This window comes from Legionella jamestowniensis, assembly GCF_001467745.1.
GTDB lineage: Bacteria > Pseudomonadota > Gammaproteobacteria > Legionellales > Legionellaceae > Tatlockia > Tatlockia jamestowniensis.
On the sequence record NZ_LNYG01000013.1, the window covers coordinates 1,481,178 to 1,537,239 of the forward strand.

The following is a 56,062-nucleotide window of genomic DNA, read 5'->3' on the forward strand; positions in this document are numbered from 1 at the left end:
ATAAGTAGTGATTCGTAGAAGATGCGAATAATGTGCTGCTTAAAGGCTATAAGATAGCTGTAGCTAAGGCACGTAGTGAGAAAATAGTATTGCTGGCGTAGCTCAGTAGGTAGAGCAACTGACTTGTAATCAGTAGGTCCCGGGTTCGATTCCTGGTGCCAGCACCATCTGGATCTAGTCCTCATTACTGGACTAAGGCTATTGACTTTAGTCATGCCATGACAGAAAATGGCGTTCTTTTGGGAGGGGTTCCCGAGCGGTCAAAGGGATCAGACTGTAAATCTGACGGCTCTGCCTTCGAAGGTTCGAATCCTTCCCCCTCCACCAGTATTGTGATAAAAAAGTGAGCAGGCGGGTGTAGTTCAATGGTAGAACTTCAGCCTTCCAAGCTGATAGCGTGGGTTCGATTCCCATCACCCGCTCCAAGTTTTATGACAGTCTGTTATATACAGGCTGTGGTTAAAAGCCCACATAGCTCAGGTGGTAGAGCACTTCCTTGGTAAGGAAGAGGTCGTTGGTTCGAGTCCAGTTGTGGGCACCATACAGGTACAACTTTTAATGGGGAGATCTTTCGATGGCGAAGGAAAAGTTTGAGCGTAAGAAGCCGCACGTAAACGTGGGAACGATTGGTCACGTAGACCATGGGAAGACCACATTGACTGCAGCGATTACCACGATTATGGCAAAGAAATTTGGTGGTACAGCGAAGGCGTATGACCAGATTGATGCGGCACCAGAAGAACGCGAGCGCGGTATTACGATATCAACGGCGCATGTTGAGTATGAATCAGCAAATCGCCACTATGCCCATGTGGATTGCCCTGGCCATGCTGACTATGTAAAGAACATGATTACCGGTGCGGCTCAAATGGACGGCGCTATTTTGGTAGTATCAGCAGCGGATGGTCCGATGCCCCAAACCCGTGAACATATATTGTTATCACGTCAGGTTGGTGTTCCCTATATTGTAGTGTTTATGAACAAAGCGGATATGGTTGATGATCCGGAGTTGTTAGAATTGGTTGAGATGGAAGTACGCGACCTATTAAGCAGCTATGAGTTTCCTGGAGATGACATACCTATAATAGTAGGTTCAGCATTAAAAGCATTGGAAGGGGATACTAGCGAGATTGGCGTACCAGCGATTGAGAAATTAGTAGAGACGATGGACTCCTATATTCCTGAACCAGTAAGAAACATTGACAAGAGTTTTCTATTACCGATTGAAGATGTGTTCTCGATATCTGGTCGAGGAACGGTAGTGACGGGTCGTGTTGAGAGTGGCATTGTTAAAGTTGGTGAAGAAGTTGAAATTGTAGGTATTCGCGATACTCAAAAGACGACATGTACAGGTGTAGAAATGTTCCGGAAGCTGCTTGACGAGGGTCGTGCAGGTGATAACGTTGGTGTCTTGTTGCGAGGAACGAAGAGAGACGAAGTTGAGCGTGGTCAAGTATTGGCGAAACCAGGAACCATCAAGCCTCATACTAAGTTTGAAGCAGAAGTTTATGTTCTGTCTAAAGATGAAGGAGGTCGTCATACCCCATTTTTCAATGGCTATCGTCCGCAGTTTTATTTCAGAACGACAGATGTTACAGGTTCATGCGAATTACCAAGTGGTATAGAGATGGTAATGCCAGGTGATAACGTTCAAATGACAGTTAGCCTGCATTCACCAATTGCTATGGACGAAGGGTTGCGTTTTGCAATTCGTGAAGGTGGTCGCACAGTTGGGGCCGGTGTAGTCGCAAAAATTATTGAGTGATAATGATGAGCAACAATCAAAATATTAAAATACGTCTTAAATCGTTTGACCATCGACTAATTGACTCGTCAATTCGTGAGATTGTTGAGACAGCAAAACGTACGGGGGCGCAATTGCGTGGCCCCATACCTTTGCCAATTAAGAAAGAAAAATTTACAGTGCTGATTTCGCCGCACGTTAATAAGGATGCGCGGGATCAGTATGAGTTGCGTACTCACAAACGCCTGGTTGTTATTGTGCATCCTACAGAAAAAACAGTAGATGCGTTGATGAAGCTTGATCTGGCTGCTGGAGTTGACGTGCAGATTAGCCTTGACGATGAATAATGTTGAGGCCAAAAGTTATTAACGAGGTGTTAGAATGACGATTGGGTTATTAGGCCGTAAAATCGGTATGACACGGGTATTTACAGAGGATGGTATATCAATACCGGTTTCTGTGGTTGAGGTGGTTCCAAACCGTGTATCACAAATAAAAACTATTGATAATGATGGGTACACTGCAGTTCAATTAACTGGTGGTGCTAAAAAATCTAGCAATGTTAACAAACCACTAGCTGGACATTTTGCCAAAGTTGAGATTGATGCCGGTGATATGATATGTGAATTCCGCGTAGATACCATCGATGATTTTACTGCAGGTCAAGTGATTTCTGTTCATGATGTGTTCAATGACGGACAGTTTGTTGATGTCGCAGCAACAACGAAGGGTAAAGGTTTTGCTGGTGGCGTGAAAAGACATAATTTCCGCACTCAAGATGCTACCCATGGTAATTCGCGATCTCATCGTGTGCTTGGTTCTATTGGACAAAATCAGACGCCTGGCCGTGTATTTAAAGGTAAAAAAATGGCTGGCCACTTGGGAAATGTACGTTGCACAACTCAAAGTTTAGAAATTGTTCGTGTGGATAAAGAGCGTAATCTTCTTTTGATAAAAGGTGCTATCCCTGGTTGTCCTGGTGCACGTGTTGAAGTGCGGCCCGCAGTTAAGAAGAAAGGGGGCAAATAATGGAAATTAAAACAATAGATACCAATACACAGCTTAAAGTAAATGAAGAAGTATTTGGTTATGCTTATAATGAAGGATTAGTGCACCAAGCTGTAGTTACCTTTATGAACAATGCTCGCAGCGGTAATAGTGCTCAAAAAACGCGTGCTGAGGTTCGTGGTGGTGGTAAAAAGCCATGGCGTCAAAAAGGTACAGGTAGAGCGCGTGCTGGTACAATCCGAAGCCCGTTATGGCGTTCAGGTGGTATTATTTTTGCGAAAAAGAAACGTGATTATAGCCAAAAAATTAATAAAAAAATGTACAAACGTGCATTGCGTAGTATAATCTCTGAACTTCATCGCGCAGGTAACCTTGTGGTAGTTAGTGATTTTCAATGTGAATCACATAAGACTAAAGATTTTATCAAGAAGATGAATGAATTAGACTTGCAAAATGCTTTAATCGTTATGCATGAAGTTGGTGAACACGAATATTTGGCTTCTCGTAATTTGATTGACTATGACATTTGCGACGTTATGTCGTTAGACCCTGTAAGTTTGCTAAGTTTTGAAAAAGTACTGATGACAGAAGGTGCCGTTAAGATTTTAGAGGAGCAGTTACAATGAATGCTGAACGTATATTAATGGTTCTACGTGAACCACATACCTCTGAAAAGGCAACTGTAATGGCTGATAAATATAAGCAGTTTACTTTTAAAGTGCTCAAAACAGCAACTAAACAAGAAATTAAACAAGCAGTTGAACATATGTTTAATGTCAAAGTGAAATCTGTATCCGTAATTAATGTAAAGGGTAAAAGAAAACGATTTAAGCAATTAAATGGCAAACGTAGTGATTGGAAAAAGGCTTTTGTTGCTTTACAAGAAAATTACGACATCGATTTTACCGTGACTGAATAAGGCAGATTAAGATGGCATTATTAAAATCTAAACCAACTTCACCTGGAAAACGTGGTGAAATTCGAGTTGTCCATCACAATATTCATAAAGGACAGCCCTATGCTGGTCTGGTTGAGAAATTAAATAAAACTGGTGGACGTAATAACCAAGGTCGAATTACTGTTCGACATATTGGTGGCGGTATTCGTGCTAAATATCGTATAATTGACTTTAAAAGAAACAAAGATGGTATTGAAGCAAAGGTTGAAAGATTGGAATATGATCCAAATAGATCTGCTTTAATTGCCTTAGTGGTTTACAAAGACGGGGAACGGCGTTACATTATCGCACCAGCCGGAATGAAGTCTGGTGACATTATTGTAAGTGGTGAAGACTCACCTATTAATAACGGTAATTGTTTGCCTTTAAGAAACATCCCTGTAGGTACTACAATTCATTGCGTAGAGCTTAAACCTGGTAAAGGCGCTCAGATGCTAAGAAGTGCTGGTTGCAGTGGACAAATCGTTGCAAAAGAAGGTGTATATGCAACTCTGAAGCTACGTTCAGGTGAAATGCGCAAGGTCTTAAGTTCTTGTAGAGCTGTTATCGGTGAAGTTAGTAATAGCGAACACAGTTTACGTGCTCTTGGTAAAGCGGGTGCAAAACGTTGGCGTGGCATTAGGCCTACCGTTCGAGGTGTCGCGATGAACCCAGTCGATCACCCTCATGGTGGAGGAGAAGGTCGTACTTCTGGTGGTCGTCATCCAGTAACTCCATGGGGTATTCCTACTAAAGGATATAAAACACGTAGTAATAAGCGTACTGACCGTTTTATCGTCAGAAGACGTAAGAAGAAATAATTAGCTAAGAGGATATCAAGGTGGCACGTTCTATAAGAAAGGGTCCGTTTGTCGATCACCACTTAATCAAAAAGGTTGAAGCGGCGATCGAATCTAAATCTAAGAAACCAATAAAAACTTGGTCCAGGCGCTCAACCATAGTACCTGAGATGATTGATTTAACTATCGCAGTGCATAATGGTAAGGATCATGTTCCTGTTTATATTACAGATAACATGGTTGGCCATAAACTTGGTGAGTTTGCCATGACTCGTACATTCAAAGGTCATTCTGGTGACAGAAAGGCAAAAGGCAAGTAAGAGGCAATGATGGAAGTAACAGCAAAATTAAAAAATGCACCACTTTCTGCCCAAAAGGGCAGATTGATCGCTGATATGATTCGTAAAATGGACGTTTCTAACGCTATTGACGTTTTGAAATTTACTCCCAAGAAGGGTGCGCACCTTATGCTAAAATTATTGGAATCTGCAATTGCTAGTGCAGAAAACAATAATGGTGCAGATATTGACGAATTAAAAGTAGGTGTGGTTTGTGTGGATGAGGCGCCGACTCTTAAAAGAATCAGTCCACGCGCGAAAGGTCGTGCTAATCGTATTTGTAAACGTACCTGCCATATCACCATTAAAGTATCTGACGAGGAATAGCAATGGGACAGAAAGTAAACCCTATAGGTATCAGATTAGGTATCGTTCAAGATTGGAATTCAAAGTGGTATGCAAGTAAAAACTATGCCCAACTCCTCAATGAAGATATTAATCTGCGTAAACACCTAAAAAAGAAGCTCATGACGGCAGCAGTTAGTAAAATTCGCATTGATCGTCCAGCTAGTAATGCAGTGGTTACAATTCATACTGCAAGACCAGGTGTTATTATTGGAAAAAAAGGTGGCGGTATTGAAGCTCTAAGAAGTGAAATTGCTTCTAAGCTTGGTGTTCCTGTTCATTTGAACATTGAAGAAGTAAGAAAGCCGGAATTAGATTCGACTTTAGTCGCAGAAAGCATCGCACAGCAGTTAGAGCAACGCGTCATGTTCAGACGAGCAATGAAGCGGGCAGTGACTTCAGCTATGAAAGCTGGCGCTAAAGGAATTAAAATATGTGTTAGTGGTCGACTAGGTGGTGCAGAAATAGCTCGTAGTGAATGGTACCGTGAAGGACGAGTTCCTCTACATACTTTCCGTGCTGATGTTGATTATGGTACTGCTGAAGCTAAAACTACCTATGGGATCATAGGCGTTAAAGTATGGATCTTCAAAGGCGAAGTGCTTCCTCAGAAGAAACGTAATGCTGAAAGTGGTAAGTGAGTGAGGAATTACAGTCATGTTACAGCCGAAACGTACAAAATATCGTAAACAAATGAAGGGCCGCAACCGTGGTTTGGCTCAGAGAGGTTCAAAAGTAAGCTTTGGTGAATTTGGATTAAAAGCCTTGGAAAGAGGACGTTTGACTGCTCGACAAATCGAGGCTGCTCGACGAGCTATGACTCGTCATATCAAGCGTGGTGGAAAAATTTGGATTCGAGTATTTCCTGATAAGCCAATTACCCAAAAACCACTTGAAGTCCGTCAAGGTAAAGGTAAAGGTAGTGTGGAATATTGGGTGGCACAAATTCAACCGGGTAAGGTTTTATTTGAAATGGAAGGTGTTAGTAGAGAGTTGGCTATGGAAGCATTTGATTTAGCCAAAGCTAAGCTACCATTCAAAGTAGTATTTGAAGAGCGCAAGGTGATGTGATGAAAGACATTAAAGAGTTAAGAGAGTTGACACCTGATGAATTACAAGCCGAGCTTATCTCCCTTCGTAAAGATCAATTTAACTTGCGTATGAAAAAAGCGAATGGTTCTTTGGAAAAGACTCATCTTATTCCTAAAGTTCGAAAAACTATTGCACAAGTTAAAACAATTATGACTCAGAAGGTAGGAAAGCGTCATGACTAATAGTGAAAGTAACGCCAGAACCATCGTAGGCAAAGTCGTTAGTGATAAAATGCAAAAGACTATTGTTGTTATGGTTGAGCGCACTGTAAAACATCCCAAGTATGGAAAAATCATGAAGCGTCGAACTAAACTACATGCTCATGATGAAAATCAAATTGGTAAAGTTGGAAATATTGTAAGAATTCGCGAATCTCGACCACTCTCTAAAATGAAAAGTTGGGTACTAGTTGAAGTAATTTCCTAATATTCATTTTGATTACTTTTAAAATAGTAAGAGGCCTGATATAATCAGCAGCCTTTTTCTGGTCGAATTTAGAGCTGGAGAATAAAATGATACAAATGCAGACAGTGCTCGATGTTGCCGACAACAGCGGGGCACGTAAAGTGATGTGTATCAAAGTGCTTGGTGGATCACATAGACGGTATGCCCGTGTTGGTGATGTAATTAAAGTAAGCATTAAAGATGCAATACCACGTAGCAAAGTAAAAAAAGGCGCCGTGATGAAAGCGGTAGTTGTCAGAACAAGTCAAGGTGTTCGCCGTGACGACGGTTCTCTTATTCGTTTCGATGGTAATGCGGCTGTACTTTTAAACAACCAAAACGAGCCTATAGGTACACGTATATTTGGACCTGTAACTCGTGAGCTAAGAGAGCGGTTTATGAAAATCATTTCTCTTGCTGCTGAAGTATTGTGAGAAGGATTAGTTATGAAGCGTATAAGATCAGGTGATACTGTAATTATTATCGCCGGAAAGAGTAAAGGTCACGTAGGCAAGGTAACCAAGGTTTTTGACAGTGGTGTAGTTGTTGAGGGTGGTAACATGATTAAAAAACATGTGAAACCTAATCCCCAGTTAAATCAACAAGGTGGGATTGTCACGCGTGAAGCCCCTGTCCATGTGTCCAATGTTGCCATGTATAATCCAGTCTCTAAAAAGGCAGACAAAGTAGGGTTTAAATACCTCGAAAAGGATGGCAATAAACATAAAGTTCGTTATTTCAAATCAAATAACGAAATTATTGATCTTGTCTGATAGGTGACAGAAATGGCTAGACTTAAAGATTTTTATAAAAAAGATGTAGTGCCAATGATGGTAAAACGATTTGGCTACAAAAGTATAATGGAAGTACCCAAAATTCTCAAAATTACATTGAATATGGGTGTTGGTGAAGCCGTTGGTGATAAAAAAGTTATGAACCATGCGCTTGAGGATATGACTTTAATTGCTGGTCAAAAGCCGGTTGTTACCAAAGCAAAAAAATCTTTGGCTGGATTTAAAATTCGCGAAGGTTGGCCTATTGGTTGCAAAGTAACCTTAAGACGTGAGCGCATGTATGAGTTTCTTGATCGTTTGATTACTATCGCTCTGCCTCGTGTTCGCGATTTTCGTGGCTTAAATCCAAAATCATTTGATGGAACAGGAAACTATAGTATGGGGATTCATGAGCAATTGGTTTTCCCAGAAATTGACTTTGACAAAACCGATGGCATTCGTGGTTTAGATATCTGCATCACAACCAGTGCTAAGACGAATGAAGAAGCGAAGGCTTTGTTAGAAGCGTTCAACCTGCCTTTGAAAGACAGAGATAAACACTAAGAAAGGGTAATACTGTGGCTAAAAAATCGATGCTCGCCCGCGAACTTAAAAGAGCTAAACTTGTCGCGAAATACAAAGAGCGTAGGAACGAATTAAAAGTTTTGATTAAGTCGTCTACTGATTTTGATGAAATTATGGAAGCACAGGCTAAGCTAGCTAAGCTTCCCGTTAATTCTAACCCAGTGCGATATAGTACACGTTGCCAGCAATGTGGGCGTCAGCATGCCGTTTACCGCAAATTTGGTCTTTGCAGGATTTGCCTAAGACAGCAGTTAATGACCGGTAATGTAACTGGTGGTCGCAAATCCAGCTGGTAAATTTTATTCTATGGAGAACAACTGTGAGTATGCATGATCCTGTTGCTGATATGTTGACTAGAATTCGCAATGGTCAGCAAGCTAAACATCAGAGCGTAACCCTGAATTCATCTAAATTGAAAGAGGAAATAGCCAGGGTATTAAAAGAAGAAGGTTATATATTAGATTACAATGTACAGCTTCTTGAAAATAATGTTAAAACGATTACGTTACAATTAAAATACTATCATGGTAAGCCTGTAATTGAGCGTATTTTGCGTATTAGCCGCCCTGGTTTGCGAATTTATAAATCATTCAAGGAGTTACCTTCAATTCCTGGTTTTGGTGTTGCCATTCTTTCTACCTCTAAAGGGGTAATGACTCATATAGCAGCTAAAAGACAGGGCGTTGGTGGCGAAATTCTTTGTGAAGTGGCCTAATACTAGAGAGGAATGATATGTCTAGAGTAGCAAAAGCCCCAATTAATTTACCTGCTAATGTTGAGCTGACTATTGGAAAAGATACTTTAACAGTAAAAGGTCCTAAAGGATCTTTGGAACAGCACTATAACAAGCTTGTAAACATTAGCAAAAGTGAAGAAAGCGATAATGTAATATTATTTAAACCCGCCTCTAATGATCCTAGTGCATGGGCGCATGCTGGTACAGTACGTGCCTTAGTGAACAATATGGTTAAAGGCGTAACCAATGGCTTTGATATCACGTTAGAGCTGATTGGCGTGGGATATCGTGCTCAAGCGAGTGGTAAGGCGATAACTTTATCTTTAGGCTTTTCCCACCCAATTGAATATACCTTACCTCAGGGAGTTACTGCTGAGACACCGAATAATACAACCGTTGTAATTCGTGGAGTCGACAAGCAATTGCTGGGTCAGGTCGCTTCTGAAATTAGAGGTTTTAGACCACCTGAGCCTTATAAAGGTAAAGGGATTCGATATGCTGGCGAAATTATTATTCGTAAAGAAGCCAAAAAGAAATAAGGTGTAAGAGATGAAGAATAAAGAAGCAGCCCGTATAAGACGTGGTTTAAAGGCGAAAGCCATTCATCGTCGTAACCCCGATAAGGCAAGACTTGTCGTCTATAGAAGTGGTACACACATCTATTCTCAGATTGTTGCTCGTGGTGAAAATGGTGACGTTGTACTTGTCTGTTCTTCTACAATGGATAAGGAGCTTAAAACTAAGCTTTCAGGCACCAAAGTAGAACAAGCCCAGCAAGTTGGCAAATTGTTAGGTGAACGAGCCAAGGCTAAAAATATAGATAAAGTTTCTTTTGACCGTGCTGGGTATAAATACCACGGTAGAGTTAAGGCTTTAGCCGACGGCGCTCGAGAAGCTGGGTTGAATTTTTAAGGAACGGTTATGGCAGCATTTGATGAAATTCAAAAGAGTGACGGCTACCAAGAGAAATTGGTATCTGTAACGCGTACAGCCAAAGTAGTAAAAGGTGGACGTGTTTTTGGCTTTGCCGTACTAGTAGTAGTAGGTGATGGTAAAGGTAAAGTAGGTTTTGGTCGTGGAAAGGCTAGAGAAGTACCAGTTGCTATTATGAAAGCAATGGAACAAGCCAAAAAGAATATGACATATATTCCGCTTGCAGGTACAACAATACATCACGAAATTACTTGGAACTACGGTGCTTCTAAAGTATTCATGAAGCCTGCAAGTGAAGGTACCGGTATTATTGCTGGTGGTGCAATGCGCGCTGTACTGGAAGTTTTAGGTGTACAAAATATTTTGGCAAAAAGTATTGGCTCTACTAATCCAAGCAATATTGTACGTGCCACTATTAATGCACTGACTAATATCGGGACTCCTGATTATGTAGCTGCCAAACGTGGTAAAACAGTTGCAGAAGTAATGGCGGAAGAATAATGAGCAAACAAATCAAAATCACTTTGGTTAAGAGCGTTATTGGCCGTAAACCAAAGCACATACAAATAGTAAAGCAACTTGGCTTAGGCAAGTTAAACAGCAGCGTAATTCAACAAGACAATCCTGCTATTAGAGGATTGATAAATGTTGTTAATTACCTGGTACAAGTTGAGGAGTGTGCGTAATGAATTTAAATACACTATCTCCAGATCCTGGTTCACGTCCTGGACGAAAGCGCCTTGGTCGAGGAATTGGCTCTGGTTCAGGTAAAACTTGTGGCAAAGGACATAAAGGTCAAAAGGCTCGTGCGGGCGGATTTCATAAAATTAATTTTGAAGGTGGACAAATGCCTATTCAGCGTCGTCTACCCAAAATGGGCTTCAAATCCAGAGTTGCACGGACCATCGATCAGGTTACTCTAGCTGAGTTAGTCGCATTAAGCTCAGAAAGTATTAACCTTCAAACACTGAAAGACGCAGGCTTGATCAATAAATCCATTAAAGATGTGAAGGTTATTCTTTCAGGTGAGTTGAATGTTCCACTTAAAATAAAGGGATTGCGCGTAACTAAAGGTGCACGTGCTGCAATTGAAAAAGCTGGTGGCAGTATTGAAGAGTAACTATGAATAACCAAAAGCAAGCATCAAGCCAATCCCGAGGTGGATTGGCGGAATTAAAATCGCGGTTGTTATTCGTAATTTTAGGAATATTAGTCTATAGACTAGGTGCACATATTCCAGTACCCGGTTTGGACCCTCAGAAATTAGCTAATTTTTTTGGTGAGCAACAAAATACAATTTTTGGCTTGTTCAACATGTTTTCTGGTGGTGCTTTATCGCGAGTAACCGTGTTTGCCATAGGAATTATGCCCTATATTTCTGCATCAATTATAATACAACTATTTTCCGTTGTTTCGCCAAAACTGGAGCAACTGAAAAAAGAAGGTGAATCAGGACGCAGAAAAATTAATCAGTATACACGTTACTTGACACTGGTTTTGGCTATATTTCAATCTCTGGGAATGGCTAGATGGCTTGCAGGTCAACAGATAGCGTTACATGCTGATGTATTTTTCTATTTTACTGCTGTAGTTACCTTAGTTACAGGCACAATGTTTTTAATGTGGCTTGGTGAGCAAATAACTGAGAAAGGTGTAGGCAACGGGATATCTTTGATTATATTTTCTGGGATTGTATCTAGTATGCCGCATGCGATTGCATCAGTTTTTCAACAAGTAAAAGAAGGACAAATGCAAGCGCTTACACTATTGCTGGTTGGTGTAATTGTAGTATTGGTTACTGGGTTTGTTGTCTTTATGGAAAGAGCTCAGCGACGCATACGTGTCAATTATGCACAACGTACTCATGGTCGTAAAGTATACGCTGCACAAACTAGCCACTTGCCCTTAAAAATTAATATGTCAGGGGTCATACCGCCAATTTTTGCATCAAGTATTATTTTATTACCAGCAACTCTGGCGCAGTTTTTTGCAAAAGGTAAAGGTATGGATTGGTTGGCAGATATAGGGATGGCGCTATCTCCTGGACAACCTCTTTACTTGATTATTTACGCGATTGCAATTTTGTTCTTTGCATTCTTTTATGCTGCTTTGGTATTTAATCCCAAAGATACAGCTGATAATTTAAAGAAGTCCGGGGCTTATATTCCTGGTATACGCCCTGGTGAGCAAACAACTCGATATATTGATTCAGTAATGACACGCTTAACACTTGTTGGTGCTATATATTTAGTGTTAGTGTGCTTATTACCACAGATTTTAATGTTTACCTGGCATGTGCCTTTTTATTTTGGTGGAACCTCGCTGTTAATCATTGTGGTCGTAATTATGGACTTTGTAGCTCAAGTTCAAGCTCATCTTATGACACAGCAATATGATTCTTTGATGAAGAAAGCCAATTTTAGAGGGACCAAGTTGCCCGGTCTTTTATGATTATTATCGGAGTTTTTAATGAAAGTTAGAGCATCAGTAAAACGACTCTGTCGTAACTGCAAAATTATTAAACGTAATGGAACTATTCGCGTTATATGCAAAGATGCAAGGCATAAACAAAGACAGGGATAAATTCTTGCTTGATTTTAGTTCATTATAATAGTATTCTTCTGTCCCTTTCTGACAGAGCAAAATAACGTTCGGAGAGACTAATGGCTCGTATTGCAGGTGTTAATATACCGGATCACAAACATATTGTGATAGCCCTTACATCGATTTATGGGATTGGCAAAACAACAGCGGCAAATTTATGTAAAACAGTAGGTGTTGATGCGTCTACAAAAGTATCGCAATTATCTGAGGAAAAACTCGAAGCTTTGCGTACAGAAATCGCCAAGATGACTGTTGAAGGTGATTTGCGTCGTGCGGTTAATATGAATATTAAGCGACTTATGGACCTCGGCTGCTACCGTGGACTTCGTCATCGACGTGGTTTGCCATTAAGAGGACAGCGCACAAAAACAAATGCACGTACTCGAAAAGGTCGACGTAAAGCTAGCAATATCTAATTATATGTAGGAAAACAAGATGGCTATAAATAAGGCAAAGCAGCAAAAAACTAGAAAGAAGGTAAAAAGAATAGTGTCTGATGGCATTGTTCACATTCATGCTTCTTTTAATAATACCATTGTTACTTTTACTGACCGTCAAGGTAACGCCTTATGCTGGGCTACTGCTGGTGGCTCAGGTTTTCGTGGCTCAAGAAAAAGCACACCTTATGCTGCTCAGGTTGCAACTGAAAAAGCATCTGCAGTAGCAAAGGAATATGGTATGAAATCTGTAGCTGTATTCATTGATGGTCCTGGGCCAGGTCGCGAATCAACTATTCGTGAACTGATTTCACAGGATTTTAAAATTGTAGAAATAACTGATGTGACTGGCATACCTCATAATGGATGTAAGCCACCTAAAAAACGTCGTGTATAAGTTCAGGAGTTTTTAATGGCTAGATACCTTGGTCCAAAATGTAAATTATCACGTAGAGAAGGCACCGATTTATTCTTAAAAAGTGGTGTTCGCGACCATAAATCAAAGTGTAAATCTGAAAAGTTACCAGGACAACATGGCGCTAACAAGCCTCGTCTAAGTGACTATGGTGTTCAATTGCGTGAAAAGCAAAAAATTAGACGTCTTTATGGCATTCTGGAAAAGCAATTTCATAACTATTATAAAAAGGCTGCTAGACAATCTGGTTCTACTGGTGAAAACTTAATGGTTCTTCTGGAAAGACGTCTTGACAATGTTGTGTATAGAATGGGTTTTGCCAGCACTCGCGCCGAGGCTAGGCAATTAGTTGCACACAAGGCGATATTGGTTAATGAGCAGGTAGTTAATATTCCATCTTACTTGGTGAACCCTGGTGATGTTGTTTCTATACGTCAAAAGGCTAAAGGGCAAGGTCGAATTCAGGCTGCGGTTGCGCTTTCTGAACAACGCGCTCCTTGTGACTGGTTAACTGTTGATTCAAGTGCTTTTAAAGGTACTTTTTCAACTGCACCAACATTGAATGATTTATCTGCCTATTATAACGTTAATTTAGTTGTAGAACTTTACTCTAAGTAAGCTCGGAGACAAACCGAATGGACATACAAGAAATGATGACGCCATCTGTACTTAAAGTAGATGCTAAGTCGCCTTACCACTCACGAGTCGTTCTTGAGCCTTTAGAGCGTGGCTATGGTCATACCCTCGGTAATGCGCTAAGACGAATTCTCTTATCATCTATGCCAGGTTATGCAATTACCGAAGTATCCATTGATGGCGTGCTGCATGAATACAGTACTATTGAGGGTGTTCAGGAAGATGTTGTAGACATCCTCTTAAACTTGAAACAAGTTGCTATTAAGCTTACAACTGGTAAGGAAGCTACTTTAACTTTAAGCAAACAAGGTCCATGTCAGGTAACGGCAGGTGATATCCAATTAACTCATGGTCAGGAAATTATTAACCCTGAATTAGTTATTGCTACATTAAATGAAAATGGTAAATTGAATATGACCTTAAAGGTAGAAAAAGGTGTTGGATTCCATTCTACCGATTCTTTTGTCAGAACTTTCGATGATGAAATTGAACAAAAATCAGTTGGTAAATTGAAACTAGACAATACTTTTTCACCTGTCAAAAAAGTTGCTTACTTTGTTGATAGTGCACGTGTTGAAAATAGAACGGACTTAGATAAGTTAACTATTGATTTAGAAACTGATGGTACACTTGATCCGGAGGAGGCTATTCGTATTTCTGCCTCTATATTGCAACGTCAGTTACATGCTTTTGTTGACATGAAGTTTGAAGAGTCTCGTACTGACAATAAGGAACGAAATGACTTCGATCCTATTTTGCTAAGACCGGTTGATGATTTGGAACTTACTGTACGTTCCGCAAACTGTCTAAAAGCAGAAAATATTTATTATATTGGTGATTTGGTTCAAAAAACTGAAAATGAACTGTTAAAAACACCAAATTTAGGAAAAAAATCTCTCACAGAAATTAAAGACGTACTTGCTTCACGCTCTTTATCTCTGGGAATGAAGCTTGAAAATTGGCCGCCAGCAAATCTTGGCGAGTAATATTTAGGAGTTTGTTATGCGTCACCGTAATTCAGGCCGTAGTTTTAGCCGTACAAGTAGCCATAGAAAGGCGATGTTTTCCAACATGTGCACTTCATTAATAGAGCATGAGTTGATTAAAACCACATTGCCAAAGGCAAAAGAGCTACGACGATATATCGAGCCTCTGATCACTGTCAGTAAAAAGGACTCTGTTGCCTCAAGACGTTATGTTTTTGACCGATTACGCTCTAAAGGTGCTGTCGGAAAATTATTCACGATTTTAGGCCCCCGTTATGTAGAACGTCCAGGAGGCTATGTAAGAGTTTTAAAGTGTGGCTATCGTCCTGGCGATAACGCGCCCATGGCTATCGTGGAATTGGTTGATAGACCCATGGAAGAAGCTGAAGATTGACTTTATGATTAACAGAAACGCCCGCTTATGCGGGCTTTTTTGTTAATTGCAACATAATCGATTTATATATTCAATTAGTTTCATAAGTTGAAATAAAGTGATGCATGAGTTGTAAGCAATTTGTTAAAATGATAATAGAGTGCTTATTTTTTTTATTTGCTAAATCCTGATAAAGAAATATTAATAACTCGTAAAATGAACTTACACCAATGCTTAATAGAGCTAGAAAGGCGAAGGTCAAGAACGCTCTAAGACTCTTTACCGGTATGCAATTCACTCTCTATATCTTACCCGGGCTCGAGAAGCAATGTCAGGATATGTTAGAAGAAATTGAGGTACACTTAGTAAACGAGAAAATTAAAGCGGGTACCGTTCATCCGACGGATAGGAGAATTGGAGTTTATAGTTCCATTCGTCATCCTGGTAAAACATATTATCATAAAGCAACAGATCCAAAACTGGAAACTTATAATCCTGATAATATTGACGATCCATTCAGTTTCCTTAAAAACGCTTTCTTCCACGGAAATCATGCAAGATGAAGAGGTTAAGGCGATTCTTAAACAAACAACTAGTACTCAGGGTCTAGTAGCTTTGTTAAAAACAAAAAAATTTATTGCGCCATTGGCATTCAAGGCACTTGCTGGACAGAAGGAAAATATTGTTAGCTATATAAAAACAGTCCCTTTAGAGTCTCGACGAGAACTAATAGATGAATGTTTAGATAAATCTACAAATTTAGGTGCATTGTTTAGAGTACAGCGTGGTTTTTTACTCCCAAGCTAGGGAGGGGAACATTGAAACAAATAGAAAGGATTAATTTAACAATAAAAAGTAACACACTAGAGCATTTTAAAAATGCACCTTGATGCCCATTAAAGTCATCAAGGTTGCAAGGCGGTTTAGTGAAGCATAAATTTCCTGATATTTAGTTTAAAACGGAATATCATCATCTAATTCTTCAAATGCTTCTTGAGGTGCTTGGGTAGCTTGTGGCTTACGGTTCATACCCTGATTCATTGGTGCCCCAGCAGCGGCCGGCATCTCGTCAAAACCTGATGAACCAGACTTGGCATCCAGCATTTGAAGATCACTCGCTACAATTTCTGTAGTATAGCGATCTTGTCCTTGTTGATCTTGCCACTTTCTAGTACGTAAACTGCCTTCAACATAAAGTTTAGATCCCTTGCGAACATATTCGCCAGCTATTTCACCTAAACGGTTAAAGCAAACCACGCGGTGCCACTCTGTACGTTCCTGTTTATCGCCAGTTTGTTTGTCTTTCCATGTTTCGCTAGTTGCAAGCGATATTGTTGTTACGGCATTGCCGTTGGGCATATATCTGACATCGGGATCTACCCCGACATTGCCTATTAGAATTACTTTATTAATGCCACGTGCCATGCTTTAGTCTCCTGTATGCGAAAGTTAGAGCAGAATTATAACTAATCTGAGGCCGATTGCGTAGGCGTGAGAGAAGTTTCATTCAAGCTAGTATAATTCTAACCAGTTATAATCCATAATTGAATTTTTTAGTCTATTTTTGTGCTTGTTCTAGAAGCTTTACTGCACTACCTTCTTGATAGGTAGCCTTATCGACCCGTAAATAAATAACTTGCTCTGCTTGTGAAATGTTTACATCACAAACTCCACGTAGGCTTTTTAACTGAGATAATAATTGATGAATATTATTAACGCCTGCAGGATAAGTTAGAATCAGTGTGGATAAATAAATTTCAGGTTTCATAAAAAAAGAAGTCGTAAACCATAGTCCACCTAAAAAAGCATTCACCATAAAAATTACCATGCTCCCACCTAGCTGATACAAAATACCGGCAAGGGCGCCTCCTGCGAAAATCCCCAAAAACTGGCTACTGGAATAAACTCCCATTGCCGTCCCTTTACTCATTGGATCCGATTGTTTGGAGATTAAGGATGGCAAGGTGGCCTCAAGAATATTGAAAGCAATGAAATAAATAAACATCAAAATCCATAATATCAGCCACTGATGGTTCATAAAAGCTAAAAAAAGCTGCATTAGACTAACTGCAAATACGGAACTTGTAAAAACAAGTTTCATTTTCCGCTTTTTTTCAGCCAAAAGAATAAAAGGTATCATGAAAATAAAGGAAAAAAACATTAGTGGTAAATAAAAATGCCACTGTTGAGCCAAATGCTGTTGTTCAATTTGTTGTTGTAAAAGTAAGGGAATCACAAAAAAGGTAGAGGTTAAAATATAATGTTGCAAAAATATTCCTATGTTCAACCGTTGTAAATGGGGATTGGATAATACGAGTTTAAGAAGAGAAGGATTGGCTTCGCTATCAACATGGAAACTTTCCTTTCGTGGTGTTGGGATGACAACATGTAATAGATAAAGGCCGATTAAGGCGAGAAATGTGGTTAAATAAAAAATGCCAGCTAAACCAAAATGGTGGGTAATGGCAGGACTTACAACCATGGCTAGGCTAAACGACAATCCTATGGTCATACCAATTACAGCCATGGCTCTTGTTCGGTACTCATCTGGTGTTAAATCAGCCATAAGCGCAATAAGCACACTACCAATTGCCCCTGTGCCCTGTAAGACTCTCGCAACTATCATTGTATAAATTGAATGGCTTAAAGCACCGATTAAACTGCCACAAGCAAAAATAATCAAACCTATCGTGAGGATTGGTTTACGGCCAAACCGATCGGAAAGCATGCCAAAGGGCATTTGCAACAATCCCTGGCTTAAACCATAACTCCCCAAAGCAAAACCGATTAAGGTAGGAGTTGCCCCTTCAAGTTTACCAGCAAATACAGTAAACACTGGTATCAGCATAAACAAGCCAAGCATACGAAATGAAAAAATAGCGGCAATGGGAAAAACCGCTTTTAACCAAGAGTGTTTCATTAACAACAATGCCTTTTAATAATGTTTGCTGATGGTACAAAGTTAGCGTTAGGGAGACAAGAATATTATAAGCAGAAAATATAAATATAATATATTATAGGATTTGACAGACAGGTCTATTCACTGTACTTTTGATGCATTTTTTATCCAGAGGAAAAGGTTAAATGAGTGGTGTATTGGCTAACAAAGTGGCGTTGATAACCGGTGGGGCGCGGGGCATTGGTAAAGCGACCGCTTTAAAATTAGCACAAGCCGGCAGTGACATTGCTATTGTTTATTATAATAGTTCAGACGAAGCTCAACACCTGGTTGAAGAAATTCAGCAAATGGGGCGCAAAGCGGTTGCATTACAGGCAAATGTTGCTGATCACCAGTCCGTGAAAGAAATGTTTGTGCAATTTCGAGAACATTTCTCTGTACTTCATTTTTTAATCAGTAACGCGGCCAGTGGTGTCTTGAAACCAGCATTAAAGATGTCTACCAAACATTGGCGTTGGTGTTTGGAAACCAATGCGTTGGCACTCAATCACCTGGTGGTTGAGGGGCGGGACTTGATGCCCCCTCAGAGCCGTGTTATTGCTCTATCAAGTTTAGGATCACATCGGGCGATTCCCAATTATGCCTTTATTGGTGCCTCCAAAGCTGCTTTGGAAGCGCTGGTTCGCTCCTTAAGTCTTGAATTAGCGGAATTTGGTATTACTGTTAATACCGTTTCAGCGGGTGTGGTTGACACGGATGCATTAAAGCACTTCCCTAACCGTCAGCAGCTATTAGATGAATATCATGCTCATGCTTTATCAGCTGAGCCTCTCATGCCAGAGCATGTAGCCGATGCTATTTACCTTCTCTGTTTGCCGGAAGCAAAAATGATTAATGCTCATACTTTATTTGTAGATGCAGGCTATAGTCGAGTTGGATAAGGGATCACGCAAGTGCTCTTGCGTGTTCCTTAAATAAAGCCGTAATAGGCATTATAGGCTTCCGCATCTTCATCATAATATTTGTTAGCGTTATTATTTGAAAGTTCTTCAGATGGAGTCTCGTTAGTTTCGCTATCGTTTACTGGAAGTGCAGAGCTGACAGAACTTGTAAATGCAATTTTGTCAGGATTAGGTATGGGGATTAAGTTTTTAGCTAAGTCATCTAGAATGGTTAGAATTTGAGTAATATCGGGTCTTTCAAATGCATCTTCATACATCATACTACGTAACAAGAGCCTAATCTCCTGATGACACGTCGGAATTTCATCCATGCGTGAGAATAAGGTGGCAAAGGAAGGGTGTTTGGCAGTCCAAATGACATCGGCAGGTCGAAAATCAGGATTGCGAAACATATCATCCCCCCATAGAAGCATTAGTACCCTACCTAAGGCATAAATATCTGTTTTAGCCGTGCTGTTCTCATAGAGGGAATAGCATTCAGGGGCTGCATAAGGAATAGCGCCATGATGTTCGCTAGAATCATCATAGCCTTTAGGTATTGCAAATGCCGCATCGATAAAATGGGTAACGAATTGCTCGTTGATTAAAATATTTCCAGGATTGATATCACGATGGATTAAACCTTTTTCCAGGATTTGCTCTTTATAGGTTTGCACTAAAATACGGGTTAAGTTATATCTTTGCTGGATAGTGAGCTGATTGGCTTCAATTAATAGCTTAAGAGGCACCCCGGGTAGTTTACGCATGGTGATATAGCTTTGCGTATCATCAACGGTCAGGGGCTTACAATGAAAAAATCCCAAATTGGTTAAATTACTAACCTCTTTTTCGGCTTGCTCCTTGGAAACATATTTTAAAGGTTGTGCCTTGACCAGACGTTGTTTTTCTTCAGGTTTAATTTTGGTAATTAATGCGTTGTCTTCAAACACCAGCGTGGATAAACTTAAATAAAGCTCACCAAAACACCCTTTGCCGTAAAGATTGTCATCAAGAACTTCATAGATATTTTTGGTGGCGTCGGAGTTTAAGTGCATGATGACACGATGACTAAGAATAATTTCCTTATCATTGAGCCAATGAGAACCTTTCGCAAAAGTAGTTTTGTTTTTATTCGCCATTAAAAGATTAGCTAATAAGGAGCGTGTAGTGGGTGTTAAATTAAGTAAATCGATAATTTGAGCCATAAGAGAACACAAACTTAAACAAAGGTGAGTTATTTTATCATAAATTGATTAAATATAGAACATCAAATGGATTTAGGTGCCGCGGTAATAACCGCGGCCAAGAAAGACCCACTGTCAATTATTTAAAATTTAACCGTTGCTTAGCGAAACCGATTATATTTTCTATCGAACTCACCTAAGTCTGCCTGCCCTTAAAGAGGGTAGGATTTCGACAAAAGGTCTTTCGGGAACAACCAATAAGGGTTCTTTTGAGTCCCTTACCATAGCTAACAAACTAAGCAAACTATTTACACCATGGCAAACAGCATCCGTACGCACGGTTTGACTACTAAAGTTAGTAATGAAACCTCCTATGGCGCGCTCCGGATTTTTGACATCATAGGTATTGGCCTTGGTGTAGGCATTTTGTAAAAGCCAGCGAGTAGTTAACAACATGGGCTGACGATATTGATTACAATTGTTTAAATGGTTAATTTGACAAAAGTCATAAAGAACTCCCATCACCTCATTTATCCAACCGTTGCCGCTAGGTGTAATAGCATCACGGTAACGTCCATAAGTGTAAGCATCATGTTTATTGGTGATTTGCAGCGATAATATTTTCGCAGCGGTTTCTTGGATAATGCGTCGATAAATCGCCTCATTGTTAATTTTGGCATAGTCAATCATTGCCATGAGAACCCAGCTAGTAGAAATAGAGTTCTTGGGTCGAAAATCATCGCCAACAAAGGCGCTTTGTTGCTTAACTTCTTCTTTAAAATGATTGGCAATTTTTGTAGCACCCTCATAATAGCGTTGATCCTTGGTGATGGCGTACAACCGAGAAAGAGCGGAAAGTACCTGGCCTGAGTAAAGGAAGGAGTGCTTATCATAAACACGCCAGCTAGTGCCTTTACAACTGGCAATGGGTGTTACATTGCCATCCGGTTTTATCATGGTTAATAGCCAATCGCCTGCCTTTTTAGCGGCAGTTAGGTAGTTATCACTATTGTAAAAACGATACAGTTCCAAAAGCGTAAAAATGGTTTTAGAGGTGGTTCCAACAACGACACGGCATTGCTTTTGCGATGTTAAAGGGTTAAAGGAATAATAAAACCCTCCTGCATGTGGGCCAGCGGGTACTTGCATAGACAAAATAAATTGGGCAATAGGTTTGAATTGTTTTTCAAGTACCGGATCGTGATTATATTGGTAAAGTTTAATGAGGGTATATAAGCTGGACGCGCTATAAATTGTGCGTAGTCGCTTTTCTGATTTGTCTTCTCTGGCGTCATAAAATTTGAAGAAGCCATGTAAGGAAGGATGCATTACATTGAGCAGATAATGTTGACTATTGGCCACTTGTTCTTTAATCAAAGATACATCTAAAAGTCGAACGGCCACGCGATTACCTAATAATTCCAATCCCTTTTTTAGGTATTCAATAAATGCATAAGTTTGCGTGGGGTAATAGTCAAAGCTAACTTTAAAGCGAAACTCTTCTAATTCTTTAACAGTTATTGGTTTAATGTTTGTAGTATTTAAAGCGCTTTCGGTGGCAGTTTGCAAAACCTGTGGTAAATTTTGACCCTGAACACTGGCCTGTCCAATTTGCGCGCCTTGATAATAGATACTGAGCTCAGTACTCCAATTAGGTATTTGATAGGAAGTATTCCACAAGGTATTCAGTGATGTTTTTGCGATGGGTGTGTTTAAAATTCTATGATTTGCCACGGAGCGGATATGGGCAATAACCATATCACGAAACTCTTGATTTTGATTAATGTCTGTTGTTTGGGAGCGGGTATCAGTGGTAAAGGGATAAACAAGGCCGAGAGGTAAAACATAAAGAACAGTTAATACGATTATTTTTATAATTTTTTGCATTATTTCCACTACTTATTAAGAAACACATCTTAAAAAAATTTTTTCATCCAGAAAAAGTATAAAAGATAACGATTTTATTTAATAGCCTGGTGAAAAGGCCGAAAGTTCTCATAAACTGATGTTGGAGATGATTTGAGCTTTAATAAATGACAGCCGAATAAAATTGTCTGATATTAACAATTACTAAGTCGCATCAATAAGCTACATAACATGATTAATCGCTGTGGAATTTGAATGGAGTGAGAATAAGAGTCAAAGTGACTAAAAAATGAGAAATATTTGCAGTGGAATCACCTTATTGCCGTAGCTGTCTGTTAAAAATTTATGATATACTTCGGGATTTTGAAAACCAGTCGAGCCTGAGGAATAAAAATGAATGTAGAAAGCGTGTACCCTAAGGTAAGGGAAATTATCGCTGATGTTTTGGTTATTGACGAAGAAGAAGTTTCTTTAAATAGTCGTTTAATCGCTGATTTAGGAGCTGAGTCAATAGATTTTCTGGATTTAGTTTTTCAACTTGAAAAAGAATTCAGCATTAAGATACCTCGCGGTCAATTAGAAAAAAATGCCCGCGGTGATTTGGCTGAAGATGAGTTTGAGAAAGGCGGTATACTTACTGCTAAAGGAATGCAAGCGCTCAAAAGTTATTTAAGTGAAGTTCCAGCTGATTACTTCAAGGAAAATTTAAAAGTTAATGAAATTCCCACCCTATTTACTGTTGAAACATTTTGTAAATTAGTCGTGGCAGCTGTGAATGAACAAAAAGCTTGTGAAACAACAGCCTGATGCGGTTTTTATTTGTCGATAGAATTTTGCAGTTATCTCCTGGTGAGACTATCCGGGGGATAAAGCATATAACACCGGATGATGCTTATCTATGCTATGACGATACTGGCAAGTTATGTTTCATTCCTTCCTTAATTGGAGAAACGCTGGGGCAGCTGGCTGCATGGAATGTCATGTTTTTTAACGACTTTAGTTTGCGTCCAGTAGCGGGAGTAGTTGCCAGTGCGCGTGTTTATCGCCCTGCTTATATCGGTGAGACCCTCGAATTAGAATCATTCATTGAGCGACTCGATGAGACTGCCGTACAGTATCACAGTATCGCCCGTATCAATGATGAAACCGTATTCCAGGTGGAGGGTGCTTTGGGTCCATTGCTACCCATGGATGAGTTTATTGATAATCAAGAGGTACGTGGTCAATTTCAAGAAATTTATAGGCCAGGAGATTGGTCGCCCTCGGTTAACTCTAAACAGATAGCGCTAAATATAGAAGCAAACCCTCGTGTTTCTAAATTGTCTTTCGACCGAATTATAGCCTCAGAGCCTGGTATTTCGTTAGTAGCAGAAAAAAGTATTACAGGCGCTGCTCCCTTTTTTCCTGATCATTTTCCCCGCAAGCCTGTATTACCCATGACGGTATTATTGGAATGCAAGCTTAATTTGGCACGCGAGTTTCTGGCTCAAGCACAATTGCATACGGCTTACCAAATTAGCGAGCTACGCAAAATAAAAATGAATGAGTTTATTTATCCAGGTGATATTGTTACCTGTTATGTGAAAGTCAAACAGCAAGATAACCAACAATTAATTTTAACTTATCGCAGCGAAGTCGAAGGTAAACGTGTCTGCGTTTTAGAATTAGTTATGACGGCGAAAGGTTGCTAATTATGAACAAAAGACGAGTGGCAATTACAGGTTTGGGCATCGTTTCGCCTTTGGGCAATGATGTTCATTCTACTTGGCAAAATTTAATGGCAGGTCAGTCAGGTATTGCTGAAATCAAACATTTTGATGCCAGTGGCTTCCCCACCCGCATTGCTGCGGAAGTAAAAGGATTCCAACTCAATCCTTGCATAAAGGGCAAACATAATCGTTTTGCCATGCCATTTACTCAATACGCGCTGGAAGCCGCCTATCAAGCTTTTGATGATGCGGGTATTACTCCTGATGAACACACTGCTTCCCGTTGGGGAGTGGTTACAGGAAGCGGTATGATGACTGCTGAGTTTAGCTATTTACAGCGTTTTCAAACTACTTGTGCAGCTGACGGGATGATTAATTGGCAAACTTTACAAGAGAAAGCCCAAGATTTTTATCGTCTGGTTGATTTCGGTAAAACCACCTCTAACTCCGGTCTTTCTTTGCTAATTCAGCAATTTGGTATAAAAGGTTATGCGTCGTCAGTTCATACTGCCTGTGCGTCAGGAGGACAAGCTCTGGGTTTAGCCATGCAGGTGATTCGCCGCGGTGAAGCAGATTTTATGCTGGCGGGTGGTTTCGATTCGATGATTAATCCCCTCGGTTTATCTAGCTTCTGCCTATTAGGGGCTTTATCTACTTACAACGAAACACCGACAACGGCCAGTCGACCTTTTGATAATACTCGCAACGGGTTTGTATTAGGTGAGGGTGCTGCTTTTTTAATTCTTGAAGAGTGGAGCAAAGCCAAAGCCAGGGGTGCAAAAATTTATGCGGAACTTGCAGGTGAGGGAAATTCCTTAAGCTCTTATCGCATTACCGACTCACATCCCAATGGGGATGGTGCTATTCAGGCGATTCAACGCGCGTTGGACGATGCCCAAGTGACTGCTCGAGATGTGGATTACATTAATGCACACGGTACATCCACCAAGATGAATGATTTAAGTGAAACCAATGCAATAAAAGCAGCATTTAGCGAATATGCCAAACAACTGCCTGTCAGTTCGACAAAAAGTCAAACAGGACATTTAATTGCTGCAGCAGGTGCTCTTGAGGCAGTATTGTCTGTTTTGAGTATTCAGCATGCTTATATCCCACCAACCGTAAATTTAACGACGCCTGATCCTGAGTGTGATCTTGATTATGTCGTTGATGGACCTCGTGAAAAATCATTAGGCGTTGTTCTTTCTAACTCATTTGGCTTTGGTGGCTCGAATAGTTGTTTATTGTTTAAACATCCTGAGTTTGGAGGAGTAAATTGATGAAAAACTCCAACCGTGTTTTTATTACTGGCCTAAGTGCGGTGACAGCATGTGGCGATACGGTCGAAAGTACTTGGGAAGCAATTTTAAATGGCCAAAGCGGTATTGATGAAATTAAGCAATGGGATTTATCGTCGTGGTCACATCGCTTAGGTGGTGAGCTTAAAAATTATCAACCGGCAAAAATGCTTCCTGATCGAAAATTGATGAAAGTAATTTCCAGACAGGATGTAATAGGTATAAATGCGGCAGTGCAAGCCGTTAATCATAGCCAGATAATTGATTATCGCACGACATTAGCTCCGGAAGTAATCGAACATTTTAACGACAGAACAGCAATTTTTGTGGGCTCCCCAGGTAATAAATATTTCCAACAGGAAGATTTCCTACCGCTACTTGCGAAAACCGGCGGGGACATGAAAGGTTTTGCAGATGAGTTATTTAATGAAGTTCATCCCATGTGGTTATTACGTATTTTGCCCAATAATGTACTGGCTTATACAGGAATTACTTACGGTTTTAAGGGACCTAACCACAACGTTACCAATCATGCTGTCGGCGGGACTCAGGCGCTAATTGAAGCTTACCATGCGATTGCCCAAGGGCAGGCTGACAGAGCTGTTGTTGTCGGTTATGACATAGGTATTGAGCCGCAAGCGCTCTTTTATTACGAGAAACTTGGCGTAATCAGTTCAAAGCATCTGAAACCTTTTGACAATGAGCATGACGGCACTGTTCTGGCTGAGGGTGCCGCAGCAATCGTATTGGAAAGTGAAGAAAGTGTGCAGGCTCGTTCAGCGCGTTGTTTTGGGGAAATTACCGGTGGTATTTCAGCGACAGAGGCGGCCGGTTTATTCTCGGTGGAGACTGAAGGTGGAGCACTAACAGAGTTAATAAAACGCACGTTAGATTCACAGCATCTAAGCCCTGATGACATTGACTTCATCGTTGCTCATGGGAATGGAAATGTGAAATCTGATAATAGCGAAGCGCAGGCTATTAATAATACTTTGGCCAATGTACCCGTGACTGCTTTTAAATGGGCCATGGGGCATACTATTTGTGCTTCAGGGGTGATTGATGCAGTATTAACGAGTTATGCGTTGGCGCACAAATGCGTACCAGGTATTGCCAATTTTACGCAGGCTGCACCAGCTTGCAAGCACTTAAACATTAAAATGGAGCATCGTTATTTGGACAGCGCTAAAACTGCATTAATGATTAATCGTGGGTTTGCCAGTATTAATGCTTGCATAGTGATTAAAGCTTGTGACTGAGTTAACGACGAAGATAGATAATTTGCGCATTTCGTTTATGGGGCGATTTCTATATCGTTTTATCCCTTATCGACGTAATATTGTTCACGCAAATATTAATCAGGTTTTTGGTGAGAGTTTAAACGGTCCACAAAAAGAACGATTGGCAAAAGCAATTTATTCGCACGTGGCCACCTCCATTAAAGAAATTATTCAATTACGATTCATCAGTGAAAAAAAGCTGCGTGAGCGTGTCGAAGTTCGTGGTTACCAACGGTTATTGGATATTGTTGCTAAAGAACGGGGTGTTTTAATTTTAACAGGACATTTTGGCAACTGGGAGTTTGCTCCGCTTGGAGGAATATTAAATTTTAAAGAATTTAAAGGGCAATTTCATTTTATACGTCGTACCTTTGGCAATAAAACGCTTGAGCAATTTTTGTTTCGCCGCTATTATCGCGCAGGGTTAAATGTCATTCCCAAGAAAAATTCATTGGAACAGGTATGCAAAGCCTTGGATCAGAACCATGCTGTCGTTTTTGTGTTAGATCAGCACGCTTCTCTGGTTAATCGTGATGGAGTAGCCGTCGAGTTTTTTGGTAAAAAAGCGGGAACTTATCGTAGCTTAGCCAGCTTTGCGCGTCATACGGGTGTTCCTGTGGTACCTGCAGCAGGGTATCGCTTACCAAACGGTAAGCATGTCCTTGAATTTCATGAACCTATCTATTGGAAAGATTACGAGACGACCCAAGAATCTATTTATCAAAATACGCTTGCTTATAATCAAGCGTTGGAACGTATTATTTTAGCTCACCCGGAGCAGTGGCACTGGCTGCATAAACGCTGGAAGTTAAAAACCTCTGCTTAATCACGAATGATGGGTTGTTGGGTAAAAAATTCAAAATTATAGTTGTACAGACCAACGAAAGTGCCATCGGCCTGAAGTTGTAAAAGCACTTTATTAATTTGTTCAATCTTGTCTTGATTGATCGGCGAAGCAACAACACCCAACCCTTCTCCAACTTGAAAATGTTCCTTTAGGACTTTAGCATCCTCTGGATACTGATGTGCCAAATATAACGCTGTAAAATAATTACCAAATACAGCGTCAATTTTACCGTCTTTTAAGTCAAGAAATATATTCTGATAAACATCATAGGGTACAACCGTAAATTGATTGATGAAATTTTCAGTAATATATTGATAATATTCGCGTGACCGTAGTGCTCCGACACGCTTACCCTGTAACTCGTCAATAGTATTGATAGGACTACTCTTCAATACGGTAAATCCGCCATCACAGGGTAAGTAAGGAAGACTAAACACAAACTCTTGTCTACGCTCGGGTGTAATAACAATAGAACCAATGGCAAGGTCAACTTGATTATTACGGACTGCATTAAGAAGGTTAACAAATTTAAGAGGTTTATATTGGCATTGCCATTGAAGTTTAGTGCAAATTGCATTCATCAAATCAATATCAAATCCTTGTGTGGCTGAGAGTGAGGTGACGTAAGGGGGATTAAAAATTGGTGTTCCAATAATAACTTTGGGATTAGCAGAAAAAGAAAAATTGCATAAAAAACAACAGGCTAGACAGAAGAATTTCATTTTCAAATGACTTCCTGCAGTAATTTTTATCTAAGTATAGAACAGAATTTAAATAGGAGTTTTATAAATATTAGAGATTTAAATCATTTGATGCTCTAAAAGTGCCAGGAAAAATTAAAAGAAAGACAGTCTATCAAGAAAGATGAACTGCCTTTCAACTGGTTATATAGTGCTTAGCCAGTTCAGGCCTACATAAGGACCTTGCAGACCAAAAGCAGATTCATTATTTGTACTACTAAATGCACTAATAAAGTGATTAGCATTAAAATAATTGACAACCATCCAACCCGCATCAATGGTCAAAGTTCCTTGTGTCATAACCCAACCATATTTAGCGCCAAGTTTGGCTTCTAATTCAGGAATAATGGTTGTTTTGGAACTATTAGACGCTCTACCAACCAAGCCGGGTATAGTAATGCCTGCATTAAATTTCGCATCACCAACCAAAATAGCAGCGGCCCCCTTGCCATAAATGGCAAGACCATTACCAACGTTATAAGTCATATCGCTACCAACCCGCGGACCAAATCCATTAAATTGGCTATCCACTGTGAAAGCAAACGGTAGGGTGGCGGGTATTATCGTGGAATAACCAGAAGCTCGGATTTCATGTTCAATATGTGTAAATTGCACACCGGCATGGAATCGAATGTCTTTGTACTGCCCAAAATCAACATGTTGGCCAAATTCCAGATTTACAGCATCCCATTCAGGCTCAAAACGGGTTGTACCAAAAAGAGCGGCAGGGAACCCTGGGATAAATACCCCAGTATAACTGTAATCATTTCGTTTATTATCCCAATGATACCAGTTCAGATTCAAATCATTTCCGGTATTAAAATGGTAAGCGCCTTCCAGCATGAACCCCCAATGCCAATCAGCATCGGACTCCACATAATGACGTGTGACACCATCAAAAGCGGTGTAGGGCCTGTAACCATAATCCACATCATAGGCAGGTTTAAGGTATAGAGCTTTAACGCCAAAATCCCAGCCATTCCATGCGCAAGGTACGGTAACCGAACCAGGGATACACACAGACCCCATGCTACCGGCAAATAGCGTACTGCAGCCCAACATAAGAGTAGCAAACATTCCTCGATTTAATCGCAACACGCCTTTAATCTCCTTGAATTTTTATTTTTTGTATTAAAATACAATAGGAATTGATAATACCTAATTAATAATAAAAATTCTAATTCTTCATGCCATTGCAATGCTGATCAATTTTTTCTCACATCTGTGTAAAAATTGATATACTTAAAATGATAAGGTCATTTTTTACATTAGCTAAAATTGCTGAAATGTTGATTTAAATTGACCATGAAGCAAAAAGGAAAACATAGCAAGTTAAGGAGCGCATCATGGACGTAAAAGAAATTATGACCCCTAATCCAGAATATTTACTGGCAACTAGCACTCTTAGCGAAGCCGCAAAAAAAATGCGAGAACTGGATACGGGTTTTTTACCTATTGGTGATAAAGCGACAGATAAGCTAATTGGAACTCTAACTGATAGAGACATTGTTATTTGTGGGCTTGCTGCAGGTAAAGACCTTAGTACGCCTGTGGAAAAAGTCATGCATAAAGGAATTTTTTACTGTTTCGAAAATGATGATGTAAGAAAAGCTTCCAAGTACATGAAAGAAAATCAAATCCGTCGCTTAGTGGTGTTAAATAGAGATAAAAAATTGACTGGTATTCTTTCTTTGGGCGATATCGCAGTAAATTGTGCTGAGGATAGAATTAAAGGAGAAACCTTGGAAGAAATTTCCAAACATTAATGACATCATTAACTATTAGCATCAATCATCAAGCCTGGTTGCATGGGGTGGCAACTAGGCATTTTATCAGATAATCTGTTTGTAAAATATTCTCTGTGCTATTATTGTGACCGCAACACTAGTTTAAAATTTCATCCATCGTTTATTTCCAGGCTACAGTCATGTTTTATAGAAAAATGTTGAAATCAAAAATCCATCGTGCACGAGTGACCCAGGCTGATTTGGATTATGAAGGAAGTATAACTATTGCCCCAGAACTTCTTATTGCTGCCAATATTTTACCGAATGAAGCGGTCAATGTGTGGAATGTAACAGCAGGCACTCGCTTTGAAACTTATGCGATTACTGGTGAAGAATATTCAACAGAGATTTGCGTAAATGGCGCTGCGGCTCATTTAGTGACGCCAGGAGATATTATTATCATCGCTTCATTTATTCAAATGCCAGACGAAATATGTCAACACCATCAACCCATTGTGATATTTGTTGACCATTCCAATCGCATGCAAGAAGTTAGACCTGAGATTCGTGGTAAAAAATTGTTAACGCCCGAAGAAAACTTGGTTTAATATGAATTTGTAGGAAAATATTGTAGTGCCTTTCTGAAACTGAGCATGTGCTGTCTTTATAAGGATATAATTATGGCTAATGAAAATCTTCTGTCTCAATTGGTTAATGCAATCTGGTACGAGGGAAAAACACTTTATACGCAACATGTCCCCGGGTTTTTTACGGCTTACAGAAGCGCAAAGGATGTTATGTTAACGTTGAGCGCTCCTGTGTATGCTCCCTTTGTTTTTACCTTAGCGACAGCACTGACTGGAGCCATTGCCGTACTGGCGACTCTCATCTGCGCGGGGGCGTATTTGACGGCGGGAATTTCCAAAGTAGTGGGTAAAACTTCTGTTGCCCGTGATGCCTGGGACATCGGCAGTTTTTGCGGTGTTATTGCGGCTGTTGCTGCTATTCTTCTGCCTTGCAGCGCTTTTCTGAGTCTGATCTCCTTGCCCTATAGTGTTGCACATTTAACAATTCGAAGTGGCATAAGTGTGGCTTCAAAACTTGTTGAAGACAGTAACTCTCAAGCTGCCGCAAAGTCATTGTCTGTTTAATTTTCTAAAACGCCGGGTAATTGCGAAGGGTTTACAGTTATGGATTCGCAGTTACTCTGTAAATCTTTATATACATGAAACGATGGATTCGGTATTATTTGCTCAAAATTTGATCTCTAGAATTGTTTTGGATGCTCTATGTTTGATTATATCTCTCGGTTTGGTTCCAACGTCCTTCATTTTACAAAAGCGGGTTATGAATCAGTTAGTGCGTTATGGACAAATGAAGGTGCTGCAAAAATTACTATGCCATTATTTGAAACGGCTCTCGCTGATTTCTTGCCTGCTATCATGGCGTTTGAAATTAATGAAACACTGCAAGAAATACTTAATGATTATCAAGAGGAAATTTCCGAGGAATATTTTGAGAGTGCTGCACTTGGAGTAGCAGCTGCCAGCGTCAATGTAGTGTTTATGTCTTATATTCTCCGAAATATTATGCGCGGGGGCATTCGGTTATCAGCGCTTCTTATAGCTATCCCTTATCTAGTGAAGCAGGGCATCTTGGACGAAGACCCCTCCTCTGAACCGGTTGAGAGTGGATCTATTAGAATAAAGTACTTAAGAAATATGATGCGCGCGGGTATTCGGTTATCAGAACTTCCCTCCTCTGAATCGTTTGAAGATGAATCTATGAGAATAAAATACTTGCTTGGAGAGCATTTTATTGAAGAAAGCCTAAATGCGTTTTTTCCTGAAGCCCATATACTTCACACTTTGTTAAACTTAAGCTCAAGCTATGCTCTGGTGGAGAGTGCTTTGGGTGGGCAGGCAGTACGCCGTTTGAATCGATTAAAAATTAATAGTTTACCCTTGTTAGTGGCTGGTGCTCGTTTTTTGATGGATTTAGCACTCCAAAACAATACCAATCCTTATTTAAGCTTATTGATTGATAATATAGTTTTTGTTGGTTTGTTTACAATAATAGCCAATATGAGATTAGATTCTGTTAATCTTGAGCACGAAGGGTATTCATTAAATCCTTCCTCTATTGTGACTCGGCTAAAGCCAGTAAAAATAACACAGTTTCTCTTAAAACAGGCAAGCAGAAAAGTATCACCGCAACAATTGCAGGAAATTGCAATGCAGTTAACGGAACACGCAGAGCAACCCTTATTAGTAGCCAAACTGATGGGATTGCCAAAAATGATGCTTTCACCAGAAAAATTTTTTAATGACTCTGTAATCCGTGATTTACTGGAGGCATTGCCTGGTCAAACCCGAGTGCAACTTATGAAGAAATACTCGCCAGAGCAGATAAAATTGTTTTTAAACTATTTTGAAACCACAATTACTAAAACGAGACCAAAATATACACCCACCATTTATAATTTTTTCCTAAAGCCATGGGCTGAAAATTTTCAAAACAAGGTAGCAGAAATCTCCCGGGCGAACGATGGACCCGTAACAAGATGTTTGATTAGACGTAGAGACAGAGATGAACCCAGGCGATTGTATTCTTTATTTAGGGAGATAGATGAATCCTTACAGTCACCAGGAGAAACGCATAGGAATTGTTTAACTCAATAGATGCCTGGTTTTATTTATTATTTACTTTCAGCCTCAACTTGTGTTTTGATTTTTTAAGGGACAAGTGGAGGCAAGTAATATGATTTATTTTGTTTATTTTTTATTGTTGATTGCGACAATTGGAGTTGCAAAGCGCCTCATCATATCTACGGACTCTATTTTAAATTCATTTTTCAGCATTCAAAAACAGTTAAAGCACAAGGATATTCTTACATTACTCGAGCATTTTGATTACGCTCCTGACGAGGGTGTTTGCTTTGGTTTTACATTAACTTGGGCTCAGGATGCAGCGCTGGGAATCGATGAATGTTTCTATGAACGATTAAATTTGATTAGAAAACATAAACAGTCCCTTGGAAATAAAATAGAACGCGTCAACTTTAAAATAAAAAATAAAGAAAGAATAAACGGACACGAAAATCAATTGTTGGATATTAAGTCTCTTTTTGAAGCAATTTGTCTTGCGCAAAGTCCTGAGGATTATGACGACATCTATGCTCAACGGCTTAATCAAACCGATATTGATGCTATTTTTTCCTTAATTCGTCATAAATTAGCCCAGAATTCTGAGATAAAGCGCTTTCTTTTAAAGACCACGGCGTTTAATACCAAAGATGATGGCATTCAATATTTTAATCAGTTGTTGGCATTATTAAAAACAACCGATAATGTGCCAATGGTTTTAAGCAGTGAAAATCATTCTGTGGGCCTTAAAAAAAGGGATGGTAAGTGGTTATTTATCGATATTAATGAGCTTTATACACAATCAGAGGATTATCCTTATTTAATTCTAAGTAGTGAAGAGCTCGTTATGCAACTAAGTGCAAGCTTCAGCGATAGTAGACAGCTTATTTTTCACACTGACTTCATCGCTGCCAACCCTTCTCTTGAATTAAAAAGACGTCTTCAACGATTAGATGACATCTATCCCGTTTTTCGCAGGCAAATAAGCTATAAAAATAGCCGACAAGTCGGGTTTTTGGCGATTAGTGCGCAGAATGGTGAAGAAAAAACAGTACGGGAGATTTTGCAATTGCATAATGGCTTGAATCGACTCAGCGTGGAGCAAATTAGCCATGCTGTTTATTATGCAATTTATAATCATCATGAGAAAGTATTAAATCTATTAATCAAAGCGCGTGGATTTGCTATCAATAGGTCGTGTCGAGGTGATGGTGCAACACCGCTTGGTATTGCTTGTGATTATGGTTATCTGGATTTGGTAAAAATCTTACTTGCTTGCCCGGGTGTGCAGGTTGATGCTAAAACCAAAGAAGGCTATACACCTTTAATGCTTGCTTGTTTGTCGCCTCATACACGTAATAATGCCGAATTGTTTGAAGCATTGCTAGAAGCAGGGGCAAACCCAGGATTGAGAAACTTAGCCTATGATGATGTACTGAGCATAGCAAGGAACGTAGCTAATCAGGCCGCAATTACGGTCTTAAGCAAACATTACTATCCATTTTCCGGCATACGAAAAAATTATGCGTCAGTGACAAGAGTCGGTTATTCATTGTTTACACCTAGAGAAGGAACAGCAATACCACAAACAACGTCACAAAATAATATTTTCAATTGTCTATAGCCACTGAAATCTGATCTGAATTAGCACTTATTTTCTATACTTAAAGTAGGAAAGTCATTTTGGGAGAAAAATCATGGAAATAACGATTTTTTTAGCCCAGGTAATTGGGTGGTATTTAGTGATAGTAAGCCTTTTTGTATTGTTTCGCCAGGAACAGTTAAGAGGCGTAATGGGCGATATTTTGGCACAGCGAGCACTATTATTTTTTATTGCTATTGTCACTGTGATTTTAGGGCTATTGTTAGTGATAAGCCATAATGTTTGGGTGCTCGGTTGGCCGGTAATTATTACTATCGTTGGTTGGTTAGTGCTCATCAGTGGACTTTTAAGATTAGTCATACCTGAAGCTTTATTAAGAGTGGGGCAATGGTGGCTGGCAAATCCAACCTATTTGCTAATTGCTGCAGTCATTTATCTGATTATTGGCGTCTATTTGCTTTACAGAGCTTATTTTGGATAAAAAGATTCTACCGCTCAATGAATGATGGGCCAGAAATGAGAAGGGGGGCATTTTACCCCCTCGCATTACTCTACTGTAACTTCAATACGCTTTTCTGGAGGGGTTTCTTTCTTAGGAATGGTAATTTCTAATACCCCATTCTTGCATTTTGCTTTTATTTTGGAGTCATCTGCTGTTTCTGGCAAACTAAAGCGACGATAAAACTGACCTTGCATGCGTTCTACTCTGGAGTAATTATCTTTATTTTCCATTTTTTCAAAATGGCGTTCACCTTGGATCGTTAGAATATTTTTTTCTAAAGAAATATGAATATCTTCTTTTTTTACGCCTGGAATATCGGCAAGAACAAGGAAGCGATCTTTTTCCTCTTTAATGTCAACAGCAGGTGCCCAGGTGCTGGTGTCTATAAAGGAAGAATCATCGGGTTGTCCTTTAAAGAAACTCTCCAGAAGATTAGAGAAATCCCGCAGAGGATAGTAATCACGTCTCGTAATATTCATAACTTTTCTCCTTGTTTAAGTTAAGCTTATAACCATAGGCATGGTGGCAAATTTTAAATTTTCAAGTGGAGAAAATAATTATGGTTATTAACGCAGGCTTTCATCTTCTTTATTAATAGAGAATATTCATTCATCGCCTAAATAAATTGATTAGCCAAGATGGTTGAACAGCGGCAGCAGTATAAGTTTGGATATTTTCAATCTTATTGCTAATAGGTGTCCAAAAAAAACTCGATATAGAGGAAAATCCATCGGTCACTTGTTCCAATATAGAAGAAGGATTGGTGCGCAAGGGAACGCTTTCACTCTCTTGCTGCGTGACAAGCTTAGGTTCCTCTGATTCGAATAAAAGGTTTGCTAAATCTTGAAATTGTCCTGGGCCTGCAACTGCCCTTGATAACAAAGAGGTTAAATGTTCCTGTTGATTTTCCTGAATATAAAGACCAATTAATCGTTGTCGATTGTTAATAAAGGGATCAAGGTGCGGGTAAAACCAATTTGCCAAATTTTTATCCCACTTTGTGCGTTGCCATAAGGCATCGAATAAATCATCGACTGTTTTTCGTGTTTGTATTTCTGTGGTCATGGCTTTTTGCCAATCATAAATGCTTAACGCATGAACCAGGGTTGTGAGGGAAGGAATAGGGGCTGTAGCATCGAGATGCGTTAGAAGTGTTTCCAGGTTTTCACGCGATAAACGATTTTCCTCCGTGGGGTTGTCTTCACCGGTTTTTTCAGTTTGCAATTTTTGTAAAATGATTGTCGAAGAAGATGTTTCTGAATTACGGGTGTTGTTAAGTAAAACATAGTGAGGCTTTCGGGGCTCAAACCAAGCTTCCCAGCCATAAAAAAAACTGCGTTTAAGCCATACCCGAAGTGGGGCAAGAAACCCTGTAACCGTACTTATTGAGGATTCGAATTGCGCTTCTTTCAACGCGCGTTTTGCCATTTTTTCATCATCTGAACCGACCTCTAAAAACGGCAAACCCCATGAACATAAATTGATGACGGTTTGATAGTTGCCATTCATACCAAAGCGAAGAATCGCTTGTTCACAATTGAACATTAACAATCCGCCGCTTATTTGGCCATCCAATAATTGCGGATGGGAAAGAAGGGCATTAAAAAGGATTCCTTTAATGTTTGCATTCATTTCTGCGCGGGTTAAAAGCCATGCAATCGTATGCAAGCGTTTACTTGTTGTGGAGGAAGTGTTTTCAGTTAAATAATCAAGGTAATCATTAAAACAGCGTTCAAGAGGTTCCAATTTTCCATGATAGTGAATTAAAAAATAATCAAAAGAGGGTAATTTGTCACTATCTTTCATGATGACATCGATTAATGGGTTAATGGTTAGGTCATTTAACTGTAAAGCAGAAGACTCTTGTGCAATGAACATATTTTTAAATGTTTGTGTAAACGCTTGAAGAAAATGGTGTTGTGCTTCAGTTGTTTTTTGACCCGATTGTAAAGGAACCAATTTTTGCATACGTTTTATATTCAATCGACCCTCATCATAAAAAATGGAGCAGTCGGCAAATAAAGCACTGCTGCGCAAATAATCGCTGGTTGCCCTACCTAATTTCCCTCGCAAGGCACTAAAATTGCTGTCTTCACTCAAACGCATAAGCAACTGAATGGTTTGTGAAGAAAAAGCAGCCTTTTTTTCAAGTAGCTTATCCGTTAACTCATGAATAAATTGCACCGAGATGGTTTCTGACTGACCTTTGTAGAGATAAAGATGGGCGGCATAATTAAGGTGGGACTCCTCACATAAGGGGATAAAAGTTTTAACGCGCGTCCCATCAAGTTCATTAAGATGTTGTATGAACAGAGAAAGAATAGGATGTCTTTTATTCTCAGACAGGTTAGCTAGCGCCGTTGGAATTTTGGTTGAAAGAAGGTTAGTCATGGCGATTAGAGGCTTTACACTATTTGGCATAGTAGCCAAATAAGTGAGCCAGTAACTAATGAAAACTTCTGTCTGTTCCCCTAGGATGTGTAGGAGAGGCTCAACACATACTTTATCCAGCCGATGAAAGTTTTTAATAGAGCACAATAAGGTTGCAGCTGCTTCTGGATGTAATTGTTTGACGACATCTGAAGGAAGCTCTTCAAGATGCAGGTCTTTTATTAGGGGGGATAGGCGAGGACACAAGGGTTTTTCTGCATCTGCCAATTGGGCAATAAACGCTTCACCCTGTAATTGATCAATGAAGTCTTGACGTCCCAATAGATGTGCGCCAATAAGGGACTTAATGATAGGGTTATCACTCTTTTTTTGTAAATTAATTAAATCATTGACTGCAAATTGACATTGGTTTAAGACAGCGTACAACGTTAATTTCGTATCAGCATTGGTAGTAATCATTTTGACGTGATTTTCCTGCTGCAACACACTATCGAGTAGGGCTATATGTTCAGGGGATGAATTTTTTATGTGCTCTTTTAACCAATCCCAAGAAAATCCAAGCACAATATTCGAAATTAAAGATACCGCGTCAGATTGAGTACGGATGTGCTCATAAAGCCAATTTGCTTTTACTCCTGTAATTCCTTTCTCCTTGCCCAGACATTTACACAAATCCTTTAATAACCCAAGATTTAAAATGTGAAGTAATAGTTTTTTTAAAAATGCTTGGTTTGCCAAACTAGGCTCGCTAGTCTGATGCAGCCACTCAATAAAAGAGGAAATTAAAATACTACGGTCTTCGGTAAAAAAAGAAAGTAAGCACAACCAGTGAAAATAAATGCCAGGTTGTTGGATATTCATTTCTCGATGAAACTTTTCCATGATTGTATAATAGCCAATGGCCTTATTGTTAATGCTGAAGAAATTAAAACAAGCGGCAAGATTTTGCTTGGCTTTTATTAATAAATCTTCTTCCAGTCCAAATGTTTTAAGTTTTTGTTGCATTTGAAGTAGGCTCTGATAAAGCGAGGCGTCGGCGCAAAATTGCTTATACTCACTTTTCTCGTTTCCCAGACTCCAAATAGCTAAATGGGGCAAGGGTTTTAGTTTAAAATAAAGTCGTTGCAGGATAAGGAGTTCTTCAACCTGAGCCACACTTAGACTCGCAAAATCCTCTAAAGAAAGGTTGGTAAGAAACACCGTATCTTCTTTACTTCTTTTGAAATTAAATGCGTCCTCCATCTTGGCAGACAAGCGATTCTGGTATAGCTCGCCAAAGCCAGCATCAATAATCTTAAGTAATAATTCTTCATAGGTTTTAGGGTCTGTCAGCGCAAAATTAATAATGTCTATTACAAAGGTAGTGTTCAAACTTTTTAGCAACATTGACGTTTTTTGAGGGTCTGAGTGTAGGTTTTCCAAAAAACGAAGCAGTTTGTGCGCAAGAAAATTCTTCTCTGGGGATGAGAATACGGTTTGATAAGACGTAAGAATCCGAGTTAGTGAGCCTAAATTATCTTTAATAAATGAATGCGAAAGCGCAGTTAATCGTGCCAAATCCTGACTATCATTATGTGCGCTTAACCCGAGAGCCAATAAGTGTCGACAGCGTTCCGTCAGCTCGTATTCCAAATCATTAAGTTTTGCAATTTCCAGGTGAAACCATTCTACATCGAGCTGATGACTAAATTGAGAAGGCAGCAATAAAACCTGGAGTTGTTGCAAGGATAAATTGGTTTTTTTGGCTTGTAAAACCATTAATAAGAGATTTGATAAATGAGGTAAATGAGCAAACTGTGTAGCACTCAATGCCAATGTTAAGTTTTCAACCGATTGAGTATATAAGCTCTGGGTAATTTCAGATAGAGAAGACGTGGTATTAAACGTCTTTAATAGCTTATAAGCCTCACCCATCCGCTGGATTCGCTGGTAAGTGAGTGAAAGTTCACCCTCCAATTCCTTGGTAGGGAAATAGCTGATTAACTGCTTCAATAGGTTTTCATCTACAGGTTCTGCTATAGGGGAAAAAAAACAGTGCAATAAAAGCCAGCGCCTGAATACATCATCTTCTAGCACCTTAGGGCATTGTAATAAAGCGGTTAATAATTTGGCCAATTGCATTGACGGGGAAAATTTCTTTGAGGAAAGCCATTCTTTATGGCGCTGTGCAGCCGTACTTAATAGTTCGATTTCGGTTTCGTGAAGAGCACTAACTAAGCCATTTTTTATTTTGCAAAAATAAGAATGGGGCCTAAGTAATTGAATTAGCTTTGGAAACGAATAATTTTCAATCGCTTGTAAATGATGTTGATATTGAAGAATGTCGCTACTGATTAGTGGCTCGTGAGCTGGTAAGTTTGCTTTAATGGTTTGTGCATAGTCCACAAGTAAATCGTAGAACGATTCGAATGGAGTTTGGTCAGCGCTTAGCGATTCATTTAGAAGTGGCAAAATAACTTGCTGATAGAGCGCTGTAGGTAGAAAGAGATTCCTAAACTCGGAGTTCCTCTGAGAGCGGGAAATACTTGTTAAGATACTATTGATTAGAGGCAGGCTCTGAACCCAGCGTGCACTCAGCAGCATGTGGGGGGCAACTTCTTCACATACGCCTAAGGGTTCAAAAAAAACAGTGAGTTGATTAACTTGCTCAAATAATTCAAATTGATTTTGAATTATTTGCTTTAAAATATTGGGAGGCAGTTTTTTTAGAAGTGAAAATTGGCATTGCCAGCCTTTCCAGGGATTAAGTGCAATTTGAGTAGATAGTGAAAACAAAAGCCCTGTCGGCTCTAATGACATATCCAAGGTAGGGTTTTGTAAATAGTCATTAATGCCATGCTCATAATAGTGGTCGTTTTTAATAGCTTCGTATAATTTTTGTTTGTTTTTTTCACCGGTAGTGAAATTGGAAAAAGCTGTCATTGTTTGGGTGTCAACATTCATTGCTTCAAGCCAACTGGAAAGAGGGGTGCCGGTCGTTTCAAGATAACTAAAAATAGCGTCAACAAAGTCTATTTTTGTTGCAACGGGACTATAACTATCCAAAATACGCAAAACTTGTTTCCCAGAGGTGATTTCAGCTATGAGAGTATTTCGCTGTGCTTCGCTAAGAAAAGTCATCCCTGCATGATGCCTGGCTAATAAGTCTACAAAAACAAAACGAGTTTTGCTTTCTGCATAAATGCTATAGAGCGTTGCCACTGGCAGCGTATGGGCTAGGATCATTAAGGAAGACCATTGCACATCACCCAAAGTAGGTTGCTGCAATAATTTGAAGGCAAGTTCTGTTTGATTTTCTGCGGTTAATTTTTCAAAGAGGAGTGCAAATTGATCCTCGTTCATTGACGCAGGGGGAGTGGTTAAAAGTTGCTTTACAAATGCTTGAAAACGAGGGTCATAGATTAATGTTGGGTGGAATTGCAATGTTGCATTTTGCAGTAGTAATTTTGTAAAAGGATGGCGTTCGATGCTTTTCGCATCGACTTGATTGAGCCACTCCACTGCAATATGGCTAAATTCTTCACTAACTAATAACTGGTTGGCCCAACGGCTATTTTGTTCGAAAAGATAAGAGAAGGTATTTAAAATCAATTGATGTAATTCATGAGAAAAGCAGTCGGGGCTATTACTTTTTTCTTGTTGTTTTTTAGCAAAATTGCTAATTAGTTGCAGATGCTGCAACACTAATTGTACATCAGCAGACGAATTTATTTGTAAATCATCTAATGTCAATAACAGCATATTAATTACAAATAATGCGATGGGTTCTATGGTAGGGGCTTGCATTAAGAGTTGTGCTTTCTTAATAAGTTCACGCTTTTGTTGCGTGGATTCTTTACTTAACTCATTAAAAAGCGTTATAAAATGAGCAGGTTTGGCGTTTAAAGATGCTAATTGAGTAAAAAGGGTATGTAAATGCGGTTTTAGGTTTTCATTTTGATAAATCGATTCAAGACAATGTTGCTCTTGTGGCAGCAAGATGAACAATGAAGCATAATTTAATTTATCGAAAGTCGATTGGTTAAGCAGTAAATTACACCAATAAGGTATTTTTTTAATGAGTTTGTTGTTGCTGCATTCTTGCAAAAACCATTGAAGCTCATCCTCTTTTAGATGAGGTAGAAGTTTTTCGAAACCCTCAAGTTGAGTAAGAAATTGTAATGCGTGTTTAAGCAAAACAGGATTGGTGCTTTTTTTCAGATGACTAATCAAATTTTTTATAAAGACCAGATTTTCTGCCAAATCCCGATTTTTTAAATAGCATGCTACTTTCTGCCAGTTGGTTAAATTAGCATCTTGGGTTGATTTGGTTAAAATCATCGCTAAGGATGCCGGCGCTATTTGTTCCAATGCAGCTGCTTCTATCTGCGTTAAATATTGTGCGCCAAGATGAGCATCTTCACTTTCACTAATATTGACAGCAAGTTTTGCCAAAACAGGGTCAAAGCAGTGTGCAACACCAAGCTGTGTGGTTAAAAGGGTCACGCAACAGGTATCGTCATAATGATCTGTTTTGGGCTTTAGTAAATGCCAACAAGCCTGCTTTAAATTACGGTAATTTTGTTGACCCTGATGATTGAGACTATGTTGGGCTGCCTCCAGATTTGTAAATAGTGTTTGTAATTTCTTTGGGCTGCTTTGAAAATAGCTTAATAAATTTAGCGCAATGCTTGCAGTTGTTTGTGGCGTTAAATGAATAAGGTTTAAGAGACGGTTGATCCTTAATTTTAAATCAGCAGCTGCATTATTCCCTAAATAAATTTTCAAAAGCATGGGTGTTAGCTCTTGAAAAAATGACGAACGAGATGAGAGAAGATAAAAACAAACGGGATTCTCCAGTAAATGCAATGCTAAAGGTTCAACGTACTGACTTCCATCTACCCATTGATGCAAAGGCGCATTTTCCTCGCGTGCCGTTTGCAATCGGTGACAGAAGTGTTTTAAAAGCTCATTCAGTGTTGCTGTATAATCTTTATCTTCCTTCACTTTATCGATAAGCTGTTCTATAAGCGTAATTAAATTTTTATCCTCGATAAAAGGCATTAATTGATCAAGAAAGGCTTGATGAGGTGGTGTATTTAAAAGCAAATATAATAGTAAGGGCTGCCTATCCGTTGTTTTTAATAACTCAACCAGACAATCAAAATCTTCTATAGATGCATTATTGCGTAACATGTACAAATAAAAGACCAACAGTTCTTCGCTGGAAAAATATTGCAGCAAGGATAACTTTTCCGACGGCTTAATTTGTTTTAACAATTCGCAACAGGGAGACAGAAGTCTTGTCTTATTAATGCCAACTGCAAATAATGCACTCAACCATTGATAATGCAGCACACTGTTTGTTTTAAAAAAAGACAGCAAGCTGGTAGTTGATTCGTCAATGAATTCATCCGGTAGTAACTTGATGGCTCGTGCTAAATCTAAAAAATGCTGTGTTGAAGAGGGGGATGCACTTATTTTTTTTGCTAAAATGCGGTAATAAATTGTTGATAGCAACTCACCTTCATTACGAGTAATCTGACGTAAAGCCATCATATGACCACACAGATTAATCAATTGCTTTTCATTGAGGCGCTCAAGGCACTTTCCCATTAACTCATAGTTGGCTACTTTGCTGGTTGTAACAAAATTGATAGTAATTGTTCTATCCTCATCATCAATTTCATTGATACAACTTAAAATTTTGGTGAGGTCATGCGTTTTATTAGAAAAAAGATCAAGGAAACGAATGACTTCAGCCAAATTTTTATTGCTATAAAATAAATAATATTTTCTAAAACAAGGAATTAAATCACGTTGGCTTAATTGAGTAAAAACGGTCAAAAATGACTCTGTAGCAGCAGCTTTGAGCAACGGATCCTTTAAATCATATTTATCGCTATGCGTTAATAACTCCAAAACTAATTCTTTTTGGCGGTTATAGGCTACCTGCCTCTTAAGTCGCTTAATCATTAAAATGTTAGCAAGTTCGCTATTATTATGAATCAACTGTTCATATTCGGCTTGCGAATTGGTGGCGCGAACGGTTAAAGCCGTAGCTAGGGCATCGTACTTATATAAATAAATTTGACGTCGTTCGCTAAAACGCTGATGTAGTTTTTCTCGAGTCTCGGAGGAATAAGTTGCAGCAATCGCTCGCAACTGAAAGATTATATTTACTAGCTGTTCTGTCGTAAGTGCCAATGAAAGCGTATTAATATTGTCATGAGACACAGGCGATAGCAGTACATAACTGGCAAGTTTTGCAAAGTGACGATGCAGTTCTTTCTGCAAACTATCAGAGGGCCGATTGGAAAGGATGTAAGTTATCAGAGTTGCTAGCCACGAAGGATTACCGTCGGCTGTCTCTAACAAACGGCTATATAGGCGCTCACGTTGTGTAGCCGGGAGGTGCTGGAGCAGGAGGAGGAAGCCTGGATGTTGCGGGTGACTTTCAATCCAGCTAATAAGCTGAGAAAGGATCGCTTGCCAAGAGGTTTGATTATCTAATAAAAGAATGTCTAAATGTTTAAGTTTTTCCCTAATTTGGGTGTCATTGGAACTATCAAGTGCTTCGATTAATAAAGGCAGTAGCACTTTGCTTTTTAATTCAAAGTAAGGATTAATTGCTTCATTCTCACAAAGAAGTGTCAGGATTATTGCGAGATTATCAAAGGCTTGCTGTTCAATAAGTTTGTCAACAGTGAGGTTCAATACGGTTGAGTCTGGCTGTTCTTCAGCAAACAGTTTTCGTGCTGTGGCAAGATCAATGGTGGAGAGAAATGATGTCACAAAGTGATTACCCATAGCCAACTCCTGTTAGACTTGAATCGCTGTAACGTCTCTTAAACAAATTTAAAGGTAAGTTTCCAATCCTTGGGTAGCATACCCAAGGTGCTCCAAAATGCTATTTGTTGACTATCCATTTTCCATCCATCAAACGTTTAAAATTTAGCATTTTGGAGTATTTTGGGTCTATAACCAGCATAACGATTTGAAAAAAAATTTCAATATCTGTGTTATTTTTGCCAAAAATGAGGTGAAAATAGAATAAGAAGAGAAAATATTTCCAGACGACCAGCGAGCATGGAGAAAATTAATACCCACTTACTAAGTTGGTTAAGGTCTGCGAAATTATCACTGACAGCACCAAGTCCTGCACCTGCGTTAGCAAGCGTTGCAGTAACCGCAGAGAAAGCAGTAATAAAGTCATTACCAAAAGCCATTAATAAAATCATTAGACTTAAAAAAAGAGCGATAAATACAGAAATAAAGCTCCACATTGACTCTAAAATTGGCTCAGGCAAGCTATGTTTACCAAATTTAACGGGAATTAAGGCATGTGGATGCAATAAACGGATCATTTCTCGTTTACTTTGTTTATAAATTAAAAGTGCGCGAATTACTTTCACCCCGCCGCTGGTAGAGGCCGCACAGCCACCAACAATAGCCAATAGCATAAGGAAAACTGGTACATAGGTAGGCCAGGTGCTAAAAGGAGCAGAAATAAAACCTGTTGTGGTCGCGAGAGAAATGACATTGAATAAGCTTTTTATTAAAGCATGAGGATTCGCTTCAAAAAAACCATAAAACACCAAGCTTACACAAATAAGTAAACTGACACCTACTAAAAAAAGAAGATAGAAGCGAAATTCTTCATCATGCCAATAGGGAAGTAATGTTCTTTTCTTTAGGGCAATAAAATGAAGGGCGAAATTGGTTGCACCCAATAGCATGAAAAAACAGGCTATTAGCTCAATAATATCATTGTGGTAGTAAGCAAAACTGGCATCATGCATGGAAAAGCCACCGGTTGAAACAGTAGCAAAACTTTCACCTAATGCATCAAACCAATCCATGCCTGCCATCCAATAACTAAGCCAGCATAGGAATGTTAACAATAGGTACAAAGACCAGAGTGCTTTTGCGGTTTGAGCGATACGGGGGGTCAGTTTGCTTTCTTTCATGGGGCCGGGGGTTTCTGCTCTAAACAGTTGCATGCCACCCACACCAAGCATTGGCAGAATAGCAACGGCTAACACTACAATTCCCATCCCTCCTAGGAATTGTAATTGTTGGCGATAAAACAGCACAGCATGAGGTAAACCTTCAACATGGCGTATAATGCTTGCCCCTGTTGTGGTAAAGCCGGAAACCGACTCAAACAGTGCATCAGTCATGCTGTGATTATGATGTTTAATAGCAAAAATAAAAGGCAAGGAAGCATACAAACAAAGAACAAACCAAAAAAGTACCGCGAGTAAAAAACCATCTCGAATTTTAAGTTCTTGATGTTCTTTTTTAAAGCTGAACCAAAGGACGGTACCCGTAGTAAATGTACAAAAAAAAGCAGCAACAAAAGGCAACCAGAATTGCTCATGGAAAATAAAATTGATGAGAAGTGGAGTCAACATGCTCACACTGAACATCATCAAAAGCAAACCTAACAGACGCAGAATGGTTTTGATTTGCATGATTAACTCATAAACGTCAGGCTGACTTGGAAGAGTGATTCAATTTGTCGCACATACCGCCTTTTGAGTAACAACAATATCACATGGTCCCCTGATTCCAATACAAGTTCTGGATGTGGCATGATTAATTTTTCCTCGCGCATCACTGCGGCAATAAAGCTGCTAGGTGGTAGTTCAATTTGCGACAGGGAGCGTCCTACAACTTGAGAGGTTAAATGATCACCGTGCGTAATTAATTCGATGGCTTCTGCTTCATCATTTTGTAAGCGATAGACTTTTACCATGTTTCCACGTCGCAATTTTGTCAAAATACTACCGATGGTAATTAATTGAGGGGAAATCGCATGGTCAATATTACTATCGTCAATTAATTCAACATAGGCATTGCGATTGACTAAGGCAATGGCATGACGGGCACCCAGACGCTTGGCTTGCAAACAGGACATAATATTGGCTTCATCATCGTTGGTTACTGCACAAAATACATCAGTAAATTCAATATTCTCATTTACTAATAAATCCCTGTCCGCAATATCACCTTGTAAAACAGTACCTTTGTGCAGTTGAGATGCAAGTTCACTGGCACGAGACAGGTTGCGATCAATGACTTTAATGCGGTAGTTATTTTCCAACGTTTGTGCAAGCTTAGAACCGATATGTCCACCCCCAGCAATCATAATTCGACGGTTAGGGTGGGTATAACGTCCTAAAGCAATCAAAACTTGTTGGATGGCGGGGGGTGAGGCAATAAAAAGGACATCGTCACCGATATCAATCTTGTAATTTTGATCAGGCTCAATGGCAGCCTTATCGCGAAAGATGGCGACAACCCTGGCCTCAATGGGGTGTAGATGCTCATACAATTGCTGAATCGTTTTCCCTACCATTACACCGCCAGGTTGTGGCTTAATGGTCGCCAAGAGTGCTTGACCTTCGGCAAACTCCAGGATTTGGGTAACACCAGGATAATTAATTAAATTTTCAATATGTTCTGTAACCAGGTTTTCAGGACTAATACAAACATCCACAGGAACGTGTTCGTTGCAAAATAACTGTGGATAATCATAGTAATCGCGAGATCGAATACGCGCTATTTTGGTGGGTGTCCTGAATAAACTATAAGCAATTTGACAGCCCATCATATTAATTTCATCGCTATTGGTTACCGCGATAATCATATCGGCCTGTTCGATTCCTGCTTCAATCAAAATATTAGGATGCGCTGCCGAACCATGTACGGTGCGAATATCAAGACGATGTTGAAGTTCACGCAAGCGCTCTTCGTTTAAGTCTACCAGGGTTATATCGTTATCTTCGCGGGCAAGATTTCGTGCAAGGGTGCCACCTACTTGTCCAGCCCCAAGAATCACTATTCTCATGCCATTAACACTCCTTCATAGACAAAATGGGCAGGACCTCTTAGATAAATAGAGTTATTCATGTCTGGCCATTCTATCACTAATTTCCCTCCGGGTAGGGACACTTCGATAGTTGATGTCAGATCATGGTAAAGTCTACCCACTGCCGCCGCTGCAACAGCGCCACTGCCACAAGCCTGCGTTTCCCCACAACCGCGTTCATAAACACGCAAGCGTAGTTGATGATTATTAATGATTTGCATAAATCCAGCATTAGTTTGTTGCGGGAATAGGGCATGCTCACTTATTTCTTTGCCAAGCGTTCTCACATTCACCTCGTCAAGGTTCTCGACAAGACTCACTGCATGAGGATTACCAACACTAATAGCATGTATGGCATGAAAAGAACCATCCTGTAGTGGTAATTGATAGATTGCTGAATACTCCTCTGCATTAAATGGAATTTTTGGCGGATTAAGTTCAGGTTTGCCCATATCAACAGTAATGGTTTCATCCTCATTAATTTGTAACTGCATGTTGGTTGTGCAGGTCGCAACTGTGATAAGCTTTTTAGTTGTCAATCCATAGTGAACAAGAAAGCGTGCCAGGCAACGTGCTCCATTACCACATTGCCCTACTTCTTGTCCATTGGCATTGAAAATACGATAAAAGAAATCTGTTTTTTCATTTTTGCTAGGCTCAACTACCAAACATTGATCAAAACCAATGCCTGTATCCCGGCGGGCAAGTTCAGCAATGACTGCTGGCTGCAAATGGACAGATTGGTGTATGGCATCGATAACAATGAAATCATTACCTAATCCATGCATTTTTGTAAATCGGAGGGCCATTTTCCAACTCACTTCGTCATCGTACTTGGCTTTTGGTGCGGTGGTTCAGGTGCCGGTAAATAAAGAGGGCCTTTTTGTCCACATGCTGATAAAGTCAATACAGTGATACCAATTAATACGAGTATACGCATTTTTTAACGATATTTTTGTAAATTTATCAAGTATAAGGAATTCAGTCCAAAACCGCTATCAAAGTTTTGGAGAAGTTATGTCAGGCTCAGCTTCTATAAAGTTGGCAAATTTATCCCGGATAAAATTAACCGTTTTAAGAGTAGCACTTGTAAATCGCTCATGTGAGCGAGGATTAATACGAATAGTTTCTGCTCGTGGCGTATTAGTCTCTTCCCAAGTTAAGGAAAATACAAGTTCCGTTGGAATATCTTCGTTATCGCCATAAGCAGGATCAACGCGAATATTAATCGCTGCAATGTTATCTTCAATCAGTTTTTTAGCAATGAAATGTTCGACCATGTCCAAGATATTGTAATTTGAGGCAGCAGTTGCTGCTACCAGATTTTGAATGCTTTGTTCACCACCAAAATAATGAGCGATAAGATGGGACCAATGATATTTACTGTGGCTTTCGATAACAACAGTCGGGTTATAAGCGGCAAATACTTTTTGACAACTTAGACCTGTTAATTGATTTTGACCTATGCGGCGTGTAGGCTCCCGTTGTTCCAGTTTTTCCAAAGTAGCTACAAAAAAGACCGGTTCTGTATGTCGAAACAGGCGTAATTTAGGTATTTTTTTTCTAACTTCTTGCATGTTTTCTGTTAGTTGTACTTTTTTCGGAGAAGGTGTTTTATGCTTAAAGAAAGTAATGCTTGTCTCCCCTGTTATATGTTTCCACAATTCACGTGCTTTTCTACCTCCAGGGGTACGACAGACATTTTTATAATTTTTTTCAGGTGTGGCCGGCTCTAATTGGGTTAGTCTTACACCTTGTTGGACCAGGGTGGTGTGTAAAGCTTTATTTTCAGGCCTTTCTTCTAAAATTAAACAGTTTGTATCAGCATCTGCATCTTTGTATTTTCGCCGTTTTGCGTGGGGTTGCGCTTTATTACCATGGCGGAACTCCTTTGCTTTTCGTATTGGGCGTTGTTCTTTATTTCCAGTGGTCAATGAAGGGTCAATTTCAGACAAATGATGAGTAAGAAAAGAGGCGGTTAAACGAGAACTGTTTTGTTTAGTAAAACGGCGTAACAACTCTAGCCATTGTTCAGAGGTTAGAGAGGTTTCTTTAATTTGGGGCATGTTTTTTTGAACACGCCTTATAAAGCTGGTCTTCGCCCTGGTTTGAGCCTCATTTTGCATATTATTAAAACTCTCCAAGGAAGGAGAGATGTTTAAAAGGGTATGGATATCTTCTTCTCTGATTTGTGAATGCAACGCCAAACCCTGTACTAAATAATGCTTACAATCGTCATTGCCTCGTGTATACCAACGGATAATATCTTGCCAATTAATTTCGCAAATCTGATAATTTGCCGGCTTTTTGGATAGCGTGGTAAGAAACGAGTGAATTTCAGTGAACATAAAAAGTAAAAAATTAATAGTAGATCTTATTGATTATAACATAAGCAGTTTGAATGAAAAAGAACGTTTCCTTATAACGCTTAATCTGTGAGCAGCACAGCTTTTGGCTTATTAACCAAAATGCTATAACGTGAGCTTTTTCTCAATGTGCTCAGTTAGCCACTCACTGCCTCCGAGCTGTTCATTTAATTCAACGTTTTTATCAATCAACTCTTTAATCTTCTTTAAGTACTCATCAAAAAGGGGTTGGTTTTTCTCAACAAAATCTTCTCCAATATTTTTTTCTTCGGCGAGCTGAGTTACTTCACTATAGTGTTCGCCCATTTTGCTCTCAGTTCCGGCATGATCTTTTAAATATTCTCTCATTACAGCAGCAAACATCTGCCATTCAGGAGCACTCTCCTCTTGAACATGATTAAGAAAATAATCTCTAAGAATCTCATAATGATCGATAGATTGTGTGACATCGCTTTGAGGGGCTGTCTCATTTTTAGGTATGGGTAAACCTAGAAAACCATAAGTATTTAGTAATGATGAGCCGACTTTCATGCCGGTTGCTTCATTAAACTTGTTATGAATTTCTGTTTCAGTTGAAATTAGTCCGCGATTTTTAAATTCTTTTAGAAGGTTAAAAAATTGCTTTATTTTTGGAGCGTAATGTCCGCTATAGTCATCTATGTATAAAAGCTTCCCACCTTTGACTTCTATTGTTCCCCCATAGACAACAAATCCACCGCGTTGAAAACTTGAATGGTGAAATTTGCCTACGGTGGAGGATCCAGCAAATAGTTCGCCTTGTGGGGTAAGTACAAAAATAGCTCTTCCATGGTATTTTGTATGGGCAACATGATTTGTCGTATCGAAAGGCTCAATGGTTAAAGGATTGTCTTCGTCCTTAGGTTGCTTTAGTTGCCATAGTTTATCTTGAGCTGGAAGCAACCTGAATTCTTCTTTCTCAAGATCACTCAGCATGACTACCCCTAACTCCTTATCAAGGATTTTGTCTGTAGGATTAACGTCCACCACTTTTTTTCTTAATACTGCGCGCATTTGATCCACGGTTCGTTGCTTAACTAGATCCATTCGTGTCGTTTTGTCATCTTCGAATTTAAGTGGGCGTAGATGCCTAAGAGAGGTATTGGGAAGGAAGGTAGGCCACAGAGAACGCATATTTTTCCTTTCTTCAATAGCACCATTTATATTATCAGTGGAGCAGATAACAGCTATAAATTCAGCGGCTTGTTTCTTAAGTGTGTTAACCACTTCGTTATCAACCGCGCTGTGTTGGCAAGCTTCATACAGATTAATTAAATTATCTAAACGTTGGTAAATCGTTGCAGGTTTATAAACCTCATTGAGTAAAGTCTCTAACGTAGGGTTATTGTGATCACTTGCTTTCAGCTGTTTCACAGTCATTAAGCTAGGCATTGAGCGACTCCAGCATTTTGTCTTGAATATATTCATAATGTTAGAATATTGTTCTTAAGGGAGTCTTAAGAGTAAAAAAATGCAACAAAAAAATAATTAAGTAATAAAATGATCAAGTTGCTGTAGATCAAATTACTAAGAACTAATTAAATTTTAAGTTTTTGGTGTCTGAATGCAGATGTTATCTCTTCAGTTTACCTTGGCACCATTGCTATGAGACTAACTATGCTTGCTTTCTGAACAAAAAAGGCAGGTACAAGAAACATTTAAAAGAAAAAGCAGGTATTTTTACAGGATAATGTTATTTCATCTGAAGAGAATGTGCTGCTATTACGAATATCATCCAGTAAATCTGCTACTCGAGTGCTAATATTACCTTTTCGTAGACTAGGAAATTCTTGTTCTACTTTGTCAACAGAATCAGTGATATTCATTGTTTTTGCATATTTAAGGAGTCTCGTTAATCCCTCTACCTTTTCTGCTTTTCTATTTTTATTTGCATAAGGCCAGCAACTTTTTATTTCTTTTTCTAATTTCTTAATCAGGTTTTCTACCGCGATAACGTGTTTCTCAGTGAGGCATGATCTTTGAGATCGTTTATCATTGGAAGAGGCTAAGGGGGAAAGAAAGCCAATAGTATTTAAGGGATTGTTGTCTGTAACGATGAGCCCCTTTTTTTCTCTTTGGCATAACTTGCTTTGGATGATGGTCTCTTCATTAATAACTTTCCGAGTTTTAAGTTCACGTAAAAGACATAAAAAATTATTGAGTTTCGGTGAATAATGCCCACTAAACTCATCAATGTACATTAATTGCCCATCAATGACTTCTAGCATGCCACCACAGATTACCCATCCACCATTTAAGAGACTGCTATGATGAAATTTTCCAATCTCTGATGAACTCGCAAATAACTCACCACGGGGGCTTAATACGTAAATCGCTCGACCACGATATTTTGAACTTGCAATATGGTTTCGAGTATCAAAGAGAGAAAGAGTTAGTGGACCATCAGGTTTATCTTGATGAAACTGCCATAGTTTGCCTTGGGAGATGATAATTCTTTTAACTTCTCTTTCTTTTTCATTTAATCGGGCCACCCCAAGACGACTATCTTGTTGTTCTAGCTTCGTAGGTACTTGAAGGTAATTTTTACAATTTTTTATATGCGCTTTCAGACGTTCACGTAAAAATGTCTTGCGGTTGAAAAATTTTTCAGCGCTTCTTAAGTGTAAAGGGGTTTGATTCGGTATATAGTAAGGATCGATGGCTTTGAATTCTTTCCGTTTAACGATGGCTTCACTCCATTCACAATCACAAATAATACTAATCATTTTTTTAACAATTGCTATTTGTTCAAGAATGCATTGATTCTCAGCGTGATCCTGGAAAGTTGCTAAATCAATAAGGCAGTCAAGACGCTCATAGATATTAGACGCTTTATGAACATTTTCCAGATAAGTTAAAAACTTATCATTGAAAACTCCTTTAGATACAAATTGTGCAGGGGTAATGAGAGTGACAATAGACATTGCGTTTAATCCATTATTCCATTCGATTAGATAAATCTGATTTCAAAAAGGCATACTTTATATAAAAAGAACATTTTGGTCAAATAATTCCTTTAGCCTGAAAGTAGGGCAATAGAATTTTTCGGAGAAAAGAGTTTGATGAAAAAGACAAGATTGCTTTTACCGTTCTGGCCAATCCTATCGTTATATGAGGACGGTTACTTATGCGTCTCTAATTTATTTTAATCCATCGCCTAAAAGTAAGGTAAATTACCATTTATAAAGGATTTAACCTTGCTATAGGTCAGCGGTTTAGTAATAATTTGTGTTTTTTTCTGCTGGAGATAAGGTGTTAAACAGTTACATTAAAGAACCAAAGCAGCAAGCGGTTGCTTGCATAATTTGGATGCATGGCCTGGGGGCAGATGCTTCTGATATGGCTGGACTGGCTGATCAGTTAATAGTAAATGTCCCTATTCGCCATGTTTTTCTTGATGCTCCAGTGCGGCCAGTTACCATTAATAATGGTATGGCCATGCGTGCCTGGTATGATATTCTTGATCTAAAGTTTACTGCCAGAGAAGACAAGGAAGGAATTTTGAGTTCAGAAGAACAAATCCTTCAAATAATTCAAGCGCAGATGGAACAGGGAATCTCCTCTGATAAAATATTTTTGGCTGGTTTTTCTCAAGGCGGTGCGATGGCATTGCACACCGCGTTACACGTTACCTATCCTTTAGGCGGGGTAATTGCTTTGTCAGCCTATCTACCCCTAGCCTCAGAATGTAGCCCATCGCTTGCGAAAAAAACCCCTTTATTCTTCGGCTTTGGCACTTATGACACCATTGTTTTGCCAGCCTGGAGTAAGCTGACTATTGATTGGCTTTTAGCACAGGGATATGACAATTTAAAATGGCATACTTATTCAATGGAACACTCTATTTGTATGGAGGAAATTAAGGATCTTTCGCTATGGCTTTCAGAATTGACCAGGGGGAACTAGGCATGACAATAGTAAAAAAAATGCGCGTTGTTCCTTTCACTTGTGAACAAATGTATGGTTTGGTAAATAAAGTAGAAGAATACTCCGAATTTTTACCCTATTGTTCGCAAAGTATGGTCCATCATCGCGATGAGGATGAAGTTCAGGCCACATTAGTCATTGTTGCTGCTGGAATGAGTAAATCTTTCACCACGCGCAATCGTCTGCAAGCCAATAAAATGATAGAAATTCGTTTAATTGACGGTCCATTTAAGCACCTTGAGGGGTTTTGGCGATTTGATGAAGTGCCTGAAGGCTGCAAAATTTCCTTTGACCTGGAGTTTGAATTTGCTGGCTGGATGTTTTCTATGCTATTAGGGCCTGTGTTTGAACAGATTACTGACAAAATGGTTGATGCATTTTGTGAGCGCGCCGAGGCTCTTTATGGTCAAGGTTGAGATAATTTATATTCCTGAAGAAGGGGCAATGATTCATCTGGAATTAAATTTACAGCCCGGGGCTACTATCAGCGATGCATTAAATCAATCAAATTTACTGAATACTCACCCAGAAATAAAAAATTTACCAGTTGGGATTTTTGCCAAGCAAAAAAATCTCGACACCGTACTAAAACCGGGGGATCGCATAGAAATATATCGGCCGCTCTCTTTTGATCCCAAAGAGAAACGAAGACAGCGGGCTAAAACAAAAGAAAAATAGTTTCGAAATAACTAATTGAATTTCCTCGGGTGCTTTTTTAATGAGGGAGCTAGGGCGCGCGCTCGAGATGTAAATGTGCGCAACTAATAACAGAACATAAAAATATCGATTTATACAAAATTTCGACGTCCTCGGGATCCAGAAATCTCAGCATAGCTGGATTCTGCGGACAAGCCGCAGAATGTTGGATGTAGGGAAATGTATACCAGTAAACATACGGCGACCAAGAGATGTTTCTTTGCTTCAGGATGAAACAATGCAAAACATCAACCAGGCTAAGATTTGTGCTCGATTTTAATAAGTTTGCTATGCGAAAAATATAAACTTAGGTGCCGCACAGTCAAAGGACCTGCACCTTTGCGCCAGGTATAAGCATAATCCCAACGATCGTTATTAAAAGTAGGACTTAATAAACTTGTACCCATTAAAATAGCGACATCATTTTTGCTCATGCCTAACTTGAGACGCTCAATTTTCGATTGGGGTAATAAATTACCTTGCTGTACAATCCGTCTTGCATAATCATAAGAAATACAATTGGTTAAGGTAAAAGATAGGACTATTATTATAACAGCGGTGAGAACGGTTCTAATTCGCATTTTTTTTGCCTGTTCCGAAAAATTTGGCCATAATAGCATGTCAATCATAGAAAGACACCTGCAAAAATGGGTGAATAGTCATTGAGGAGTATTGTGTGGAAGAAAGTCAACAGCTAAAAGAGGCTGGATTAAAAATTACAATGCCCCGCTTAAAAGTTTTACAAATTTTAGAACAATCCCGTGATCATCATTTAAGTGCAGAGGGTGTCTATAAGGCCTTATTAGAAATGGGAGAGGATGTAGGTTTGGCAACAGTTTACCGTGTGTTGACGCAGTTTGAAGCAGCAGGTCTTGTGAATCGTCATAATTTTGAGGGCGGACATTCTGTATTCGAACTTAGCCAGGGGGAACATCATGATCACCTTGTTTGTGTTAAATGTGGCAAGGTCGAGGAATTCATTGATGAGATTATTGAGCAACGTCAACAAATGATTGCAGCAAAGGCAAATTTCAAAATGACCGATCATGCTTTAAATATTTATGGCCTTTGTCCAGAGTGCCAAACCAAATCTTAAGCTACCCTTAAGTTTCACGTGTTATAGTTGCAATAGTTGTATCAACAAGCGCACTAAACGTATGCTCGTTGTGCGTGAAGTATCGCTATGTTGATAAGAAAGAAATGTAAAATTTTTTAGTACTTCACTATAATCAAGTTATCCTCCCTAACATGGACGTTATTTTCATGTATGAAGATTTAATTTCGCCTTACAAGGCTTCTGAGCTTCCCATGTTACAATTGGGTGGTATTTTAGTAGATGAACATTTACTTCCCGATGCGCCAGTGAACCTGGTGCTTAAATCCCTCAATCGTCATGGTTTAATTGCAGGTGCCACAGGCAGTGGTAAAACCAAAACCATGCAAGTCTTAAGTGAACAATTATCTTTAGCAGGCGTACCTAGCCTGGTCATGGATGTTAAAGGAGATATCTCAGGACTCGCAGTACCTGGTGAAGTAACAGAGATGGTAGTTGCTCGCAACCAATCATTAAATTTAACGTATACACCAAGAGCCTTTCCGGTTGAAATGCTCTCTTTAAGTGATATACATCAAGGTGTTCCTTTACGCTCCACGGTCACCGATTTTGGAGCCTTGCTTTTTTCACGTATGTTAGATGTCAATGACACACAAGAAGGTGTTATTACCATTCTTTTTGAATACGCAAAAAGCAAAAATTTGCCTTTAATTGATTTGGCAGATATAAAAGCCCTATTGCAGTATGTGCAAACCGATGCTGGTAAAGAAGAAATAGAGGGGCAGTTTGGTGGGGTGGCAAGTAGTTCTGTGGGTACTATTGTACGCAAAATTATTGAGCTTGAAGCCCAGGGGGGTAATCAATTTTTCGGGGAGCCTGCCTTTAATGCCCTGGATCTGGTGCGCACCAATGCAGAAGGAATGGGGATAATCTCTATACTTCGTCTTAGTGACATGCAAGATAAGCCTAAATTATTTTCCACCTTTATGCTTAAGTTACTGTCTGATGTTTATCGTTTGATGCCCGAGTTAGGGGATCCACCTAAACCAAAATTAGTGCTATTCATCGACGAAGCACATTTGATATTTAGTAATGCTAGCAAAGCCTTACTTAATTTATTAGACACCATGGTCAAATTAATTCGTTCAAAAGGTATTGGTTTGATCTTTTGCACTCAAACGCCTAATGATGTCCCGGATACAGTTTTAAGCCAGTTGGGTTTAAAGGTTCAACATGCCCTACGTGCATTCACTGCAAAAGATCGCAAAGCGATGAAATTGGTAGCCCAAAATTTCCCTCCATCGGCGTATTATGAGACAGAACAGAT

63 protein-coding genes, 4 tRNA genes and 1 pseudogene (1 of these 68 running past the window's edge) are annotated in these 56,062 nt (G+C 39.3%); 52 read left to right on the forward strand and 16 right to left on the reverse strand.

What is annotated here, in order from left to right:
* Positions 1-91: 91 nt before the first annotated feature.
* From Ljam_RS10825 to Ljam_RS10990, 35 genes are all read left to right on the forward strand, one after another.
* A tRNA-Thr gene (locus Ljam_RS10825) sits at positions 92-167 on the forward strand.
* Positions 168-242: 75 nt separating this feature from the next.
* Positions 243-327 (forward strand) — tRNA-Tyr (locus tag Ljam_RS10830).
* Between the two features lie 24 nt (positions 328-351).
* Positions 352-425, forward strand: a tRNA-Gly gene (locus Ljam_RS10835).
* A gap of 40 nt (positions 426-465) precedes the next feature.
* A tRNA-Thr gene (locus tag Ljam_RS10840) sits at positions 466-541 on the forward strand.
* 33 nt (positions 542-574) lie between these two features.
* Complete coding sequence (gene tuf, locus Ljam_RS10845; protein WP_058450036.1) at positions 575-1,765, forward strand: elongation factor Tu; 1,191 nt, start codon at positions 575-577, stop codon at positions 1,763-1,765.
* 5 nt (positions 1,766-1,770) lie between these two features.
* The gene (gene rpsJ / locus Ljam_RS10850; protein ID WP_028373277.1) at positions 1,771-2,091 is read left to right on the forward strand and encodes a 30S ribosomal protein S10; all 321 of its coding nucleotides are present in this window, start codon (positions 1,771-1,773) and stop codon (positions 2,089-2,091) included.
* Positions 2,092-2,125: 34 nt separating this feature from the next.
* Positions 2,126-2,773: a 50S ribosomal protein L3 gene (gene rplC, locus Ljam_RS10855; RefSeq protein WP_058450037.1), complete on the forward strand. Its 648-nt coding sequence runs from the start codon at positions 2,126-2,128 to the stop codon at positions 2,771-2,773.
* A complete protein-coding gene (gene rplD, locus Ljam_RS10860; protein WP_058450038.1) occupies positions 2,773-3,378 on the forward strand; it encodes a 50S ribosomal protein L4 in 606 nt (201 codons plus the stop codon). The genes rplC and rplD overlap by 1 nt, the downstream gene beginning before the upstream one ends.
* The gene (gene rplW, locus Ljam_RS10865) at positions 3,375-3,671 is read left to right on the forward strand and encodes a 50S ribosomal protein L23 (RefSeq protein ID WP_058450039.1); all 297 of its coding nucleotides are present in this window, start codon (positions 3,375-3,377) and stop codon (positions 3,669-3,671) included. Before rplD ends, rplW begins: the two co-directional genes overlap by 4 nt.
* Before the next feature lie 11 nt (positions 3,672-3,682).
* Complete coding sequence (rplB, locus tag Ljam_RS10870) at positions 3,683-4,510, forward strand: 50S ribosomal protein L2 (RefSeq protein ID WP_058450040.1); 828 nt, start codon at positions 3,683-3,685, stop codon at positions 4,508-4,510.
* A 20-nt stretch (positions 4,511-4,530) separates the two neighbouring features.
* The gene (gene rpsS, locus Ljam_RS10875; protein ID WP_058450041.1) at positions 4,531-4,809 is read left to right on the forward strand and encodes a 30S ribosomal protein S19; all 279 of its coding nucleotides are present in this window, start codon (positions 4,531-4,533) and stop codon (positions 4,807-4,809) included.
* A gap of 9 nt (positions 4,810-4,818) precedes the next feature.
* Positions 4,819-5,154, forward strand: a complete 336-nt coding sequence (gene rplV / locus Ljam_RS10880) for a 50S ribosomal protein L22 (RefSeq protein WP_058450042.1) — start codon at positions 4,819-4,821, stop codon at positions 5,152-5,154.
* 2 nt (positions 5,155-5,156) lie between these two features.
* Positions 5,157-5,813 (forward strand): 30S ribosomal protein S3, encoded by a 657-nt coding sequence (gene rpsC / locus Ljam_RS10885; protein ID WP_058450043.1) that lies wholly within the window; start codon positions 5,157-5,159, stop codon positions 5,811-5,813.
* Between the two features lie 16 nt (positions 5,814-5,829).
* Complete coding sequence (rplP, locus tag Ljam_RS10890; protein ID WP_058450044.1) at positions 5,830-6,243, forward strand: 50S ribosomal protein L16; 414 nt, start codon at positions 5,830-5,832, stop codon at positions 6,241-6,243.
* The gene (gene rpmC, locus Ljam_RS10895; protein ID WP_058450045.1) at positions 6,243-6,446 is read left to right on the forward strand and encodes a 50S ribosomal protein L29; all 204 of its coding nucleotides are present in this window, start codon (positions 6,243-6,245) and stop codon (positions 6,444-6,446) included. The genes rplP and rpmC overlap by 1 nt, the downstream gene beginning before the upstream one ends.
* Positions 6,439-6,690, forward strand: coding sequence for a 30S ribosomal protein S17 (gene rpsQ, locus Ljam_RS10900; protein WP_058450046.1), 252 nt, complete (start codon positions 6,439-6,441; stop codon positions 6,688-6,690). Before rpmC ends, rpsQ begins: the two co-directional genes overlap by 8 nt.
* 86 nt (positions 6,691-6,776) lie before the next feature.
* Positions 6,777-7,142: a 50S ribosomal protein L14 gene (gene rplN / locus Ljam_RS10905; RefSeq protein WP_028388517.1), complete on the forward strand. Its 366-nt coding sequence runs from the start codon at positions 6,777-6,779 to the stop codon at positions 7,140-7,142.
* A gap of 12 nt (positions 7,143-7,154) precedes the next feature.
* The gene (gene rplX / locus Ljam_RS10910; RefSeq protein ID WP_058450047.1) at positions 7,155-7,481 is read left to right on the forward strand and encodes a 50S ribosomal protein L24; all 327 of its coding nucleotides are present in this window, start codon (positions 7,155-7,157) and stop codon (positions 7,479-7,481) included.
* A 12-nt stretch (positions 7,482-7,493) separates the two neighbouring features.
* Positions 7,494-8,045, forward strand: coding sequence for a 50S ribosomal protein L5 (rplE, locus tag Ljam_RS10915; RefSeq protein WP_058450048.1), 552 nt, complete (start codon positions 7,494-7,496; stop codon positions 8,043-8,045).
* A gap of 14 nt (positions 8,046-8,059) precedes the next feature.
* Positions 8,060-8,362, forward strand: a complete 303-nt coding sequence (rpsN, locus tag Ljam_RS10920) for a 30S ribosomal protein S14 (RefSeq protein ID WP_058450049.1) — start codon at positions 8,060-8,062, stop codon at positions 8,360-8,362.
* A 29-nt stretch (positions 8,363-8,391) separates the two neighbouring features.
* Positions 8,392-8,781: a 30S ribosomal protein S8 gene (gene rpsH, locus Ljam_RS10925; RefSeq protein WP_202967571.1), complete on the forward strand. Its 390-nt coding sequence runs from the start codon at positions 8,392-8,394 to the stop codon at positions 8,779-8,781.
* A gap of 17 nt (positions 8,782-8,798) precedes the next feature.
* Complete coding sequence (rplF, locus tag Ljam_RS10930; RefSeq protein ID WP_058450051.1) at positions 8,799-9,341, forward strand: 50S ribosomal protein L6; 543 nt, start codon at positions 8,799-8,801, stop codon at positions 9,339-9,341.
* Positions 9,342-9,351: 10 nt separating this feature from the next.
* On the forward strand, positions 9,352-9,714 hold the full coding sequence (rplR, locus tag Ljam_RS10935; protein ID WP_058450052.1) for a 50S ribosomal protein L18: 363 nt from the start codon (positions 9,352-9,354) through the stop codon (positions 9,712-9,714).
* Between the two features lie 9 nt (positions 9,715-9,723).
* Positions 9,724-10,236 (forward strand): 30S ribosomal protein S5, encoded by a 513-nt coding sequence (gene rpsE, locus Ljam_RS10940; RefSeq protein WP_058450053.1) that lies wholly within the window; start codon positions 9,724-9,726, stop codon positions 10,234-10,236.
* Positions 10,236-10,421, forward strand: coding sequence for a 50S ribosomal protein L30 (rpmD, locus tag Ljam_RS10945; RefSeq protein ID WP_058450054.1), 186 nt, complete (start codon positions 10,236-10,238; stop codon positions 10,419-10,421). Before rpsE ends, rpmD begins: the two co-directional genes overlap by 1 nt.
* Positions 10,421-10,855 (forward strand): 50S ribosomal protein L15, encoded by a 435-nt coding sequence (gene rplO / locus Ljam_RS10950; protein WP_058450055.1) that lies wholly within the window; start codon positions 10,421-10,423, stop codon positions 10,853-10,855. Before rpmD ends, rplO begins: the two co-directional genes overlap by 1 nt.
* A 2-nt stretch (positions 10,856-10,857) precedes the next feature.
* Positions 10,858-12,186: a preprotein translocase subunit SecY gene (gene secY, locus Ljam_RS10955; RefSeq protein ID WP_058450056.1), complete on the forward strand. Its 1,329-nt coding sequence runs from the start codon at positions 10,858-10,860 to the stop codon at positions 12,184-12,186.
* Positions 12,187-12,204: 18 nt separating this feature from the next.
* Positions 12,205-12,318 carry a 50S ribosomal protein L36 gene (gene rpmJ / locus Ljam_RS14975; protein ID WP_074881809.1) on the forward strand — a complete coding sequence of 38 codons (114 nt, stop codon included), beginning with the start codon at positions 12,205-12,207 and terminating at the stop codon, positions 12,316-12,318.
* Between the two features lie 80 nt (positions 12,319-12,398).
* Entirely contained in the window at positions 12,399-12,755 is a 357-nt protein-coding gene (gene rpsM / locus Ljam_RS10960) for a 30S ribosomal protein S13 (protein WP_058450057.1), read from the forward strand.
* 19 nt (positions 12,756-12,774) lie between these two features.
* Complete coding sequence (gene rpsK, locus Ljam_RS10965; RefSeq protein ID WP_058450058.1) at positions 12,775-13,173, forward strand: 30S ribosomal protein S11; 399 nt, start codon at positions 12,775-12,777, stop codon at positions 13,171-13,173.
* 15 nt (positions 13,174-13,188) lie between these two features.
* On the forward strand, positions 13,189-13,809 hold the full coding sequence (gene rpsD, locus Ljam_RS10970) for a 30S ribosomal protein S4 (RefSeq protein WP_058450059.1): 621 nt from the start codon (positions 13,189-13,191) through the stop codon (positions 13,807-13,809).
* 17 nt (positions 13,810-13,826) lie between these two features.
* On the forward strand, positions 13,827-14,813 hold the full coding sequence (locus Ljam_RS10975; protein WP_058450060.1) for a DNA-directed RNA polymerase subunit alpha: 987 nt from the start codon (positions 13,827-13,829) through the stop codon (positions 14,811-14,813).
* 16 nt (positions 14,814-14,829) lie between these two features.
* Positions 14,830-15,207: a 50S ribosomal protein L17 gene (gene rplQ, locus Ljam_RS10980; protein WP_058450061.1), complete on the forward strand. Its 378-nt coding sequence runs from the start codon at positions 14,830-14,832 to the stop codon at positions 15,205-15,207.
* Positions 15,208-15,524: 317 nt separating this feature from the next.
* The gene (locus Ljam_RS10985) at positions 15,525-15,749 is read left to right on the forward strand and encodes a hypothetical protein (RefSeq protein ID WP_131762470.1); all 225 of its coding nucleotides are present in this window, start codon (positions 15,525-15,527) and stop codon (positions 15,747-15,749) included.
* Positions 15,739-15,993, forward strand: coding sequence for a hypothetical protein (locus Ljam_RS10990; protein ID WP_058450063.1), 255 nt, complete (start codon positions 15,739-15,741; stop codon positions 15,991-15,993). Before Ljam_RS10985 ends, Ljam_RS10990 begins: the two co-directional genes overlap by 11 nt.
* Positions 15,994-16,140: 147 nt before the next feature.
* On the opposite strand, the gene ssb is transcribed toward Ljam_RS10990, so the two are convergent.
* Together ssb and Ljam_RS11000 are read right to left on the reverse strand one after the other, a co-directional pair.
* Positions 16,141-16,611 (reverse strand): single-stranded DNA-binding protein, encoded by a 471-nt coding sequence (gene ssb / locus Ljam_RS10995; RefSeq protein ID WP_058450064.1) that lies wholly within the window; start codon positions 16,609-16,611, stop codon positions 16,141-16,143.
* A 133-nt stretch (positions 16,612-16,744) separates the two neighbouring features.
* Positions 16,745-18,106 carry an MFS transporter gene (locus tag Ljam_RS11000; RefSeq protein ID WP_058450065.1) on the reverse strand — a complete coding sequence of 454 codons (1,362 nt, stop codon included), beginning with the start codon at positions 18,104-18,106 and terminating at the stop codon, positions 16,745-16,747.
* Between the two features lie 164 nt (positions 18,107-18,270).
* Between Ljam_RS11000 and fabL the strand changes: the two genes are divergently transcribed.
* Entirely contained in the window at positions 18,271-19,026 is a 756-nt protein-coding gene (gene fabL, locus Ljam_RS11005) for an enoyl-[acyl-carrier-protein] reductase FabL (protein WP_058450066.1), read from the forward strand.
* A gap of 29 nt (positions 19,027-19,055) precedes the next feature.
* Here fabL and Ljam_RS11010 read toward each other — a convergent pair whose 3' ends face one another.
* On the reverse strand, positions 19,056-20,231 hold the full coding sequence (locus tag Ljam_RS11010; RefSeq protein WP_058450067.1) for a protein kinase domain-containing protein: 1,176 nt from the start codon (positions 20,229-20,231) through the stop codon (positions 19,056-19,058).
* 171 nt (positions 20,232-20,402) lie between these two features.
* Complete coding sequence (locus Ljam_RS15535; RefSeq protein WP_058450068.1) at positions 20,403-22,097, reverse strand: glycoside hydrolase family 76 protein; 1,695 nt, start codon at positions 22,095-22,097, stop codon at positions 20,403-20,405.
* Positions 22,098-22,469: 372 nt separating this feature from the next.
* On the opposite strand from Ljam_RS15535, the gene Ljam_RS11020 reads away from it, so the two are divergent.
* The 5 genes from Ljam_RS11020 to Ljam_RS11040 are packed head-to-tail and all read left to right on the forward strand — an operon-like array spanning position 22,470 to position 27,189.
* Positions 22,470-22,883: an acyl carrier protein gene (locus tag Ljam_RS11020; protein WP_058450069.1), complete on the forward strand. Its 414-nt coding sequence runs from the start codon at positions 22,470-22,472 to the stop codon at positions 22,881-22,883.
* Positions 22,883-23,767: an ApeI family dehydratase gene (locus Ljam_RS11025; protein WP_058450070.1), complete on the forward strand. Its 885-nt coding sequence runs from the start codon at positions 22,883-22,885 to the stop codon at positions 23,765-23,767. Before Ljam_RS11020 ends, Ljam_RS11025 begins: the two co-directional genes overlap by 1 nt.
* Before the next feature lie 2 nt (positions 23,768-23,769).
* The gene (locus Ljam_RS11030) at positions 23,770-25,065 is read left to right on the forward strand and encodes a beta-ketoacyl-[acyl-carrier-protein] synthase family protein (protein WP_058450071.1); all 1,296 of its coding nucleotides are present in this window, start codon (positions 23,770-23,772) and stop codon (positions 25,063-25,065) included.
* The gene (locus Ljam_RS11035) at positions 25,065-26,342 is read left to right on the forward strand and encodes a beta-ketoacyl-[acyl-carrier-protein] synthase family protein (RefSeq protein ID WP_058450072.1); all 1,278 of its coding nucleotides are present in this window, start codon (positions 25,065-25,067) and stop codon (positions 26,340-26,342) included. The genes Ljam_RS11030 and Ljam_RS11035 overlap by 1 nt, the downstream gene beginning before the upstream one ends.
* Positions 26,335-27,189 carry a lysophospholipid acyltransferase family protein gene (locus Ljam_RS11040; RefSeq protein ID WP_058450073.1) on the forward strand — a complete coding sequence of 285 codons (855 nt, stop codon included), beginning with the start codon at positions 26,335-26,337 and terminating at the stop codon, positions 27,187-27,189. Before Ljam_RS11035 ends, Ljam_RS11040 begins: the two co-directional genes overlap by 8 nt.
* On the opposite strand, the gene Ljam_RS11045 is transcribed toward Ljam_RS11040, so the two are convergent.
* Positions 27,186-27,932 carry a transporter substrate-binding domain-containing protein gene (locus Ljam_RS11045; protein WP_058450074.1) on the reverse strand — a complete coding sequence of 249 codons (747 nt, stop codon included), beginning with the start codon at positions 27,930-27,932 and terminating at the stop codon, positions 27,186-27,188. The genes Ljam_RS11040 and Ljam_RS11045 overlap by 4 nt on opposite strands.
* Before the next feature lie 162 nt (positions 27,933-28,094).
* Positions 28,095-29,048 (reverse strand): Lpg1974 family pore-forming outer membrane protein, encoded by a 954-nt coding sequence (locus tag Ljam_RS11050; protein ID WP_058450075.1) that lies wholly within the window; start codon positions 29,046-29,048, stop codon positions 28,095-28,097.
* A 248-nt stretch (positions 29,049-29,296) separates the two neighbouring features.
* Here Ljam_RS11050 and Ljam_RS11055 point away from each other — a divergent pair, with 248 nt between their 5' ends.
* The 6 genes from Ljam_RS11055 to Ljam_RS11080 all read left to right on the forward strand — a co-directional run bounded on the left by Ljam_RS11055 (position 29,297) and on the right by Ljam_RS11080 (position 34,406).
* Positions 29,297-29,716, forward strand: coding sequence for a CBS domain-containing protein (locus tag Ljam_RS11055; protein ID WP_058450076.1), 420 nt, complete (start codon positions 29,297-29,299; stop codon positions 29,714-29,716).
* 161 nt (positions 29,717-29,877) lie between these two features.
* The gene (gene panD / locus Ljam_RS11060; protein WP_058450077.1) at positions 29,878-30,285 is read left to right on the forward strand and encodes an aspartate 1-decarboxylase; all 408 of its coding nucleotides are present in this window, start codon (positions 29,878-29,880) and stop codon (positions 30,283-30,285) included.
* A 72-nt stretch (positions 30,286-30,357) separates the two neighbouring features.
* Entirely contained in the window at positions 30,358-30,828 is a 471-nt protein-coding gene (locus Ljam_RS11065; RefSeq protein WP_058450078.1) for a hypothetical protein, read from the forward strand.
* A gap of 138 nt (positions 30,829-30,966) precedes the next feature.
* Positions 30,967-32,358 carry a hypothetical protein gene (locus Ljam_RS11070; RefSeq protein WP_058450079.1) on the forward strand — a complete coding sequence of 464 codons (1,392 nt, stop codon included), beginning with the start codon at positions 30,967-30,969 and terminating at the stop codon, positions 32,356-32,358.
* A gap of 79 nt (positions 32,359-32,437) precedes the next feature.
* Entirely contained in the window at positions 32,438-33,946 is a 1,509-nt protein-coding gene (gene ankG / locus Ljam_RS11075) for a Dot/Icm T4SS effector AnkG/AnkZ/LegA7 (RefSeq protein ID WP_058450080.1), read from the forward strand.
* A gap of 73 nt (positions 33,947-34,019) precedes the next feature.
* Positions 34,020-34,406 carry a hypothetical protein gene (locus Ljam_RS11080; RefSeq protein WP_058450081.1) on the forward strand — a complete coding sequence of 129 codons (387 nt, stop codon included), beginning with the start codon at positions 34,020-34,022 and terminating at the stop codon, positions 34,404-34,406.
* A 65-nt stretch (positions 34,407-34,471) separates the two neighbouring features.
* Here the strand turns inward: Ljam_RS11080 and Ljam_RS11085 are convergent, their stop codons facing one another.
* From Ljam_RS11085 to Ljam_RS11120, 9 genes are all read right to left on the reverse strand, one after another.
* Entirely contained in the window at positions 34,472-34,906 is a 435-nt protein-coding gene (locus Ljam_RS11085) for an Hsp20/alpha crystallin family protein (protein WP_058450082.1), read from the reverse strand.
* A 130-nt stretch (positions 34,907-35,036) separates the two neighbouring features.
* Positions 35,037-43,607 (reverse strand): hypothetical protein, encoded by an 8,571-nt coding sequence (locus Ljam_RS11090; protein WP_058450083.1) that lies wholly within the window; start codon positions 43,605-43,607, stop codon positions 35,037-35,039.
* 212 nt (positions 43,608-43,819) lie between these two features.
* On the reverse strand, positions 43,820-45,274 hold the full coding sequence (locus Ljam_RS11095) for a TrkH family potassium uptake protein (RefSeq protein ID WP_058450084.1): 1,455 nt from the start codon (positions 45,272-45,274) through the stop codon (positions 43,820-43,822).
* A 2-nt stretch (positions 45,275-45,276) separates the two neighbouring features.
* Positions 45,277-46,653 carry a Trk system potassium transporter TrkA gene (gene trkA / locus Ljam_RS11100; RefSeq protein ID WP_058450085.1) on the reverse strand — a complete coding sequence of 459 codons (1,377 nt, stop codon included), beginning with the start codon at positions 46,651-46,653 and terminating at the stop codon, positions 45,277-45,279.
* Positions 46,650-47,483: a diaminopimelate epimerase gene (gene dapF / locus Ljam_RS11105; protein WP_058450086.1), complete on the reverse strand. Its 834-nt coding sequence runs from the start codon at positions 47,481-47,483 to the stop codon at positions 46,650-46,652. The genes trkA and dapF overlap by 4 nt, the downstream gene beginning before the upstream one ends.
* Positions 47,484-47,491: 8 nt before the next feature.
* Positions 47,492-47,614: an LPS translocon maturation chaperone LptM gene (gene lptM, locus Ljam_RS15650; protein ID WP_082651620.1), complete on the reverse strand. Its 123-nt coding sequence runs from the start codon at positions 47,612-47,614 to the stop codon at positions 47,492-47,494.
* 58 nt (positions 47,615-47,672) lie between these two features.
* A complete protein-coding gene (locus Ljam_RS11110; RefSeq protein ID WP_058450087.1) occupies positions 47,673-49,022 on the reverse strand; it encodes a DNA/RNA non-specific endonuclease in 1,350 nt (449 codons plus the stop codon).
* Positions 49,023-49,145: 123 nt separating this feature from the next.
* Positions 49,146-50,450 (reverse strand): hypothetical protein, encoded by a 1,305-nt coding sequence (locus tag Ljam_RS11115; protein WP_058450088.1) that lies wholly within the window; start codon positions 50,448-50,450, stop codon positions 49,146-49,148.
* A gap of 266 nt (positions 50,451-50,716) precedes the next feature.
* Positions 50,717-51,982: a hypothetical protein gene (locus Ljam_RS11120; RefSeq protein WP_058450089.1), complete on the reverse strand. Its 1,266-nt coding sequence runs from the start codon at positions 51,980-51,982 to the stop codon at positions 50,717-50,719.
* 343 nt (positions 51,983-52,325) lie between these two features.
* Between Ljam_RS11120 and Ljam_RS11125 the strand changes: the two genes are divergently transcribed.
* Genes Ljam_RS11125 through Ljam_RS11135 form a run of 3 tightly spaced genes read left to right on the forward strand, consistent with a single transcriptional unit; the run spans position 52,326 to position 53,663 of the window.
* Complete coding sequence (locus Ljam_RS11125) at positions 52,326-52,964, forward strand: alpha/beta hydrolase (RefSeq protein WP_074881812.1); 639 nt, start codon at positions 52,326-52,328, stop codon at positions 52,962-52,964.
* A 2-nt stretch (positions 52,965-52,966) separates the two neighbouring features.
* Positions 52,967-53,401 carry a type II toxin-antitoxin system RatA family toxin gene (locus Ljam_RS11130; protein ID WP_058450090.1) on the forward strand — a complete coding sequence of 145 codons (435 nt, stop codon included), beginning with the start codon at positions 52,967-52,969 and terminating at the stop codon, positions 53,399-53,401.
* On the forward strand, positions 53,388-53,663 hold the full coding sequence (locus tag Ljam_RS11135) for an RnfH family protein (protein WP_058450091.1): 276 nt from the start codon (positions 53,388-53,390) through the stop codon (positions 53,661-53,663). Before Ljam_RS11130 ends, Ljam_RS11135 begins: the two co-directional genes overlap by 14 nt.
* A gap of 275 nt (positions 53,664-53,938) precedes the next feature.
* Here Ljam_RS11135 and Ljam_RS11140 read toward each other — a convergent pair.
* Positions 53,939-54,293 (reverse strand): annotated as a pseudogene (locus Ljam_RS11140) (outer membrane protein assembly factor BamE).
* A 64-nt stretch (positions 54,294-54,357) separates the two neighbouring features.
* Between Ljam_RS11140 and fur the strand changes: the two are divergent.
* Both fur and Ljam_RS11150 read left to right on the forward strand, forming a co-directional pair.
* Complete coding sequence (gene fur / locus Ljam_RS11145; protein ID WP_058450092.1) at positions 54,358-54,777, forward strand: ferric iron uptake transcriptional regulator; 420 nt, start codon at positions 54,358-54,360, stop codon at positions 54,775-54,777.
* A gap of 167 nt (positions 54,778-54,944) precedes the next feature.
* Positions 54,945-56,062: the 5' portion of a helicase HerA-like domain-containing protein gene (locus Ljam_RS11150; protein WP_058450093.1), read on the forward strand. It continues 397 nt past the right edge of the window; the window shows 1,118 of its 1,515 coding nt (coding positions 1-1,118); its start codon is at positions 54,945-54,947; the stop codon falls past the right edge of the window.

Coding starts and splice junctions, on each gene's coding strand:
- rpsM (WP_058450057.1), top strand. CDS start 12,399: ATGGCTCGTATTGCAGGTGTTAATATACCGGATCACAAACATATTGTG.
- rplP (WP_058450044.1), top strand. CDS start 5,830: ATGTTACAGCCGAAACGTACAAAATATCGTAAACAAATGAAGGGCCGC.
- Ljam_RS11000 (WP_058450065.1), bottom strand. CDS start 18,106: ATGAAACACTCTTGGTTAAAAGCGGTTTTTCCCATTGCCGCTATTTTT.
- rpsC (WP_058450043.1), top strand. CDS start 5,157: ATGGGACAGAAAGTAAACCCTATAGGTATCAGATTAGGTATCGTTCAA.
- rplN (WP_028388517.1), top strand. CDS start 6,777: ATGATACAAATGCAGACAGTGCTCGATGTTGCCGACAACAGCGGGGCA.
- rplO (WP_058450055.1), top strand. CDS start 10,421: ATGAATTTAAATACACTATCTCCAGATCCTGGTTCACGTCCTGGACGA.
- rplW (WP_058450039.1), top strand. CDS start 3,375: ATGAATGCTGAACGTATATTAATGGTTCTACGTGAACCACATACCTCT.
- Ljam_RS11130 (WP_058450090.1), top strand. CDS start 52,967: ATGACAATAGTAAAAAAAATGCGCGTTGTTCCTTTCACTTGTGAACAA.
- Ljam_RS11115 (WP_058450088.1), bottom strand. CDS start 50,450: ATGCCTAGCTTAATGACTGTGAAACAGCTGAAAGCAAGTGATCACAAT.
- rpsE (WP_058450053.1), top strand. CDS start 9,724: ATGGCAGCATTTGATGAAATTCAAAAGAGTGACGGCTACCAAGAGAAA.
- Ljam_RS11110 (WP_058450087.1), bottom strand. CDS start 49,022: ATGTTCACTGAAATTCACTCGTTTCTTACCACGCTATCCAAAAAGCCG.
- lptM (WP_082651620.1), bottom strand. CDS start 47,614: ATGCGTATACTCGTATTAATTGGTATCACTGTATTGACTTTATCAGCA.
- Ljam_RS11035 (WP_058450072.1), top strand. CDS start 25,065: ATGAAAAACTCCAACCGTGTTTTTATTACTGGCCTAAGTGCGGTGACA.
- Ljam_RS10975 (WP_058450060.1), top strand. CDS start 13,827: ATGGACATACAAGAAATGATGACGCCATCTGTACTTAAAGTAGATGCT.
- secY (WP_058450056.1), top strand. CDS start 10,858: ATGAATAACCAAAAGCAAGCATCAAGCCAATCCCGAGGTGGATTGGCG.
- rpsH (WP_202967571.1), top strand. CDS start 8,392: ATGCATGATCCTGTTGCTGATATGTTGACTAGAATTCGCAATGGTCAG.
- Ljam_RS11020 (WP_058450069.1), top strand. CDS start 22,470: ATGAATGTAGAAAGCGTGTACCCTAAGGTAAGGGAAATTATCGCTGAT.
- Ljam_RS11080 (WP_058450081.1), top strand. CDS start 34,020: ATGGAAATAACGATTTTTTTAGCCCAGGTAATTGGGTGGTATTTAGTG.
- Ljam_RS11135 (WP_058450091.1), top strand. CDS start 53,388: ATGGTCAAGGTTGAGATAATTTATATTCCTGAAGAAGGGGCAATGATT.
- rpmC (WP_058450045.1), top strand. CDS start 6,243: ATGAAAGACATTAAAGAGTTAAGAGAGTTGACACCTGATGAATTACAA.
- Ljam_RS15535 (WP_058450068.1), bottom strand. CDS start 22,097: ATGCAAAAAATTATAAAAATAATCGTATTAACTGTTCTTTATGTTTTA.
- Ljam_RS11065 (WP_058450078.1), top strand. CDS start 30,358: ATGGCTAATGAAAATCTTCTGTCTCAATTGGTTAATGCAATCTGGTAC.
- rpsJ (WP_028373277.1), top strand. CDS start 1,771: ATGAGCAACAATCAAAATATTAAAATACGTCTTAAATCGTTTGACCAT.
- rpmJ (WP_074881809.1), top strand. CDS start 12,205: ATGAAAGTTAGAGCATCAGTAAAACGACTCTGTCGTAACTGCAAAATT.
- Ljam_RS11055 (WP_058450076.1), top strand. CDS start 29,297: ATGGACGTAAAAGAAATTATGACCCCTAATCCAGAATATTTACTGGCA.
- Ljam_RS10985 (WP_131762470.1), top strand. CDS start 15,525: ATGTTAGAAGAAATTGAGGTACACTTAGTAAACGAGAAAATTAAAGCG.
- rpsD (WP_058450059.1), top strand. CDS start 13,189: ATGGCTAGATACCTTGGTCCAAAATGTAAATTATCACGTAGAGAAGGC.
- tuf (WP_058450036.1), top strand. CDS start 575: ATGGCGAAGGAAAAGTTTGAGCGTAAGAAGCCGCACGTAAACGTGGGA.
- Ljam_RS11045 (WP_058450074.1), bottom strand. CDS start 27,932: ATGAAATTCTTCTGTCTAGCCTGTTGTTTTTTATGCAATTTTTCTTTT.
- rplQ (WP_058450061.1), top strand. CDS start 14,830: ATGCGTCACCGTAATTCAGGCCGTAGTTTTAGCCGTACAAGTAGCCAT.
- rplX (WP_058450047.1), top strand. CDS start 7,155: ATGAAGCGTATAAGATCAGGTGATACTGTAATTATTATCGCCGGAAAG.
- Ljam_RS11120 (WP_058450089.1), bottom strand. CDS start 51,982: ATGTCTATTGTCACTCTCATTACCCCTGCACAATTTGTATCTAAAGGA.
- fabL (WP_058450066.1), top strand. CDS start 18,271: ATGAGTGGTGTATTGGCTAACAAAGTGGCGTTGATAACCGGTGGGGCG.
- Ljam_RS11030 (WP_058450071.1), top strand. CDS start 23,770: ATGAACAAAAGACGAGTGGCAATTACAGGTTTGGGCATCGTTTCGCCT.
- Ljam_RS11090 (WP_058450083.1), bottom strand. CDS start 43,607: ATGGGTAATCACTTTGTGACATCATTTCTCTCCACCATTGATCTTGCC.
- Ljam_RS11085 (WP_058450082.1), bottom strand. CDS start 34,906: ATGAATATTACGAGACGTGATTACTATCCTCTGCGGGATTTCTCTAAT.
- Ljam_RS11010 (WP_058450067.1), bottom strand. CDS start 20,231: ATGGCTCAAATTATCGATTTACTTAATTTAACACCCACTACACGCTCC.
- rplE (WP_058450048.1), top strand. CDS start 7,494: ATGGCTAGACTTAAAGATTTTTATAAAAAAGATGTAGTGCCAATGATG.
- Ljam_RS11070 (WP_058450079.1), top strand. CDS start 30,967: ATGTTTGATTATATCTCTCGGTTTGGTTCCAACGTCCTTCATTTTACA.
- panD (WP_058450077.1), top strand. CDS start 29,878: ATGTTTTATAGAAAAATGTTGAAATCAAAAATCCATCGTGCACGAGTG.
- rpsK (WP_058450058.1), top strand. CDS start 12,775: ATGGCTATAAATAAGGCAAAGCAGCAAAAAACTAGAAAGAAGGTAAAA.
- rpmD (WP_058450054.1), top strand. CDS start 10,236: ATGAGCAAACAAATCAAAATCACTTTGGTTAAGAGCGTTATTGGCCGT.
- Ljam_RS11095 (WP_058450084.1), bottom strand. CDS start 45,274: ATGCAAATCAAAACCATTCTGCGTCTGTTAGGTTTGCTTTTGATGATG.
- rplV (WP_058450042.1), top strand. CDS start 4,819: ATGGAAGTAACAGCAAAATTAAAAAATGCACCACTTTCTGCCCAAAAG.
- dapF (WP_058450086.1), bottom strand. CDS start 47,483: ATGGCCCTCCGATTTACAAAAATGCATGGATTAGGTAATGATTTCATT.
- rplF (WP_058450051.1), top strand. CDS start 8,799: ATGTCTAGAGTAGCAAAAGCCCCAATTAATTTACCTGCTAATGTTGAG.
- rplR (WP_058450052.1), top strand. CDS start 9,352: ATGAAGAATAAAGAAGCAGCCCGTATAAGACGTGGTTTAAAGGCGAAA.
- ankG (WP_058450080.1), top strand. CDS start 32,438: ATGATTTATTTTGTTTATTTTTTATTGTTGATTGCGACAATTGGAGTT.
- rplB (WP_058450040.1), top strand. CDS start 3,683: ATGGCATTATTAAAATCTAAACCAACTTCACCTGGAAAACGTGGTGAA.
- Ljam_RS10990 (WP_058450063.1), top strand. CDS start 15,739: ATGCAAGATGAAGAGGTTAAGGCGATTCTTAAACAAACAACTAGTACT.
- ssb (WP_058450064.1), bottom strand. CDS start 16,611: ATGGCACGTGGCATTAATAAAGTAATTCTAATAGGCAATGTCGGGGTA.
- trkA (WP_058450085.1), bottom strand. CDS start 46,653: ATGAGAATAGTGATTCTTGGGGCTGGACAAGTAGGTGGCACCCTTGCA.
- rplC (WP_058450037.1), top strand. CDS start 2,126: ATGACGATTGGGTTATTAGGCCGTAAAATCGGTATGACACGGGTATTT.
- Ljam_RS11025 (WP_058450070.1), top strand. CDS start 22,883: ATGCGGTTTTTATTTGTCGATAGAATTTTGCAGTTATCTCCTGGTGAG.
- rplD (WP_058450038.1), top strand. CDS start 2,773: ATGGAAATTAAAACAATAGATACCAATACACAGCTTAAAGTAAATGAA.
- rpsQ (WP_058450046.1), top strand. CDS start 6,439: ATGACTAATAGTGAAAGTAACGCCAGAACCATCGTAGGCAAAGTCGTT.